This is a genomic window from Streptomyces sp. NPDC043685, assembly GCF_056436585.1.
Map to the genome: position 1 here is coordinate 112,122 of NZ_JBWKCH010000014.1, position 46,557 is coordinate 158,678.

The following is a 46,557-nucleotide window of genomic DNA, read 5'->3' on the forward strand; positions in this document are numbered from 1 at the left end:
CGACTGCGGCACCGGCTAGTCAGCCCGACGTCGACGGCTCCGGGGCGATGAGTCCCTCGCGGTGGGCGATCGCCACGGCCTCGCCGCGGCTCGACGCGCCCACCTTGGCGAGGATGTTGGAGACGTGCACGCTCGCCGTCTTGCCGCTGATGAACAACTCCTCGCCGATCTGGCGGTTGCTGCGGCCCAGGGCGAGCAGCCGCAGTACGTCCTGCTCGCGCGCGGTGAGCAGGGCGGCCCGGGCGTCGCCGCCCGGCCGGTCCGACAGCCGGCCGCGACGGATCAAGGCGTCCACCCGTTCCCGCAGCGGCGTCGCGCCGAGGAGGTCCGCGGTCTCCCGGACCGCCCGGGCCTCGGCCGCCGCGTCCTCACGGCGCCCGGCCGCCAACAGGGCCTCGGCGTAGCGCAGCCGGCACCGCGCCCGCTCGTAGACGTCGCCGTACCCGAACGCCGTCACCACCTTCTCCCAGGCGGCCGTCGCGTCCGGCCCCGCCGCGGCCCTGATCCACTCGGCCTCGGCGCGGGCCAGCCACGCCTGCCCCTCGGGGCCCTGCGGCGTGCCGTCGTCGCGGGTGGCCATGGTCCGCGCCAGTTCCACCAGTTCGGTCGCGGTGCCGGTCCAGTGGCGGGCCCCGGCCTCGTCCCCGGCCAGTCGCTGTCCGACGGCCGCGTCGGCCACCGCCGACAGCGCCAGCGCGGCGAGCCGCACCGTGACGTCCGGGCGGGTGCCCGTCTCGTCGGTGAGGGCCGTGACCGTGGCCCGCATCCACCGCACCGCGTCCTGCGGGTCCCGGCGCTGCGCCGCCGCGTCGGTGAGCACGATGCCCGCGACCAGGGTTGCCATCCAGTCGAACGGCCCCTCCAGCAGGGCTCGCGCCCGGTCGGCGGCCGTGAGGTCACCCCGTGCGAGCGCCACGTACAGCGCGGGACCGGCCGTGTACCCGCCGGCGGCCGGGAGCACCTCGGCATCGGTGGCCGCGGCGCGCACGCACTCGTCCCAGCGGCCCAGCACGTGCAGCACCAGCAGCCGCAGGTAGCGCATCTCCAGCGGATACGGCGACGAGAGCAGACCGGCGCGCCGGGCCCGGTCCAGGCCCTCCGTCAGCCAGGGCACGCACTCCGCGAGGTCGCCGTTCTCGTAACAGCCCATGGCGAGGTTGAACAGGGCCCGCAGCTCCACGGCCGCGTTGCCCGACCGCGCGGCCAGTTCCCGGGCCTTGAGCAGCCGTTCCCGCCCCCGCGGGCTGCGCCGCCCGCCGCTGTCGAAGCCGGCCAGGGAGATCAGCAGGTCGGCCTGGGCGTCGGTGACCCTCAGCCGCTCGGCCACGTCCAGGGCCCGGCGGGCGACCTTCAGCGCGGTGTCGTTCTCCCCGACGTAACGTGCGGCCATGACGTGGGTGGCAGCGGCCCACACCCAGGTGTGCGACGGCGGATCCTCCGGGATCATCGCCAGCGCCTCACTGCTGTAGGCGAACGCCGCCGTCAGGCTGTCCACGCTCAGCAGGTTCCCGGCGAGCGTGTAGCGCACCCGCGCGGCGAGTTCGGAGTCGGCGTCCTGGCCGAGCTCGGCCAGCGCGGACCGGGCCAGGGACACCGCCCGGTGCAGCTCCCCGGCGTGCGCGGCCGCCGCCGACGCCCGCAGCGTCAGCGTGGCCCGGTCGGTGCCCGCGCCGGAGGGCCGGGCCTCGGCGCCGACCGCCGGCCACAGGTCCAGGGCCGCTTCGAGATGCCGCTGCTCCTCGGCGGGCGCACCGACCCGCTGGGCGTGATCGGCGGCCTCCAGGGACGCGGCCAGCGCCTCGGCGAGGTCGTGACTCTCCCGGTAGTGGTGGGCACGCTCGGCGGCGCTCTCGGCGAGGTGCCCGCGCCCGGCGAGCAGCCGCGCGAACGCGCCGTGCAGCCGCGCCCGCTCCCCGGGCAGCAGATCCGCGTAGACGGCCTCACGGGCGAGGGCGTGCCGGAACGAGTACGTGTCGTCGTCCCCCGCGACGAGCAGTTGCCGCCCCACCGCCTCCCGCAGCGCCGACTCCAGCTCGGCCTCCGGCAGCCCGGCCGCTTGCCGCAGCAGGTCGTGCTCCACCCGGCGCCCGGCCACGGACGCGGTCCGCAGCACCTGCTGGGCGGTCTCGGAGAGCTGCTCGAAACGGATCAGCAGCACATTGGCGAGCCCGCTGGGCACACCGCCGGACTCCGTGTCGGTGGCGGCAAGCAACTCCTCGGCGTAGAAGGCGTTTCCCTCGGCCCGCTCCACGATGCGCCGCACGGTGGCGTCGGGCAGCGGCCGGCGCTCCAGGGCCCGCACCAGCCGGTCCACCTCGGAGTCGGCCAGCGGCCGCAGCTCCAGCCGCTCCACGACGGGCAGCCGGATCAGCTCCGCCAGCAGCGGCCGCAGCGGGTGCCGGCGGTGCAGGTCGTCCGCCCGGTACGAGGCGAACACCGCGAGCCGCTGCCGCAGCACACCCCGGCCGAGCAGGAACCGCAGCAGGTCCCGTGACGACTGATCGGCCCAGTGCAGGTCCTCCAGCACGAGCAGCAGCGGCGCGACCTCGGCGACCTGGGCCAGGAGTCCCGCCATCCCCTCGAACAGCCGCAGCCGCCCGTCCACGTCCCGCTCGGAGCCGGTCCCGGCCCCCAGCAGCCGTTCCACCACGGGGTGGGCGGCCAGGGCGTCCGAGAACCGCTCGTCGGCGGCGAGCACCCCCAGGATCTCGGTGAACGGCAGGTAGGGCAGTCCGACGTCGCCGAGGTCCACGCAGTGCCCGGTGACCACGGTCATGCCCGTCGCGGCAGCGTGCCGCCCGGCCTCGTCGAGCACCCGGGTCTTGCCGACACCGGCGTCCCCGGCGATCAACACGGCCCGGGCCTCGCCGTCGCGGGCACGCTCCAGTACGCCGGAGAGCCGCGTGAGTTCGGCGTCCCGCCCGACGACGGGCGTGGCCGATGAAGCCTGCTGCACAGGTCCAACCTTCTCTTTCAGCAGCGCGGGGACATGACAGCCTCGGGCTCCTAGGCGCGCAGCACCTTCGCCCAGTCGGCGGGCACCCGCCCCGCAGGCCCCGGCGTGGGCTGATCGGCCGGGTGACTCACCGGCCCGGCCAGCTCCGGCCCGCCCTCGTACAACTCGTTCGTCTCGTAGTTCCAGTACCAGTCCTCGCCCGGCTCGAAGCTCTGCACGAACGGATGCCCGGTGTCCCGGAAGTGCCCCGTCGCGTGCTTCGCCGGCGAACTGTCACAGCACCCCACGTGCCCGCACTGCGCACACCGGCGCAGATGGAACCACCAGCCCCCGGCCGCGTCGCACTCGGCGCACCCGCTGCCGCTCGGCGGCACCTGCGGGTCGATCCCGTTCTCGTCACTCATGCCGACTCCTCCTCGACCGCTGTCAGCGGAAGCAGTACCTGGAAACGCGTGTCACCGGGCCGCGACTCCACCCGGATGCCGCCGTGGTGCTTGTTGACCACGATCCGCCAGGAGATGTCGAGCCCGAGCCCGGTCCCCTCGCCCACCGGCTTGGTGGTGAAGAAGGGATCGAAGATCCGCTCCCGGTCCTGGGCCGGGATGCCGACGCCGGTGTCCCGGAACTCCACCAGCACCCGGTCGTGCTCCCGCGCCGTCCGAACGGTCAACGTCCCTTCCCCGCCCGCGCTGTTCATCGCCGAGACCGCGTTGTCGATCAGGTTGGTCCACACCTGGTTGAGCTCCGCCGGGTACGCCGGGATCCTCGGCAGCGTGCGGTCGTAGTCCTTGACGACCCTGATCCGCCTGCCGATCTTCCCGGACAGCATCAGCAGGGTGGAGTCGAGGAGTTCGTGCACGTCGGCGTTCTGGAAGGGCGCCCGGTCGAGCTGCGAGTACTGCTTCGCCGCGTCCACCAGGTGCGAGATGCGCGTGGTGGAGTCGTGGATCTCGTCCATCAGCAGCTCGGTCTCGACGGTGTAGTTGAGCCAGCCGATCGCGCTCGGCAGCATCTCCTCGTCGACGGCGGCCGCGACCTGGTCGAGCCAGTCCACGTCGAGACCGGCCTGGACGAACGTCGGCGCGATCCGCCACCCCTCGGGGATGCCCTGGTCGTCCAGCCAGTCGGCGACGGCGTCCTCCCGGTCCGACGCCTCCAGCGGACTGAGCACCGGCGCCTTGGCGACCCGCTCGGCGGTGCGCTCCTGGATGTCGATGAGGTTGGCCATGACCTCGGGGGAGTACGAACCCTGGGCGATGACCGCCAGTTTGTGGCGCATCTTGCCGACCCGCTCCCGCAGGGTCGACGTCGCCCGCACGGCCGCCGCGGCCGGGTTGTTCAGCTCGTGCGTCAGACCGGCGGACAACGAGCCGAGCGCCAGCAGCCGTTCGCGCTGGCCGATGGCCCGCTGGGTGCTCTTCGAACCGAAGAACAGCCCCTCCAGCAGGTGCACCGCCATCGGGAACCACTCCTGCATGATCTCCGCGAAGGTGTCGGCGGGCAGCACGAAGAACCGTGTCGGCTCCGTGACGCGCATGGAGTTGTTGTAGACCTGCCGCACCCGGTCGCCCAGGTACGCCTGCATCGAGCCGGCGTACACCCCGCGCTGCGAGGTCCGGGTCACCTCCACGTCGTCCCCGCCGACCCGGCGGTACAGCACCACCGTGCCCTCCAGCATCACGTAGAAGCAGGTGGCGGGCTCGCCCTCGGTGTACACCGGCCCGGGCTCGAAGCGTTCCACGCGCCCCTCGGCGCACAGCCGCCCCAGCTGCTCGGGCGTCAGCTTCTCGAACAGGAACAGGGAGCCGATCTCCCGCGGGCTGCACGGCGCCGACTGCCCGCTCATGACTGCTCCAGGTACCGGTGGACGAGCATCACGGCCATGGCTCCCTCTCCGACGGCCGACGCGACCCGCTTCGCCGACTCCGAGCGGGCGTCGCCCGCCACGAACACCCCGGGCACGTTGGTCTCCAGGTGGTAGGGCGGCCGGTCCAGTTCCCAGCCCTGCGGCGGGCGTCCGTCGGCGGTCAGATCGGGCCCGGCGAGGATGAACCCGCGCTCGTCCCGCAGCACCGTGCCGTCCAGCCAGTCGGTCAGCGGGGCCGCGCCGATGAAGACGAACACCCACTGCGCGTCGACCTGTTCGGTGTGCCCGCTGTCCACGTCCCGCAGCGTCAGCCGCTCCAGGTGGCCGTCGCCGTGTGCCTCCTCGACGACCGTGCGGGTGCGCACCTGGATGTTCGGGGACTCCTCGATCTGCTGGATCAGGTAGTGCGACATGGACGCCGCCAGCGACGCGCCGCGCACCAGCAGCGTCACCGACTTGGCGCCCCGGGACAGGTACATCGCCGCCTGCCCGGCGGAGTTGGCGCCGCCGACGATGTACACGTCCTGGTCCTGGCAGGAGGGGGCCTCCGTCAGGGCCGACCCGTAGTACACCCCGCACCCGGTGAGGTCCTCGCAGCCGGGCGCCGCCAGTTGCCGGTAGGAGACCCCGGTCGCGAGGATCACGCTGTGCGCGGCGAGCGCCGAGCCGTCGGAGAACCGGACGATCCGGGCGGCGCCGTTGACCTCCAGGGCCGTCACCTCGCGCGCCGTGAGGATCTCGGCGCCGAACTTCGCCGCCTGCCGCCGCGCCCGGTCGGTGAGCTGTGCGCCCGACACCCCGTCGGGAAAGCCCAGGTAGTTCTCGATGCGGGAGCTCTGGCCGGCCTGCCCGCCGGTCGCCGACCGCTCCACCAGCACGGTCCGCAGCCCCTCGGAGGCACCGTAGACCGCGGCGCCGAGCCCGGCCGGGCCGCCGCCGATGACGACCAGGTCGTAGAAGTCGGCCGTCGGCGTGGTCGCCAGCCCCACCCGGGCGGCGAGATCGACGGGCTCCGGCTCGACCAGGGGGGTGCCGTCCGGTGTGATCACTACCGGCAGGCGCATCCCGTCCTCGCCGGCCGCGGCCAGCAGCCGCCGCCCCTCCGGCTCGTCGGAGGAGTACCAGCGGTAGGGCACCTGGTTGCGGGCCAGGAACTCCCGCACGTCCGAGGAGCGCGAGGACCAGCGGTGCCCCACCACCTTGGTGCTGGGCACGGGCCGGAAGTCGCTGGAGCGCCATGCCAGCAGCAGATCGTCCAGGACCGGGTACAGCTTCTCCTCGGGCGGGTCCCAGGGCTTGAGCAGGTAGTGGTCGAGGTCCACGACGTTGATCGCGTCGATCGCGGCGTTGGTGTCCGCGTACGCGGTCAGCAGCACGCGCCGCGCCCCCGGGTAGACGTCCAGGGCCTGTTCGAGGAACTCGATGCCGTTCATCTGCGGCATCCGGTAGTCGGCCAGGATGACGGCCACGAGATCGCCGCGCAGCTTGAGCTCCCGCAGCGCCTCCAGAGCGGACGCGCCGGACTCCGCCCGCACGATCCGGTACGACGCGCCGTAGCGCCGCCTCAGGTCCCTGGCGACGGCCCGGGACACCCCGGGGTCGTCGTCCACGGTCATGATGACGGTCCGCGCCGTATCGGCGGCCTGTGCCATGCGTCCCCCACACCGGGCGGTCGACTCACGGCACGGCGTCCCGGAGCACCGCGCCGACCTCCGCCCATCGTATGTTCGATCGTCGTGCCGCGCTCCGATACGGAGATCGGTTCCGATCGGCCCGTCCGGCGTAGGGAAGACTGGGCGGCGCACGTAGTGATCGTGACAAGGGAGGCAGCGGGATGACACGCCCGATCACCGCAGGGGTCGACGGATCGCAGGAGAGCCTCGCGGCCCTGGCCTGGGCGGCGCGGGAGGCGGTGCGGCGCGACCGGCCGCTGCACGTGGTGCACGCCTGGCGGTTCGAACAGCGGGAGGCGCTCCAGGCGGGGATCGAGGGGGACGCGGACAGCCAGGCCGAGTGGGTGCACAGCGCGGTGTCCGAGGCCGTCGGGACCGTCACCGAGCGGCACCCGGACCTCACGGTGACCACCGACGTCATCGAGGGCGAGGCCGCCGACACCCTGGTCGCCGCCGCGGCCGATGCCGAGATGCTGGTGCTGGGCTCGCGCGGGCACGGCCGCATCATCGGGTTCCTGCTCGGCTCGGTCGGCCAGCAGGTGCTCGCCGCGGCCACCCGGCCCGTGGTGCTCGTCCGGGCCGGTGACGACGCCTCGTCCGAGGCCGGGGGTCGGGAGATCGTCGTGGGCCAGCAGGGCGACCCGGAGGACAGCGCCGACGCGCTGCGATTCGCCTTCGAGACGGCCGCGGCGCGCGGGGCGACCGTGCGGGTCGTGCGGGCCTGGAACCTGCCGCCCGTCTTCGCCTACAGCCCGGGCTCGCTGAAGCTGCTCGACGAGGCCGGGGGACTGGAGCCGTACGAGAAGAAGAGCCTGGCCGCCGCGGTCCGGCCCTGGCGGGAGCGCTTCCCGGGCGTGCCCGTCGAGGAGCACGTGGAGATGGGCAGCGCGAGCCAGGTTCTGCTGTCGGTCGCGGGGACGGCGCAGCTGATGGTCGTCGGCCGCCGGGCCCACCGCACGGCCGTCGGGGCCCGAATCGGGTCGGTGGCCCACGGGATGCTGCACCACGCGGACTGCCCGGTGGCGGTGGTGCCGCACGGGTGACGGCCGGGAGCCGTCTCACTCCGTCGTCGGCTGCAGCGTCTTGCGCGCCTTGGGCAGGATGTTGGTGATGTAGTCCTCGACCGCCGTCTCGATGCCGATGTCGTGCTGGGCCTGCTCGGACATGTACCAGCGGTGTTCGAGGAGCTGGTGGTAGATCTCCGCCGGTTCCATCGCGCCGCGCAGTTCGAGGGGCACGGCCCGCACGGTCGGCCGGAACACCTCCCGCACCCAGCGGTGCGCCAGCACCTCGGGGCGGGCTCCGAGAGGATCGCCGGGCGCGTAGTCGTCCTGGGTCGCCATCCAGCTCTCCAGATCGTTCAGCAGCCGCCGGGCCTGGTTCTCCTCCGTGTCCAGACCGGTCAGGCGCAGGAGCTGGCGCTGGTGGTGGCCCGCGTCGACGACCTTGGGCACGAAGCTGACGGTGTCGCCGTTCGAGGCGTGTTCGATCTGCATCTCGGCGACGTCGAAACCGAGGTCGTTCAGGCGTCGGATGCGGCGCTCTATGTAGTGGTACTTGCCGGCCGGGTAGACGGAGGCCCGGGTCAGCTCGTCCCACAGACCTCGGTAGCGGGCGCAGATCTCCATGCCGAACTCGATCGGATCCACGGAGGGGTGCAGCGCCCCGGACGCCTCCAGGTCGAGCAGCTCCCCGCTGATGTTCACGCGGGCGAGATCGAGGTCGTACTCCCGCTGCCCCTGGCTGAGTTGCGCGTGCAGGTCACCGGTCTCGGCGTCGACGAGGTAGGCGGCGTAGGCGCCCGCGTCGCGCCGGAAGAGGGTGTTGGACAGCGAGCAGTCGCCCCAGGCGAACCCGGCCAGGTGCAGCCGCACAAGGAGCACCGCCAGGGCGTCCATCAGCCGGTGCATGGTGGCCGGACGCATGGTCGTCTCGAACATCGAGCGGTACGGCATCGAGCCGCCCAGGTGCCGGGTGACCAGGACGCTCTCCAGCGGGGCGCCGCTCGCGTCGGTGCGGCCGGTGACCACCGCCAGCGGGTCCACCGCCGGGATGCCGATCCGGTCGAGGTCGCGCAGCAGTTCGTACTCGCGCAGCGCGGGCCGCTCGGCCAGTTCCTTGACGGCGATCACCTCGTCGCCGGCGCGGGAGTAGCGCACCACGTGGCGGGAGATGCCGCGCGGCAGCGGGACGAGGTACTCCTCGGGCCAGGTCTCCAGGGGCAGGTCCCAGGGCAGTTCCAGCAAGAGCGCGGGGTGCTCGGGGTTCGTCGCGCTGATCTGCAGTGCCATGCGCCCGGTGTCCTTGTCTCGCCGCCGATCGTCGCCTCACTCTAAAGGGCGCGTTCCCGGGCCCGGTGCGCGGCGTCGCGTACCGGACCGCGGTGGACCGGCCCGTGCCCGGGGAGCAGCAGATCGCCCTCCAGTTCCGCCAGGACGTCCAGGGAAGCCAGGGCCCGGGCCCGCTCGCGGTGGAACATGTCCGGCAGCAGTTGCGGCCCCTGGACGCGCGCGGTGGGATGCCCGCTGACCAGGGCGTCCCCTGAGATCAGCACCCCGGTGCCGGGCAGGTGGAAGGCGCAGTGCCCGTCGGTGTGGCCCGGGGTGTGCACCGGGACGGGACGCCCCGGCAGGTCCAGGGCGCCCGCCGCCGGGAAGGCCCGCGGGGCGGTGACCGGGACGTGGGCCGTGCCGCCCGAGCGCAGCGCGTGCACCGCCCAGGGCAGCACCCCGGGCCGCCAGCCGTTCCTGAGCACCGTCCCGACGGACACCTGGTGCAGGAAGTCGCGGCGGGCATGCGGCACTTCGGCCTCGTGCAGGAGGACGGGCGTGCCGTGGGCGGCGCTCAGGTACTCGGCGGAGCCCAGGTGGTCGTTGTGCGCGTGCGTGATCAGCACCGCCTCGACCGCCTCGGGGGAACTGCCCACCTGTGCCAGCGAGGCGAGCACCTGCTCCCGGTCCCCCGGGTAGCCGGTGTCGACCAGTGTGACGGCGTCCCCTTCCGTGAGGATCACCCAGTTGGTGTTCGAGCCGTGCACCAGATAGGTGCCGTCCGCGACGTGCCGTACGTCCGCCCGCATGTTCGCCCCGCCCCGTGATTCCTGCTACCGGCTCGACGGGAGAAGAAAAGCAGACCCGGGCGGCGGACCCGACAGCCGGGTCGTGCGGCGGGTTTGTCCGGTCCGCCGTCAGCGCACGCCGTGCGGGCGGAACTGGATGCTGATGCGCGGCTCCGTCGCCCGCGCGCTCTTGGGGATCGAGTGCTCCCAGGTGCGCTGGCAGGAGCCGCCCATCACGACGAGGTCGCCGTGGCCCAGCGGACGGCGCACGGTGTCCCGGCCGCCTCCCACCGGGCGCAGCAGCAGGTCCCGGGGCGCTCCCACGGACAGGATCGCGACCATGGTGTCCTCGCGCGCGCCGCGCCCGATCCGGTCACCGTGCCAGGCGACGCTGTCCCGGCCGTCGCGGTAGTAGCACAGCCCCGCCGTGGCGAACGGCTCGCCCAGCTCCTCGCCGTAGTGGGCGCTCAGCGCGTCCCGTGCCTCGGCCAGCACCGGGTGCGGCAGCCGGTCGTCCGCGCCGTAGAACGCCAGCAGGCGCGGGACGTCGACCACGTTGTCGTACATCGTGCGGCGCTCCGCCCGCCACGGGACGTCGGCGGCCAGCTGTTCGAACAGTGCGTCCGAGCCCCTGAGCCACCCCGGCAGCACGTCGATCCACGCGCCGAAACCCAGCTCGGTGCGGCCGATCCCGTCCAGAGACCCGAGGCACAGCTCATCGGCCTGGTCGAAGAGGGAGCCTTGCAGGTGCATACGCCCAGCGTACCTCCAAATCGAAAATGTGTTCCATAGAGAACCTCCCTCTTTCGATACACCGATGTATCCAATACAGTCCTGTATCGAAAGGGGGCCGGACATGGCTGCAGCAGGCACCGGGCGGGGGACCAGGCGCCGGGTTCACACCCGCGCCAACCTCCTGGACGCGGCGTTCACCGTCTTCGCGGCCAAGGGCTTCGGGCACGTCTCGATCGAGGAGATCTGTGAGGCCGCCGGCTACAGCAGAGGGGCCTTCTACTCCAACTTCTCCAGCCTCGACGAACTGTTCTTCGCCCTGTACCGGGACCGGGCCGACCTGATCGCGGAGCAGGTCTCCGGGGCCCTCGCCCTCGACGGGCCCGACCTGGACGTGCCGACCGCCGTGGACCGCGTCACCGGTGTGCTGCTCCTCGACCGCGACTGGCTGCTGGTCAAGACGGACTTCCTCGTGCACGCCGCCCGTGACCCGGAGGTGGCGCGCAGCCTGCTCGAACACCGCGCGCGGCTGCGGCGGGCGATCGCCGAGCGGCTCGCCCGGGCCCGCGGGCACACCCCCCTGCCCGCCGTGCTGGGCGACACCGACGGCGCCGCCCGCGCCGTGGTCGCCGCCTACGACGGCGTCACCGCGCAACTGCTGCTGGACCGGGACCTGGAGCACGCCCGCGCCTGGCTGAAGCAACTGCTCACGGCCCTGCTGACCGATGGCAGCGGCACCCTCGATCACTCGCGGAACTGAAGAAGGGAACGGTCGCCATGGATGCCGATGTCATCGTCGTCGGAGCGGGCCTCGCCGGCCTGGTCGCGGCGCACGAGCTGACCAGCCGGGGACGGCGGGTCGCCCTCGTCGACCAGGAGAACGCCCACAACCTCGGCGGCCAGGCGTTCTGGTCCTTCGGCGGGCTGTTCCTCGTCGGGTCGCCGGAGCAGCGGCGTCTGGGCATCAAGGACTCCTTCGACCTCGCCTGGAGCGACTGGCGCGGCAGCGCGGGCTTCGACCGGCTGGAGGACGAGGACTCCTGGGCCGTGCGCTGGGCCCGCGCCTACGTCGAGTTCGCCGCGGGGGAGAAGCGGTCCTGGCTCGACGGGCACGGCATCACGTTCCTGCCCACCGTCGGCTGGGCCGAGCGCGGCGACCTCACCGCGCACGGGCACGGCAACACGGTGCCCCGCTTCCACATCGCCTGGGGCACCGGCACCGGTGTCGTCGAACCGTTCGTGCGCTACGCCCGGCAGGCCGCCCGCGACGGCCTGCTCACCTTCCACCACCGCCACCGCGTCGACGCCCTCGTCGTCGAGGGCGGCACCGCCCGGGGCGTGCGCGGCACCCTCCTCGCCGAGGACACCTCACCCCGCGGGGTCGCCTCCAACCGCGACCCCGTCGGCGAGTTCGAGCTCACCGCCCAGGCCGTCATCGTCACCAGCGGCGGCATCGGCGCCAACCACGACATCGTCCGCCGCCACTGGCCCGAGCGCCTCGGCACGCCGCCGAAGGACATGGTCACCGGCGTCCCGGCCTACGTCGACGGACGGATGCTCGACATCAGCGCCGAGGCGGGTGTCCGGCTGGTCAACCGCGATCGCATGTGGCACTACACCGAGGGCCTGCGGAACTGGGACCCGATCTGGCCCGGGCACGGCATCCGCATCCTGCCCGGACCGTCCTCGATGTGGTTCGACGCCCTCGGCCGCCGCCTGCCCGGTCCGTACCTGCCCGGCTACGACACCCTCGGCACCCTGAAGCACCTGCGCACCACCGAGGACATCGCCGGTCACGACCACTCCTGGTTCATCCTCACGCAGAAGATCATCGAGAAGGAGTTCGCCCTGTCGGGCTCCGAGCAGAACCCCGACATCACCGCCAAGGACCGCGCCGGATTCCTCAAGGAACGCATCCTCGGCAAGGGCGCGCCCGGACCGGTCGACGCGTTCCTGCGCAAGGGGGCCGACTTCGTGACGGCGGCCGGCATAGAACAGCTCGTCGCCAAGATGAACGACCTCACCGACGAGCCGCTCCTGGACGCCGCCGCGATCAAGCGCCAGATCGAGGCCCGGGACCTGCAGATCGCCAACCCCTACGCCAAGGACGCCCAGGTGCAGGGCATCCGCAACGCCCGCCGCTACATCGGTGACCGCCTCGGCCGCGTCGCCACCCCGCACCGCATCCTCGACCCCGCGGCCGGCCCGCTGATCGCCGTCAAGCTGCACGTCCTCACCCGCAAGACCCTCGGCGGCATCCAGACCGACCTCGACTCCCGGGCCCTCGGGACCGACGGCAAGCCGGTCGAGGGGCTGTACGCGGCCGGCGAGGTCGCCGGATTCGGCGGCGGCGGGGTCCACGGCTACAACGCCCTGGAGGGCACCTTCCTCGGCGGCTGCCTCTTCTCCGGCCGGGCGGCCGGCCGGGCGGCGGCGAAGCAGACCGCCTGATCCTGCTGAACGGCCCGTCCCTCAGTCCTGAAGGAGGCGGGCCAGTACGGCGGCGTGGCTCCGCTCGGGCGTCTTCGACGCGGTCAGCAGCGTCACATCACCCTTGGCGGCCAGGTCACGCACACCGTCGAGGGCCTCGACGGCCTCGTCGGCGGCGAGCTCCGCCTCGTAGCGCTCGGTGAACTCCTCGAAGGAGCCCTCACCCGCGTGGTACCAGCGGCGCAGCTCCGTCGACGGGGTGAGCGCCTTCGGCCACTCGTCCACCCGCGCCGCGTCCTTCGCCAGCCCGCGCGGCCACAGCCGGTCGACCAGGACGCGCGCCCCGTCCTGCGGGTCGGCGGGGTCGTAGACACGGCGCACGCGCACGCTCATGTTCGGCTCCTTTCTGCGGTGGTACGGGTGTGCCGCGAGCGTAACCCCGGCCGCGGCCCGTCACCGCCCGGCCGAACGGCCGGTTCCGCTCGTGCCGGGTGGGTACTCCGATCGCCTGGCAGCGCCGAGGAAAGGAGGTCTTGACATGAGTGCATCGGACGACCTGCCGGTCGTGCGCACTCTCGACGAACTCGCCGGGCTCGTGGACCGGCACCGTGGGCTGTACGTCCGCTGGTCGCGCGGCCCGGAGATCGATCTCCGCAAGGCGTCCAGCAAGGACGACCTGACCGGCGTCGCCCTGCCGGGCCTGTCCGCCAATTCGCTCGACGTCGAGGACTGGTGGGAGGAGCGGCCGGTCCGGGTGTGGGTGGCCCGCCGCCTGCACGACTACGGCCATCTGCCGCACGACAAGGGCCCCGGCGTACACCCCTGGGTGCTCGCCGGCCGGGAGGCCGCCCGCGGCCCCGACAACGAACCGCTGGTCGTCGACGTCCGGCCGATGTGCTGGATCGACCAGCAGGTGATCGACGAGGCGAAGGCCGAGGTGGCCCGGCAGGGGAACCCCTGGGGTCCGCTGCGCCGAGGCTAAGGCGCACCGCCCCGATCAGGCCGTCCGGAGCTCGCCGCGGAACGCGGGACCAGGTGCGCGCGTCCGAGGGGCTTCCGGTCGCTGCCCCCGAGCTATGCAACCCCCGGACCTGGCACTCGGTCACCACCCCCGAAACGTGCCGAACCCCCGGGGACCCGGAACCTGATCGAAGCGTCAGGTCCCGGGTCCCCGGGGGCGGCGGACCGCGGTGTCAGCCGGTGCGGCGGCGGGCCGCCGTGCGGCGCTTCAGGGCGCGCCGTTCGTCCTCGCTCGTCCCGCCCCACACGCCGATGGCCTGCCCCGTGTCCAGCGCCCACTGCAGACACTGCTCCTGCACCGGGCAGCGCCGATGGCACACCGCCTTGGCCTGCTCGGTCTGCAACAAGGCCGGGCCGGAGGTGCCGATCGGGAAGAAGAGCTCGGGGTCCTCGTGCCGACAGGCAGCGTGGTCACGCCAGTTGTCCATCGAAGTCACCTGCATCGCAGTAGAAAGTGCTCGTTCAGGAGCTTGCTCCCTATCGGGTCACCTGTCGATGCGTGATGAAACAGGGCCTTCCCGGACAGTCGTTCACTGCTCGCGCATGCCCCAGGGGGATCCGTAGGCCGTCAGCAGGTCGAGGAAGGGCCGGGCCGGGAAGGCCTCCGGGCCGAGCACGCCCGCCCCGGACCAGGCGCCGGTGGCGAGGAGTTCGAGCGCGACGACGGGGTTGACCGCCGTCTGCCACACCACGGCCTGCGATCCGTACTCCGCCATGGACCACTGGTTGTCGACCACGTGGTACAGGTACACCTCGCGCGCTTCGCCGTTCTTCACGCCCCGCACCCAGGTGCCCGCACAGGTCTTGCCGTGCATCCGCTCGCCCAGCGTCGCGGGGTCGGGCAGGCAGGCGGCGACCACGTCCCGGGGCGAGACCGCCACCGGTCCGTCCGGGCCGGGCACGGTCACCGGGTCGGTGCGGTCCAGGCCCAGCAGGTGCAGCGTCTTCAGCGTCTCGACGAACTCCCGGCCCAGGCCGTACTTGAACGTCACCCGGCGGGCGTCGACCCAGCGGGGGACGAGCAGCACCTCCTCGTGCTCGACGTTGACACACTCGACCGGGCCGATCCCCTCGGGGAAGTCGAACACCTCGGGCTCGCTGAACGGTTCGGTGGTGAACCAGCCCCTGCCCGTCTCGTAGACGACCGGCGGGTTGAGACACTCCTCGATGGTCGTCCAGATGCTGAACGAGGGCGCGAAGTCGTAGCCGTCGACGGTCAGATTCGCGCCGTCGCGGATGCCGATCTCCTCGATCTCGTCGAAGAGTTCGTCGGCGGCGTGGCGCGCGAACACATCCGACAGGCCCGGCTCCACCCCCATGCCGACCAGGGCCAGCAGCCCCTCCTTCTCCCACTCGGGGGCCTGCGCGAACTGCTCGTCGCCGAGCTTGACCCCGCACTCCTCGTAGGGCCGTTCGGCATGCGGGCGGGACAGGGACATCGCCATGTCGAGATAGGTGGCGCCCGCGGCCCGGGCCGCACGGAACAGCGGCATCACGAAGCGGGGGTCGGTGGCGTTCAGGAGGACGTCGCAGCGGTGCTCGGCGAGCAGGCGCGCCACGGCCCTCTCGTCGCCCGCGTCGACCTGCTCGGCGCTGAACCGGGCGTCGCCGCCCAGCGCCGCGACCGCGGCCCCGGCCCGGCCGGGGTCGTAGTCGGCGACGACCATGGCCTCGAAGAAGGGCCGCCGAGCAGCGATCCGGGTGATCGCCCCACCCACGCCACCGGCGCCCACGAGCAGTACACGCATGACAGAAAACTCCCTGATTGCGAAGAACATGACGCGTCCTTGCGCAGATGAAACGCCGCCCCGTGTCATAAGGTCAATGGCGTTGGCATAAGGGAGATAGGTGGAGCACGTCGTGCCCAAGCCCGTGGTCCCCGAGGAGAAACGCCGTCGGCGCAGGCCCACCAAGAGCGGCACCGTGCTGTCCGAGGAGCTGATCGTCGAGACCGCGCTGCGCATGCTGCGCGAACACGGCAGCGCGGGACTGACCGCCCGCCGGCTGGGACTCGCCCTGGACGCCGACCCGAGCACGCTCTACCGGTACTTCCGGGGCATGGACGACCTGACCCTCGCCATCGGCGACGCCCTCATCGGACAGGCGCTGGAGGGTTGGCGGCGGACGGGGGAGTGGCGGGCGGACCTGCGTTCCTTCGGGCTGCGGGTCCACGCCGCGTATCTGGCCCATCCCCAGGCCGCCCTGCTCACCACGAACCGTGTCACGGGCCGGGCCCATGAGCTGGCCGCCGACGAGACCGTCCTGGACGTCCTGCGCACGGCCGGTTTCCCGCTGCCCGACACCGTGCGCATCTACCACGCCTTCATCGACCAGACCCTGGCCTTCGCCGCGCTGGACGCCGCCTCGCTGGCCCTGCCCAGCGACTCGCTCCACGCCGACGAGGACATGTGGCGCTCCACCTACGCCCAGCTGCCCGCCGCCACCCATCCGCGCATCGCCGAGGCGGCGCCCCTGCTCGCCACCCGCATGCTCACGAGCGCCTACCCGACGGCCCTGGAGATGCTGCTGGACAGCGCGGCGGCCCGGCTGGAGGCGGCAAGGGCCTGAGCGGGCCCGCGCGTCAGGCCAACAGCGCCTCCGCCGCGGTCGCCGTCACCGTCCGGGCCACCTGCGCCAGCGCCGGCGAGTCGAGCTTCCACTGCTGCCAGTACAGCGGCACGTCGACGGTCCGGCCCGGGGCGACGCCGACGAGCCGGCCGTCGCGCAGCAGGGGATCAGCCTGGGCCCTGGGCACCAGGCCCCAGCCCAGCCCGGCGGCGACGGCCTCGACGAAGCCCTCCGAGGTCGGGATGTGATGGCGCAGCGCGCTCGCCCCGCTCCGCCCCTCGGTGAGCCCGCGGACGAAGCCGTCCTGGAAGTCGTCCCGCCGGTCGAAGACCACCACGGGCGCCTCGGCCAGCACCCGCGCCAAGGGCCCGTTCAGGTGGCGCCGGGCGAAGTCCGGCGCGGCCACGGGAAGGTAGCGCATCCGCCCGAGCGAACGCACGGAGCAGCCGGGCACCGGGTCGGGCGACGAGGTCACCGCGGCCATCACCACGCCCTCCCGCAGCAGCGCCGCCGTGTGGTCCTCGTCCTCCCGGCGCAGCTCGAAGCAGACCCGCGGTTCCCGCGGCACGCGCGAGAGCACGGGCAGGAACCAGGTGGCCAGCGAGTCCGCGTTCACCGCGACCGACACCCGGACCGGTTCGCCGTCGTCGCTCAGCCCGAGCTCCGCCGCGGCGTCGTGCTCCAGCCGTGCCACCTGACGGGCCAGCCGGACCAGCACCGCGCCCGACTCGGTCGGCCGCACCGGCTTGGTCCGCAGCAGCAGGACCCGGCCCGTGCGCTGCTCCAGCGCCTTCACCCGCTGGCTGATCGCCGACGGCGTCACATGCAGCGCGGCCGCCGCCGCGTCGAACGACCCCTCGTCGACCACGGCCAGCAGGGTGCGCACCTGATCCAGGGGGAGATCGGTCATCATCACATCTGCTTACGATACGTAAGAATCATTAGCTGGACCCGGATCGGGGCGGTCCGTAGCGTCGACGCCATGACCAGCACCTTCACCGCCGGCGCCGCCGGTTTCGGCACCGGACTGTCCCTCATCGTCGCCATCGGCGCCCAGAACGCCTTCGTGCTGCGCCAGGGCATCCGCCGCCAGGCCGTCCTCGCCGTGGTCGCCATCTGCGCCCTCTCGGACGCGGCGCTCATCGCGCTCGGGGTCGGCGGCGTCGGCGCGGTGGTGGTGAAGTGGCCGGGGGCGCTGACGGCGGTCGGCTGGATCGGCGGCGCGTTCCTGCTGGGCTACGGCGTCCTGGCCGCCCGCCGGGTGTTCCGGCCCGGCGGCGACGCCCTGCGGACGGAGGGCGAGGCGGCCGGATCGGTGCGCCGGGCCGTGCTCACCTGCCTGGCGATGACCTGGCTCAACCCGCACGTCTACCTCGACACCGTGTTCCTGCTCGGATCCGTCGCCGCCGACCACGGTCCGCTGCGCTGGACGTTCGGCCTCGGGGCGGTGCTGGCCAGCCTGTGCTGGTTCACCGCCCTCGGCTTCGGTGCCCGGATGCTCGGCCGTTTCCTCGCCAGGCCCGCCGCCTGGCGCGTCCTGGACGGCCTGGTCGCGGCCACCATGATCGTGCTCGGTGTCGTGCTGATCACCGGAAGCTGAGACCGGATGACGCGCACACGGCGACCGGTGCGATAGTGATCCCCGCCCGGAAAGATGTAGCGAGCATCGAGGAAGCGGCGCGTGGACACGAGCGAGAGCACGTCGCAAGAGCGGGAGTCCGGACCGGAGGCGTCCCGGCGACGCGGCCGACGGCGCTGGGCGATGGACACCCGCCCCCTGCGCCGCCCCGCCTACCGGCGGCTGTGGAGCTCGACCGTCGTCACGGCCGTCGGCAGCCAGCTCACCGCCGTCGCCGTACCCAAGCAGATCTACGACATCATGGGCTCCTCGGCCTGGGTGGGCGCCGCGAGCCTGGCCGGACTCGTGCCCCTGATCGTGTTCGCGCTGTGGGGCGGGGCGATCGCCGACACCATGGACCGGCGCAAGCTGCTGCTGATCACCAACATCGGCATCGCCGTCACCTCGCTGCTGTTCTGGCTCCAGGCGTTCGCCGGGCTGGAGTCGGTGACCGCGCTCATGCTGCTGCTCGCGGTGCAGCAGGCCTTCTGGGGTCTGAACGCGCCGGCCCGCAACGCCTCCATCGCCCGGCTGGTCCCCGAGGACGAACTGCCCGCGGCGGGCGCCCTCGGCTCGACCGTGATGCAGACCGGCCAGGTGGCCGGCCCGCTGCTCGCGGGCGCCCTCATCCCCGTCATCGGCCTGCCCGAGCTCTACCTCATCGACGCGCTGGCCCTGTGCGTGACGGTCTGGGCGGTGTACCGGCTGCCCCCGCTGCCGCCCCTGGCCGGTACGGCGGTGCGGCGGGCCGGCGTGAAGGAGATCGCCGCCGGGTTGCGCTACATCTCCGGCCACACCGTGCTGCTGCTGTCCTTCCTCGCGGACATCGTCGCCATGGTCCTCGGCATGCCCCGCGCCCTGTTCCCCCAGCTCGCCTCGCAGACCTACGCCCCCTACGGCGAAGGGCTCGCGCTGGGCCTGCTCTTCGCGGCCATCCCCATCGGTGCCGTCCTCGGCGGCCTGTTCTCCGGCACCTTCTCCCGGGCCCGGCGGCACGGCTGGATGGTCATCGCGGCGGTGGTCGTCTGGGGTATGGCCGTCACCGGTTTCGGACTGAGCCGCAACCTCTGGGTCGCGGTGGCCTTCCTGGCCCTCGCCGGGGTGGCCGACATGGTCTCCATGGTCTTCCGCGGGGCGATCCTGCTGTCCGCCGCCACCGACGAGATGCGCGGGCGCATGCAGGGCGTCTTCACCGTCGTCGTGGCGGGCGGCCCGCGCCTGGCCGACGTGCTGCACGGCACGGCGGGCTCCGCCTTCGGCCCGCGCACCGCCGTCGCGGGCGGCGGACTGGCCGTCGTCGCGGTGATGCTCGTGCTGGCCGCCGCCGTGCCGGCGCTGCGGCGCTACCGCGTCTGAGGTCTCACAGGGCTCCGCGCCGGTGCAGTGTGTACTGCTCCATCAGCTTGCCCCGGGTCATCTCCAGCCGGTGCGCGAGGACCTCGGCGACGTTGCGCACCAGCATCACTCCCAGCTCCGGGTCCTCCTCGCACAGCTTCAGCACGGCCGCCGCGTCGAACTCGTACGCCCGCACCGGGCTGAAGGCCACCGCGCCGAAGTCCCAGGTGTACGGCGGGAACAGCCAGGACCAGCCGAGCAGGTCGCCCGCGCCGAGGCTGGCCACGGTCACCCGTTGCAGGCTGTTCACCTGCTGGTCCAGGGAGACGGCGCCGGAGCGGATGACCCAGAAGCGGTCGGCCGGGCCGTCCGCCTCGAAGATGCGGGTGTCCTCGGGGAAGGACACCTCCCGGGCGAGCGTCATCAGACGCTGCCGCTGGGGCGGAGGCAGGGCGGTCAGGAGTTTGATCGCTTTGGTCATGCGGAGCTCCTCGCCGGGCGGTCGACTGCGGTGCTGTCCCTAAGCCCATTTCAGCCGCTGCCGAGGCCTGGGGCACCTCGGCGTACGAGACTTCTTCGAACAGCGCGCCCGGGCATGAAAAAGCCCTGGCTGGACGGGGGAAACCAGCCAGGGCAGTACGGTGGCGGACGGAGGACGGGGGGTCCACTCCGTCACCACGTATGAATGAACGGTAAACCATCCAGGGGGTGGGTGCGCCACCCGAAACCGGGTTGCGTGACCCGTTTCACTTTCGGGTCACCCGGCGTCCTCCGCCAGCACCCGGACCTTCTCCAGCCCGGGGTCCTCGGGGTCGGGCAGGTGCATGCCCGCCTCAAGCCCCGTCCGCAGATACGCCAGCACCGGCTCGGTCAGGCGCTCCCCGGGCAGGACCGCGGGGATGCCCGGGGGATAGGGCGTGATCATCTCGGCCGCGACGCGCCCCGCCGCCTCGCTCACCGAAACCGCCTCGGCCGGGCCGAAGAACGCGTCACGGGGCAGCACCGCCTGCTCCATCCGCAACTGCGCGGGGGAGGGCACCTCCACCCGCGGCGCCCGGGGCAGGTCCGGCGCGGCCCGTACCAGGTCCCGCAGCGCCTCCAGCAGCTGTCCGGTGGTCTCCCGGTCGTCGCCATGGGTGATCTGCGCGCCGATCCGGCGGTGGTCCACCAGATGCGCGTCGATGTGCCGGTGCTCGCGCAGCCAGTCCGCCGCCTGGAAGCCCGTGATCCCGAGCTCGGTGAGGTCGATGACACCGGGCAGCGGGTCGAGGTCGTCGGCCAGGCCCGGACCGCAGAAGTCGTCCCGGCCGTTCACGTGCAGCCCGTCGATCTCCTCGATGGCGGCCCGGACACCGGCCGCGAGGTCCAGCGCACCGCCCATCAGTTCCTCGCCGCGCAGCGCCATCTGCCGTCGCCAGCCGTCCAGGCCCGCGAAGATCAGCACCGAGGGGCTGGTGGTGCCCAGCAGATCCGCGCGCATCCCCAGCAGCTCCGGCGGCACCACCTCGCCCTGGAGGTGGAAGACCGAGCCCTGCTCCAGACCGCTGCCCATCTTGTGGATGCTGGTCACGCAGATGTCCGCCCCCGCGTCCATCGCCCAGGACGGCAGATCGGGGTGGAACGGCAGATGCGCGCCCCACGCCTCGTCGACGATCAGCGGCCGTGCGCGGCGGTGGCAGACCTCGGCGATCGCCCGCAGGTCCGCGCAGCCCCCGTACGGCGTCGGGCTGGTGACCAGCGCGCCGCGCGCGTCCGGGTGGGCGTCGAAGGCCCGGTCGAACTCCTCGGCGGACGGGGGGTGGGCCAGCTTGCGCTCGGCGTCCCAGCGGGGCTCGACCCACACCGGCTCGATACCGGAGATGATCAGCCCTGCCACCACCGACTTGTGGGCGTCCCGGCCGACCAGCAGTTTCTCGTGCGGCCCCGCGACCGACAGCATCGCGGCCTTCACCGACAGGGAACTCCCGCAGGTGCTGAAGAAGGTGTGCTCGGCGTGCACCGCGTCGGCCATCAGCTCCTGGGCCCGTTGCAGCACCCGGCCCCGGGTGAGCCGGTCGTCCAGACCACCCGAGGCCAGTACGTCCCCGTGGAACACCGCGTCGCCGAGGATCTCCCGGACCGCCGGATCAGCCCCCCGGGCCTGCTTGTGCCCGGGCGGCGTGAAGGACAGACGCCCCTTGCGTCGGTACTCGTCCAGGGCTTCCAGAACCGGTGCCTGCGTGTGGTCGGCTGTCATGTGCACCGGGTTCCCGACGTGTGCCCGAGCAATCCGGACCCGCCGCCACCGGCACCGGCCGCCACCCGGTCAGCCCTGTGGAGCGTGCCTGCCCGGGCTCACGATCTCGTCCAGCACCCGCAGCACCGCCTCGTACGACATCCGCCGCACGGTCGCGTCCCGGGCCCCTTGCGGGTCGGTCGCCTCCAGCTCCTCGCTCCTGGTCCGCCACGTCTGTTCCTCCTGCGCCGCGCACTCCCTCGCCCGCTGGATGCGCCGCAGCAACTCATCGGAATCCACCACATCGGTCATGCACCCCGCGTACCCGTTCAGCGGACGGAGATGGCACCGACTCGCAGCCGTCCGAGGTGTTTTCGGGCCTTCCGGGCGCAACGGAGGTTTGCAGGTGTGGGGAAAGGTGAGCCGAAGAGTACGACCGCGGCGCCCGAGCGGTGCGCGCTCCGGACGCCGCGGCAGATCGAGGGAAGCAGTGGGTCCGCGGACCTCCGGGGCAGTCCCCGTGGAGGGCGGCCGAGGAACGCGGTCCGGGCCCGGCATTCGTCTGTGCTGACAGGGAGCTGCAGGATGTGCGAGGAGCACATGATCGATTCACTGTTCGAGCCGCCCGGCGCCCAGCGCGCCCGGCCGAGCAAACCCGCCGAGGCGCGCCGGGCGGTGGAGCAGGCCGTGGCCGAGCGCTGCCGCGCCACTCGCACCCCGTGCGACACCGACGCCTTGTCGGACGCGCTGCTCGTCGCCTCGGAGCTGACGACCAACGCGATCCTGCACGGCGGCGGCGTCACCGACTTCCAGGTCGACGTCGACGGACCCGGTGTACGCGTCTCGGTGAGCGACCGCAGTGACGCGCTGCCCGTGATCGCGCCCCGCACCGACCCGCAGGGCCGGATACGGCACGGCGGCCACGGCTGGCCCATCGTCTGCCGGCTCGCCCGCGACGTCCGGGTGTCGGATCTGCCCACCGGGGGCAAGTGCATCACCGCTGTCGTCCCCCTGTCCTGACGCTCGTGAGCCGGCGCCCGAGAGATTGCTCGGCAAAGCGGAGTTTGTTCCACCGGGGCCAGGGCAGACGCAATTTCGTGCTTCGGACCGGAGGCGCGCCAGCGGGAGCGGTATGACTGCCCCGGAGGCCGTCGAGGCGTATCCGGGCAGCGACCTTCCCGCGGTCAGTCCCTGAAACCACCGTTCAGGAGCGAATCCGCATGCTCATCGAAACGCCCACCCATCGTCCCGGCACGCCCGAAACGACGACCACCACCACATCCCGGCGGCGTCACGACGACGCCCCCGACACCGCCGCCCTCTTCACCCGGATGGCGGAGCTGGAGGAGGGTCCCGAGCGGGACGCCGTCCGCGACGAACTGGTCACCCTGTGGCTGCCCATGGCCCACCGCATCGCCGGCCGCTTCCGCGACCGCGGAGAGTCGATCGAGGACCTCCGCCAGGTCGCCGCACTGGGCCTGGTCAAGGCCATCGACCGGTTCGACCCGAGCCGGGGTGCCTTCGAAAGCTACGCCGTCCCCACCATCACCGGTGAGGTCAAGCGGCACTTCCGGGACCGGATGTGGGCCCTGCGCGTCCCCCGCCGTGTGCAGGAACTGCGCAACAAGGTGCGGGTGGCACGCCGTGAACTCACCCAGAACCCGGGCAGCCCCGAGCCCTCCGTGGCGGACATCGCCGGCCACACCGGCCTCACCGAGGAAGAGGTCAACGCCGGGATCGAGGCCCTGGACAGCTTCAGCACCCTGTCGCTGGACGCCGAACTCTCCACCGACGACGACGGCTACAGCCTCGCGGACACCCTCGGCGCGGCGGACTCGTCCTACGACATCGTCGTGGACCGCGAGTCCGCCAAGGAAGGCCTGCGCCGCCTGCCCGAGCGCGAGCGGGCCATCCTCTACATGCGCTTCTTCGAAGACATGACCCAGAGCCGCATCGCCGATCACCTCGGCATCTCGCAGATGCACGTCTCCCGCCTCATCAGCCGCAGCTGCGCCCGGGTGCGCGACGAGGTCCTGGGGCAGCGGGCGGGCACCCGGGGCAGCGGCGGCCCCTCCACCCCGGCCTGACCATCCGATCCCACGAGGAGCTGAACGACCATGCTGAGGCCCCACCCCGCCGTGCTGCGCCGACTCGTCGACGAGTACGAGGCGCTGGCTGCCGCAGATGCCGTCGGCGGACCGGCGGAGCTGAACCCCAGGGCGCGCGACCTGGCCTACACCCTGTGCGTCTCCACGGGCACCAGGGACGTCAAGCGCGCCCTGGAAGCCGCCCACCAGTGGCTCGCGGCCGTACCCGCACCGGCCCGCGAATCCGCTGTGATGGCGAGCGCGCAGCGCATGCCGGTCACGGAGCCCGCCTGACAGGCGTGTGCCGCTGACACGACGGGGAAGACGAGGCGGAACGAGGGCCCGGCCGACGGCGGAAGCCGCGGCCGGGCCCGTTCGCGTCACGCCACCGACACCCTGGGAGCCTCATGTCCACAGCCAGGCGGGAAGCGGCCGCCGGCGACGGCGGCGAGCTGGAGCGGCTGCGCGCCCAAGTGCGCGACCTGCGCGCCCGGGCGCGCGTCTATCCGCTGATCTCGCAGGCGCAGGGCATGCTGCAGGAGCGCTACGCGCTGCCCGACGCCGAGAGCGCCTTCGCGCTGATGCAGCGGGCGTCCCAGCGCTACAACGTCAAGCTGCACACCCTCGCCGGCGTCCTGGTGACGGCACCGCGCCCCGACGGGCGCGACGCGCTGTGGTTCCCGCGGCGCGTCCGTGGTCCGGAACCCGCCCTGACCTTCACACAGGCGCACCTGTCCGGCTCCGGCAGCCGTGGTGCCGTCCTGAAGGCCGTGCTCGGCGCCACCCTGTCGGTGACCGGCACCGACATGGGCAACGTGCAGCTCACCGACCCTGCCCGGGGTGGCCTGCGCATCGAGCAGCACACCGGCCTCACGGCCGACTTCGTCGACTTCTTCGCCCACGTCGGTGAGGACGGCACGTCCTGCGCGCGGGCCGCCCGAGATGTCGCGCAGGTGACCGTGCACGAGGTGGAGAGCGACCCGGTGTTCACCGAACCGGCCCGGCAGGCCATCCTCGCGGCGGGCAGCAGGGCCTGCCACAGCGTCCCGCTGACGACCGCGTCCGGGTTGTGCGTCGGCATGGTCTCGGCCCATATGGACCGGCCCCTGAAGGGACTGACGACCGCCCAGACGAAGGCCCTCGACACCATCGGCGGCGAGGCGGGCCGCTGGCTCGCCTGGCACGACCGCACGGTGGTCCTGGACGCCCTGGAGCACCTGCACGCCCTCGGGCGCGCCGGGCGCGGATCGAGATTCCGCCGTCCTGAGGGCGACGGGAGCGGCGCCGCCGCCGTCGCTGTGCCATTCGCGCCGGCAAGAGAACCGGAATGCCCTGGTCCGGAGGCTGTGGAGGGTGTGTGAACGCCGACCCGGGGCATCCGCACTGCCGGGAGGTCGACATGAACACGAGTGCGATGGCACGTGACGGTGGAATCCGGGCCCGGCGGGCGGCGCGGGGTTCGGTGACCGAGGGAGCGGCCCGGGCGGGTTTCGCCGCCCGGGGCGTGATCTATCTGCTCGTCGGAGCGCTGGCCCTGCAGATCGCCTTCGGCGACACCGGCCGGCAGGCCGACCGCGGGGGAGCCCTCCAGGAACTGGCACAGAAGCCGTTCGGCGCGGTGCTGCTGTGGGCCCTGGGCATCGGTCTCGTCGGCATGGCGCTGTGGCGGCTGTCCGAGGCGATCTTCGGCTCGGTCGGCAAGGACGGCCGCAGCGCGCGCAAGCGGCTGATGGCGACCGTCCGTTTCGCCTTCTACGTCTTCGTCGCGTACTCGGTGCTGTCGTTCGCGATCAGCCGCCACCAGAGCGGATCAAGCGACCAGCAGTCCCGGGACGCCACGGCCCGGGTGCTGGAGATACCCGCGGGCCAGTGGCTGGTCGGTGCCGCCGGGATCGCGATCGTGGGGGCCGGCGGCTGGATCGCCGTACGCGCCGTGCTGCGCAAGTTCCACGACAAGCTCCGGCTGGGGCAGATGAGCCACCGGACGCGGCAGCTGGTGGACGTCACCGGCGTGGCCGGCGGAGCCGCCCGGGGGCTGGTCTTCGCGGTGGCCGGGATCTTCGCCGTCCGCGCCGCCGTCGCCTACGAGCCCGACAAGGCCAAGGGCCTCGACGACACCCTGCGCTCCCTCGCCGACACCCCGCTCGGCCCCTGGCTGCTGGTGTGCGTGGCCGCCGGGCTGGTGCTCTTCGGAGTGTTCTCCTTCGCCATGGCACGGTGGCGACGCGTCTGAGCCGCCGCTCGCGGGGAACACGAAGCCAATGAGCGATTCCGAGATTCCGCATGGCGACGGCCGGCCCGTGGACGTGTACCTGGACCTCCTGCGCATCCGGATGGACACGGAGGACTACCGCCTCCTGATGCGCGCGGTGGAACCGGTCCTCGAAGCGATCGAAGAGGAACGCCTGTCCAGCCTCGACTTCGCGCTCGACTCCGGGCCCGACGACGAGCTCCCCCAGGAGGTCCGTGACGAGGTGGCTCTGGTCATCGCCACCGCCGTCACCGGCCGCCTGGACAACGAAGTGGTCGAACTCGACGTCGACGACACCGGCCCGGTCAGGATCGTCACGGACGCCACCACCGCGTCCGACCCGATCCGCCTCGGCGAGATAGCCGACTACATCCGCGACCGGCACAAGCAGACCGAGGAGCTGCGGGGCATCGCCGAGGTGAGCGGCCTGCCCACGGACTTCTGACGGACCGCGGCCCCCACCGGGCCATGTGCTCCCCGGGGCTCACCCCTTGGGCGCCGCCACCGGCACGTCGAGCGGGCGGGCGAGACCGACCACGGCCTCGTCCAGCCGCTCCAGATGCCGCAGCACGCGGTCGGTGATCCGGCCGTAGCGCGGCGTGCCGGCGTCCGTCCCCAGCAGGGAGGCGATGCTCGGCCCCGTCTCCACCCGCACGCCCGCGTGGTCGTCGGCCACCCGGGCCGCGATGGACTCGATGTTGCGCACCGTGCGTCCGGCGGCCCCGCGCAGTCTCGGGTCGGCCGCGATCGAGGGATGGGTGGGCAGCAGCTCGGCGGTCGCCGCCAGCGTCCGCGCGTGATACGCGCACGTCTCCAGCAGTGCCACCACGTACCGGGCCGTGTTGCGCCGGGTCCGCAACGGCGTGACCGGGTGGATCAGCGGCTGGGTGGCCGCCCGCAGATCGGCCAGGGCCTGGTCCAGGTCGCGCGCCTTGTCCAGCAGCTCGTCCGCCGGGCCGCCGCTGAGCTGGCCGACCGCCGCCTCGGTGACCTCGGCCAGCCGCTCCAGCGCGGTGCCGAGCAGCTCGTTGGTCCGGCGATCCGTCTGCACCGGCAGCACCAGCGCCGCGGCCACCACTCCGCAGACCGCGCCGAGCGCCGTCTCCTCGATCCGCAGCACCAGCACGTCGAGGCTGTAGGTGTGCAGCAGCGTGTACAGCAGCCCCAGCATCGCCGTGACGAAGAACGACATGAGGGTGTACGACAGCGGCGCCGAGTAGAACATGGCGAAGATCAGCACCAGGACCAGGGCGAACGCCGTCCAGGTGTGCCGGCCGACCAGTCCCGCCAGGACGATGCCGGCCACCACGCCGAACACCGTGCCCAGCAGCCGCCGGTAGCCCTTGACCAGGATCTCGCCCGTGGAGGCGGTGTTGAGGAAGACGATCCAGCACGTCAGCACCGCCCAGTACCAGCGCTGGGTGGACAGCAGCTCGCCGCCGACGATCGCCAGCGAGGAACCGACCGCGACCTGCACCGCCGCCCGCGTGGTCGGGCGCCGCAGCCCCGTCTGCTCCTCCTGCGCCGGTTCCTCCCCGCCGCCGTCGATCGCGGCGTCCTCAGCGTCCAGCTCCTCACGTGAGCGGGCCGTCGCCGGAGTGTCGTCCGACTCGTCCTGGGGGCCGTCCAGCGCGATCCGCAGTCCGAGCACCGCACGGGCCGACTCGCCGATCCCGCGGAAGACGTCCTGGACGGCGGCCGACGCTGGCGGCAGGTTCTCCTCGTCCCGGTAGCCGAGGAGCCGGTTGCGCACATGGGCCACCGCCGTGCCTGTGTCGCCGCTGCCCGCCCGCAGCACCAGCTGGTGCAGTGCCAGCAGATCGCGGCGGAGCGTGGCGCCCGCCTCGTCGGGCACGGCCGGGCCGGACACCGACGGAGCCGGCGCGCCCGGCAGGTGCAGGGTGAGCGTGTCGGCCCGTTCGGCGCTGCGGGCGGACAGCAGGAGCAGACCGAGCCGCTCGGCGGCGATCTCGGCGTCCGCGATCCTGCGCTGCACCAGCCGCGCCGCCGACTCGTCCGGGGTGCCCTCCTCCAGCCGCCCCTGGATCATCATGGCCGTCTCGTGGAGCCGCGCGGTGCCCTCCCGCACGGCCTCCAGCGCCTTGTCCATCTCCTCCGCGGGCGCGTCGAGGAGTTCGAGCTGCGCGGCGACCAGCTGCGCCAGCCGGGCCCGGAAGGCCAGCCGCAGCCGCAGCAGCACCCCCGAGGGCGTCGCCGGCACGACGGCGAAGCGCATCAGGGCACTGGAGCAGAACGCCAGGGTCAGGGCACCGCACAGCGTGGGCAGCGAGGAGACGGTGGCGCCGACGAAGAGGGAGAGGAAGTAGACCTGGAAGCCGATCAGCCCGAGCGCGGTGCCACGGTCTCCGAACCTGCGGCCGTACACCGCGCAGAAGATCAGGACGACGAAGAAGGCGTCACCGACGACGAGACGCGCGTTGAGGACCGCGCCCAGGGACACCGACACCAGCGCCACCGGCAGGCCCAGCGCCAGCGTCACCGCCTGCGCACCGAGCTGCTTCTCCCGGATGGCGAAGGTGGCGACCATCGCCGCCATGGCCCCCGCCACCAGCAGGTGCACATCGGCCCCCAGCAGGGAGAGCACGGCCAGGGTGAGGGCGATCGCGCCGACCGTCCGCAACCCGGCCGTCAGACGCAGCAGTCCGGGGTCGGACGCCGCGATCCGGTCCCGTACCCGTGCCCGCACCGCGCGTCCCGCTGCCCTCACTCCGCCGCACTCTCTCCCTGTTCACACCAAGATCCGTATCTCAGCATGACATGCCGGGATCACGAGACCCCGCCCGGCCTAACCCGGCCGACCGGACGCCTCGACCTGCTCCCGCACCTGTTCCGGCGTCAGATAGGCGTCGGTGTACTCGAAGTCCTTCAGCCGAGCGGGCTTGCGGGCCTGGAAGCCGGTCCGTACGAAGTCGTCACCGGCGACCGCGTTCAGCAGCCAGTTCGTCATCACCCGCGTCTTGGCCACGTTGGTGCGCAGCGCCGACCAGTGGTAGCCGCGGGCCACGGCCTGGGCGGGCAGCCCGCGCAGCTCGATGCCCAGCGGCTTGGAGACCGCGTCGGTTCCGCCGAGGTCGACGACGAGCCCGAGGTCCTTGTGGACGTACGGCTTCATCACCTCGCCGCGCAGCGAGGCGATGACGTTGTCGGCGACGTGCTTGCCCTGGCGCAGGGCGTGCTGCGCGGTGGGCGGGCACATGGCCCCGTCGCCCTTGGCGAGGTCGGGCACGGCGGCCGAGTCGCCGAGCGCGAACACCCCGTCGTGGCCCGGCAGGTTCATCTGCGGGGCGACCGCGAGCCGGCCCTTGACGGTCTCCGCGCCGAGCGTGGCGATGAGGGGACTGGCGACGACCCCGGCGGTCCAGATGAGGGTGCGGGTCGGGATCACCCGGCCGTCGGTGAAGGTGACCTCCTCGGGGCCCGCCTTGGCGATGGAGGTGCCCAGGGAGATCTCGATGCCCCGCCGGCGCAGGATCTCCTGCGCGCTGCTGCCGAGCTTGTCGCCCAGCTCCGGCATCAGCTTCGGCGCGATGTCGATCAGATGCCACTTGATCAGGCTCGGGTCCAGCCGCGGGTAGCGCTTGACCGCCGCGTGCGTCAGGCGCTGGAGGCAGGCCGCGGTCTCGGTGCCCGCGTATCCGCCGCCGACCACCACGAACTGCAGCCGCGAGGCCCGCTCCACCGGGTCCTGGCTCGCGTCGGCCAGGTCCAGCTGGGAGATGACGTGGTCCCGGATGTACGCCGCCTCGGCGAGCGTCTTCATCCCGAACGCGTGATCGGTCAGACCGGGGATGTCGAAGGTGCGGGTGATGCTGCCGGGCGCCAGCACGATGTAGTCGTACGGCTCGTTGACGATCTCGTCGGTGATGGTGCGGATCACGCAGACCTTGGACTTCAGGTCCACGCCGATGGCACCGCCCGGAATGATCCGCGTGCGGTACTTCTTGCTGCGGCGCAGCGAGACGGCGATCGACTGCGGCGTCAGCACGCCGGAGGCGACCTGGGGGAGCAACGGCAGGTAGAGCTGGTAGGCGAACGGCGTCACCAGGGTGACGTCGGCCTCGTCCGGGGAGAGTTTCCGTTCCAGACGGCGGACGCACTCCACACCGGCGAAGCCTGCGCCAACCACCAGGATCCTGGGTCGTGTCACGGTGTTCATCCCTTTCTGCGGCTCCAGGCGGTCTGCCTCGAACGCCTTCCGACTGCCCCTGGATCGCTGGTTCGCACCCTTTCGATCCCACCGTGTGTCCGGCCGGCGCGCCAGTCGGACGCGGCAGGCAGACGAACGCGTCGATCACCACCATGCCCGCACCGTGGCCGAAAAGCACCGGGCGGGAGTGAAGAACGCGTGCACACCCGGCGGCCGGACCCGCCGTCAGGACCCCGCGGCGCCCTGGAAATGACAGAGCAGCAGACACACGTCGTCGTCGCGTTCGGAATCGCTGAGCAGCGGATGCAGCAGCCGGTCCGCCGAGCCCTCGAGATCCGCGTCCAGCTCCGCCGAACGGAACCCGCCCAGCGCCGACGCCAGCCGGTCGATGCCCGGGTCTATGCCCTGCGCGCGCCGCTCCACGAGCCCGTCCGTGTACAGGGCGAGGGTCGAGCCGGGCTCCAGCTCCTCGGTGTGGTCGGCGATCTCCTGGGTGAGCGGGATGCCGAGCATCGCGCCGGGCTTGGCGTCGAGGGTGCGCACGCTGCCGTCGGGCAGCCGCAGCACCGGCGGCGGGTGCCCCGCGGCGGCCCAGGTCAGCGTGGGCTCGTCCGGGTGGAACCGGGCGATGACGGCGGTGGCGTACAGGTCCGGCTGGAGGTGGTGCAGGAAGCGGTGCAGCCGGGTCAGCAGCCGGCCCGGGCTGTCGCCGTCGACGGCGTAGGCCCGCAGCGCCGTGCGCAGCTGGCTCATCATGACGGCCGCGTGCAGACCGTGCCCGGTGACGTCGCCGATGACGGTGATCAGACCGCCGTCCCGCTGGGGGAACGCGTCGTACCAGTCGCCGCCGATGTTCAGCCCGTGCGTGGCCGGAAGGTAGCGCGCGGCCAGGCTGAGGCCCGGTGTGGCCGGAAGTTCGGTCAGCAGGGCCCGCTGGAGCGTCTCGGCGATGTCGCGGTTGTGCTCGAAGCGCCGGGCGTTGTCGATCGCGATACTGGCCCGCCGGGTGAGCTCGATCAGCATCACCGCGTCGTCCGGGTCCCAGCGTCCGCCGGGAGGCGACAGCGTCAGCACCCCCAGCGGCGCCCGCCGCGTCGGCAGCGGCACGCACAGCAGCGGCCGCCCGGCGTCCAGCGCCGACGGCGGCTGGTCGTCGACGCCGGGCAGGTTGCCGGGATGGTCGGCGGCGTACTGGGGCCGCCCGGTGCGGGCCGCGACCACGGCCGCCGCCGGATGCGGCACCGACCGGTGCTTGTCCTCCTCCTGGTCGAACAGCCAGACGTCGACGCTGCTCGCGTACTCCGGCACCAGCAGGTCCGGCAGCCGGCGCACGATCTCCTCGTGGTTCAGCGAGGCGGTGAGCACGGCGCTGGCGTCCGCGAGGAAGGTCAGCCGGCGCCGGGCGCTCTCCGCCTCGTTGCGGGCGCTGCGCTCGGCGGCGAAGGCCTCACGCTGGGCCCGCCCGGCCGCGTCCAGCTCGGCGTGCAGCGCCAGGACGCCCTGGTTGGTCTGGTGCAGCTCCTCGCGGTGGAAGGCGACCAGATCCTCCTGCTCGGCGAGCTTGTCCAGCACCACGGCCGTGTCCTCGTCGGCGCCGAGCAGCGCCTCCGAGAGGGCGGCCGGGTCGTCGGCGACGACGCCGTCCTCGGGGGCCTCGGCCCTCTCGGGGCAGGGGGCCGTGACCTCCCAGAGGGGCTCACCGGCGGCGCACGCCTCGGGCGACGGGGTCACCACGACATGCAGCAGACCTTCCTCGGCGGGGGAGTCCGCCCGGTCCATGGTGAGCCGCCAGGTGCCGCCCTTGGTCAGGCACTGCCGCAGGTGGGCGCTGAGCGCGGCGGCCAGCCGGGTCCGTTCGACGGTGGGCACACCGTACGCGGCGGCCAGGCGCGCGAGCGAGATGCGCGCGCGGGCCGCGTCGGTGACGGTGGTGATCTGCCAAGTGCGCATCATGGGCGTTCCGGCGGGGTCGAGGTCAGCACGGCCACGGCGGTGTCGTCCCGCACCGGCCGGGCGGGACTGCTGGTGTCCCGTATCGTCACGGCGGCCGTCACGGCCGGGTCCGCCGCGGGCAGACCGGGGCCGGACGGCGGCGTCCAGCGGCTGGGCAGACCGTCGGTGTGCAGGATCAGCAGCGGGTCGCCCGTCCAGTCGGCCTCCTGCTCGCGCAGGGTGCCGGGCCGGTGGACCCCGACGATGCCGGGGCGTGACAGCAGGGCCCGCCAGGTGCCGTCGGTGCGCAGCCGCGCCCCCACGTTCCCTATGCCGGCGAACCGCAGCAGGCCGGCCGACAGGTCGAGCTGCGCCACGGCCACGGCCGCGCCACGGGTGCCGGTCAGCGTGGCGTGCAGCCGTCCCAGCGCGTCGGCGGGGGAGAGGTGCGCCCAGCGGTGCAGCGCCGCGACGGCGGCGGACGAGGCCCGCGCCGCCTCCGGCCCGTGCCCCAGCCCGTCCGCGAGCATCAGCGTCATCCGGTCCCCGGCCCGGGCCCACGCCCAGGCGTCGCCCGAGTAGTCGGCTCCGCCGTACGGGATGTTCACCCCGCCGGCCCGCACGCCCGCGAGGGGCAGGGAACGGTCCTGTGAGGCTGCCGCATGAGCCGGAGCGGGGCGGGCCGACCCGGTGGGGCCGGCCGGCGTGACGCTCTCGGCCCGGCCGCCCGCGACCAGGGCGTCCGGGCCGCCCGGCTCCGGGGCGGCCCCGGGGCGGCTTCCCGTGGCGGCGCCGCCCGGCAGGTCCCGGCTCGCAGTGGTGTCCGGCGTACGGCCGACGTAAGACGCGCCACCGCCCGTGGGGGTCTGTCCCGCGGAGCCCTGCGCACGGTCCGGCACCGCGGCATGGCCCGTCGGGCCACCGCGGGCCACCGCGCCGGACGGCGGCTCACCACCCGGCCACCCTCCGGCGGCGGAGACCTCGCCGTCGGGCCGCGGGCCCGCCTCGGTGCCCCGGGGCGCCGAGCTCACCCGGGCCACCGCGACCGTGCCGCGGCCCGGGGCGCTGTGCAGGGCGAAGTCGTCGGAGAGGCGCAGGCACGTGCCGAGGCCCGCGCCGAGCGAGTGGGTCGTGGAGAAGCCGTCGCGCAGGGCCGCGGGCACGTCGGGAATGCCCGGGCCGTGGTCGATCGCGGCGATCTGCACCACCCGGGACCCCTCACGCCCCTCCCGCGGCACGGGCGGAGCCACCACGTCGATCAGCACCTGACCGCCCTGCGCGTGCTTCAGCAGATTCGTGGCGAGCTCGGTGGCGACCAGCGCCGCGGCCGCCGTACGCCGCTCGTCCAGCCCGGCCAGCGCGGCGGCGCCCTCCGCCGCGACCCGGGCGTCGCGCACCCGGGTCGAGTCGAGGACCGGCACGTCCCACACGCGCGGCATCAGACCTCCTCGCGCGGGCGTGGCGGCCGGCCGACCCAGCAGGTCACCCGCACCGTGGTGCCCGAACCCGGCGTGGTGTCGATGTCGAAGTCGTGCACCAGACGCCGCGCCCCGCTCAGCCCCATGCCCAGACCGCCACCGGAGGTGTAGCCGTCGCTCAGCGCCAGGTCCAGGTCCGCGATGCCCGGCCCCTCGTCGCTGAAGGACAGCCGCAGCCCCTGCGCGCCCGCGCTGCTGACCTGCGTCGCCTGCATCTGGCCGCCACCGCCGTGCACGAGGGTGTTGCGGGCCAGCTCGCTGGCCGCGGTGATCAGCTTCGTCTGGTCCACCAGACCGAAACCGAGCTGGGCGGCGGCCTGCCGGACATGCTGTCGCACCCACACCAGGTCCATGTCCGACCGGATGGGCAAGCAGGCCTCCACGCCCGCGGCGGTGTGCATCACGGACTCTCCTGACGCGGGCTGCCGGGGCGGGACACCGTGGCCTGCCGCGCGAGGAGCTCCATGCCCGCCTCGGTGCTGAGGGCGGTGCTCAGCCCCGGCAGCGTCAGACCCAGTTCGACCAAGGTGATGGCGACGGCCGGGCGCATGCCGGCCACCACGGTGCGCGCGGCCAGCAGCTTGGACTGCGCGGCGATCTCGGCCAGTACCCGGCCGAGGAAGGAGTCGACGATCTCCACACCGGAGATGTCGATGAGGACCCCGCGCACCCCGGTCCGGGAGATCGTCTCCGACAGGTCCTGCTGGAGCTGCTGCGCCGTGCTGTCGTGCAGATCGCCCTGGAGCGTCACCAGCAGGACGTCGCCGAGCCGGAGGACCGGCACATGGCCGGGCACGGGGCGGGAGTGGGCGTCGTTCACCGCTGACCCGCACCCGGGCCCACGATGTCCGCGCCGAGCTGGTGCAACGCGTACCCGAGCGCGTCGGCGAGGCTGGCGCGGGTGATGACGTCCAGGTCCAGGCCGAGGTGCACGATGGTCTGCGCGATGGCGGGGCGGATGCCCGAGACGATGCACTCGGCGCCCATGAGGCGTGCCGCGGCGACCGTCTTCATCAGGTGCTGCGCGACCAGCGAGTCGACCGTCGGCACCCCGGTGATGTCCAGGATCGCGAACCGCGCGTGCTGCTCGACGACGGCGTTCAGCAGCGTCTCCATCACGATCTGGCTGCGGGCGCTGTCGAGCGTCCCGATGAGCGGCACGGCCACGATGCCGTCCCACAGCCGGATGACGGGCGTGGCCACCTCCATCAGCTGCAGCCGCTGCCGGTCGCTGAGCGCCTGCCACTCGCTGAGCGCCGTCTGCATGGCCACCAGCCGAAGGGTGCCCATCAGCACGGTCAGCGCGGTCGAACACGCCCGCAGGTGCTCGGGGGGCGCCTGCTCCAGATCGGCGGCCAGCAGGTTCTCCGTGGGCGGCCGCAGGGCGGCCAGCTCGCTGGAGACCTGGGTGTTGGACAGCCCGGCCCGGGAGCGGGCCACGCCCATCCGGGCCAGCTGCTCGCGCACGCCGCTGAATCCCGCGGCGTCCGGGTCCTCCACCTGCTCCGAGTCGGCCACCTGGGCCAGCGCGTCCACGACTGCCTTGCCCGCTTCGACCGCCTCGTCGCGCGAGACGGTGAACACGGTGCGGAACAAAGGCTCGTCGGCCCACCGCTGGGCGATCTGCTCCCGCCGTCGGTACAGGAAGTCCCTGACCTCGTGGCTGGGCGTGGCGAGCTGTCCGTCCGCTTCGTGCTCCGGCACCTGGTTCTCTCCTCATCCGCGTTGCGTCGACCGAGCCCGCTTCTGGCAACGAGACGGCGATGTGACACTTGCCGGGCGACAACTCTAACCATGCGCCGACCTCGTACGACACCTGCTCCGGTGCAAGCGATCCGGTTCGGGACAACGGCGGTTGAAACACCGGCCTGTCGTCGGCGCGCGAGGGTGAGCCGTCGTCCGGGCAGGGCGGAGCGAGGGCACCGGGCGGCCGGATTTTCCCGGCGCCGTGCCCGAGGGGCCAGGTCGGTCAGAGGCTCTGTTCTCCCGGCTCCTCGGGGATGCTGGACCCGGCGTCGACGCGGGACAGAGCCTCGTCGAGCGACTCCGATATCGGCACCGTGATGCTGACGCCGGTCAGATCGAGGATGCGCCGCACGGTCGGCGTGGGGCTGATGACGTGCACACTGCCCTCGGTCTTACGGGTCTCCTGGTACACCCGCAGGATGATGTTCATCCCGGACGAGTCCATGAAGGGGACGGACGAGAGGTCGAGCAGGAAGTGCCGTCGGCCGTGGTGGAGTTGGTTGGCCAGATGGGCCTGGAACTCGGTCGCGGTGTCGACGTCCAGGTAGCCGTCGACCGTGATCAGGGCCACGTCCTCCCGGGGCAGTTCGACTTCCACGGACAGCGGGTTCTGGGCGAGGGGCACGGATACCTCCAACAAGTGCTACGGCCTGGGCTGGTCACCTCTGGGGATGACCGCGGTGCGAGGGGAACCCGGTCGTCGTCCGGACTCGGATGCCGTTCCTCATGCGCCTCCCTTCCTCGACGGGCTTCGGATGTCACCGCGCACCCGCGATTACCCCGGAAACCACTCCTCATGCATGCGCGGCGGAAACATCCTCGGGACCGGGCCGCCGGAAGCCGCGCGGCTGGCATGCGTGTGCGCCGAATGCGCGTGCGGCAGGAGGGTAATTGCTGCTGTGGAACGGGGTGGGCGGCACACGCCCGCCCGAGCACTGCGATGCGAACATCGCCAGGGAGGATGGAGCAGCGTGGCCATCGACAGAATCTGGTCGTACGCGCCGGACAGCGGTCACACCGAGGAGCAGGATCTGACCGGTTTCGCCGTCGCCGCGACCGACGGCACGATCGGGCACGTGGACCGGGAGGCCGCTCCGCACGACATGCGGCACCTGGTCGTCGACACCGGTGTCTGGGTGTTCGGCCGCAGCGTCCTGGTGCCGGCCGGAGTCGTCACGGGCATCGACACACAGGCGAGAAAGATCACATTGGCGTGCAGCAGGGGAGACGCGAAGGCGGCGCCCCGCTTCCAGACCGACAGCGAGACGCGGGACCGGGAGTACCTGCGGGCGGTCGGTGACTACTACGACCGGCTGCCGCCACGCGAGACGGCCTCGGTCTGAGCCGGTCACGGGCGCGACGCGCCCGTGACGCTCCGGCTCACCAGGGCATGAACACGTGCACGTCCTTGCCGTGGTCGTCGGCCACCACGCTGACCTGGTCGCACAAGGTGTGGATCAGGTGCCAGCCGATGCCCCCGCCGCCGCTGCGCGGATCGAAGGGGCGGGGGGCGGGTTCGGTCGTGCTGGTGTCGTGCAGGACCACATGCACGCCGTCGAACGTCCGGCGCATCCGCAGCGCGAACGGACCCGGGGCGTACTGGACCGCGTTGGCGGCCAGTTCCGTCACCACCAGCAGGATGTCGTCCCAGTACTCGGGGGCAGAGGGCGGGGCGGAGCGTGCCAGATCACGCAAGAACTCCTCCGCGGCCAGCCGTGCGCCTGTCACGTCATGCGGCTCGCCCACGAAGCTGTTCGTGCGGCTCGGGATCTCCTCGGAGGTCAGGGCGTCGTCCCCACGCGGCTCGGTTGACATATCGCCTTTCCGGCCCGGGCGTCAGCGAGGGCTGCCGTCAGGGCTGTCGTCCTTTCTCATGCGTCGCCACTGTTGCGTGTTCCCGACCGGGCGAGGCCTACGCGTCCGGGTGCACGGTCAGCGGAACACGTTGTCTGAATCGTCCCAGTTTGACGGTTCGGCCGGGGTTCTCGGACCGCCAGGTCGTCTCCGTGACTGGTACATCGCGTCGATCTCCGACGCGTAGTGCCGCACGATCTCGTCCCGCCGCAGCTTCATCGACGGCGTCAAGAGCCCGTTGGTCACGTCGAACGCCTCCGGCAGGACCCGGAACACGCGGATGGACTCCGATGGTGACACGGCGCTGTTGGCCGCGGCCACGGCCCGTGCGACCTCCTCCCGCAGCGCGTTCTCCTCCCTGGCCTCCCGCATCTCGCCCTGCAGGGCCAGACCGGCCCGCCAGTGCGCCAGGAACTCCGGATCCAGCGTGATCAGGGCACCGACGCAGGGCCGGTTGTCCCCCACGACGACCGCCTGGTGGATGAGCGGGTGCATCCGCAGCCGCTGCTCCAGGGCCAGCGGGGCGACGCTCTTGCCACTGCTGGTGATGATGATGTCCTTCTTGCGGCCGGTGATCGTCAGATATCCCTCCGAGTCGAGCTGCCCGAGATCCCCGGTGGCAAGCCAGCCGCCGCGCAGTGCGGCCCGGGTGGCCGCCTGGTCGCCCACGTACCCCTGGAACACCGACGGGCCGCGCACCAGGATCTCCCCGTCCTCCGCCACACGGATCTCCATGCCCGGCAGGGCCTGCCCCACCGTCCCGGACTTCTCCCGGCCCAGCGGCTGCATCGTCACCCCGCCGGCGGTCTCCGTGAGGCCGTACCCGTCGTGCACGTAGATGCCGATGCCCTCGTAGAAGAGGGACAGCTCGCGGCTGAGGGGGGAGCCGCCGGACGTCGCCCGCCGCACCCGGCCGCCCAGCGCGGCCCGCAGGCGGCGGTACACCGTGCGCTCGTACACCGCGTGCTGGAGCCGCAGGTCGAACCCGGGCCCGCGCCCACGGCCCAGCCGCTGGCGTTCCAGGGCCGCGGCGAAGTCCCGGGCGGTGTCGGCGGCCCGCTCGAACAGCCCGCCGTGACCCCCTTGCTGCGCCGTGCGCAGGAAGTTCTTGTAGATCTTCTCCAGGACCGAGGGAACCGCGTAGAGGTACGTGGGCCGGAACGAGCGCAGCGCAGACGACAGTGCCTCACCGCTCACCTCGGCCTGATGTCCCATGAGCAGCCCGCCGCGTACGCACAGTCCCTGGATCATCAGCCCGTACACATGAGAGAAGGGCAGGAAGGCGAGCACCGAGCCCTGCTCGCCGCGCGGTGCCGCCGTGTGCCCCCACCCCGCCAGCAGCGTGTCGCAGGGACCGGCGAGGTTGCGGTGGCTGAGCGCGCAGCCCATGGCGTGGCCGGAGGTGCCGGACGTGTAGGCGATGACGGCCGTGGAGTCCGGCAGCACGATGCGCCGCATCGAGTCGACCGTGGCGATCGGGACGGACTCCCCGCGGACCCTCAACTCCTCCAGGCCGCCCGCGTCCAGCTGCCAGACGTGGCGCAGCAGCGGAAGCGACGCGCACACCGAGCCGACGGTCATGACGCCCTGCTCGTCCTCGACCACCACCGCCACACAACCGGCGTCCCGCAGGATCCACTCCACCTGATCGCGCGAGGACGTCGGATAGACCGGGACGACCTCGGCGCCCACCGACCACAGCGCGTAGCACAGCACCGTCCACTCGAACCGGGTGCGCGCCATGATCGCCACCCGGTGGCCCGGCGCGATCCCCGACGCGATCAGCCCCTTGGCCAGGTCCACGACCTGGTCGCGCAGCTCGATGGCCGTCACCTCGTCCCAGGTCGTGGAGGCGGGGTCGGCCCGGCGGGCGAGCACCGGCCGGGTCGGTTCGCGGTCCGCCGTCTCGAAGACGCTGTCGGCGAGCCCACCGGTCAGGGGCGCCGCGGCCGGGGGAGCGAGGGCGAGGTCGCGCATGCACTGCTCCTGACATGTACGGGGTGTGACGTTGCCGACGGGTACCGTCATCGGCGGTGCTCGAATGTAGTCGAGCCGAGACCCTTCGGGGTCGGAAAATACGGAAGTCGACCCACTGGTGATCTCGGCGTGATCGGGGGACCCGGTCGGCATGACACACATCAGTCCCGACCCAGAGCCCGAACGCACCACCGGTCTCGAGCCCGGCGGCGGTGTACCGCCGGGCGAGACCCCACCCGCGGAGAGCAGCATGCCGGAAACGCTGCCCCGGGAGACCCACAACCCGACCAAGGGCTGGGCCAAGGCCCCGATGGCCGTGATCATCATCGTCGCCGTGCTGATCGCGGCGTTCTTCCTGGCCTACGCCCTCGTCCTGATCCTCTGACCCCGCCCGTGAGCGCCGGGACGCCTTACGACTGCGTGTGGCGGACGCACTCGGTGACGACGTCCCGCAGACTTCCCGTGCGCTCCATCAGCGCGCGCTGCACCTGAGCGCCGTTGCCCTCCCGCAGCAGCTCCTCGAAGCCCGTCTTCGCCCGCTCCAGGTCACCCGTGCCCTCGAGCGCCTCCCCGACGTGCTCCAGCAGGGCGCGCACGACGGTCTCGGCAGGCATGCGGCGCATGGTCTCGGGGTGCAGCAGCTCGCCGGAGAGGCCCGACCGGGCGGCCTGCCAGTCCGCCAGCCGCAGCAGGCTGACACTGTGGCCGAGCGGCTCCCGGCCCTCCCGCCACTCGCGCGCGGCGGTCTCCACCAGCCCGCGGACGAGGGTGGCGATCAGCGCGGCCGTGCCGGAGTGCAGACAGACGTCCGAGACACGCAGCTCCACCGTCGGGTACCGCGGGGACAGCCGCGCGTCGAAGTAGATCATCCCGTCGTCGAGGAGGGCGCCGGTGGCCACCATGTCCGCGATCAGACGGTGGTACCGCTCGGGTGAGCCGAAAAGCTCCGTCGGGCCGGCCGACGGCCAGCGCAGCCACACCCGGCTGCGATAGCTGCTGTACCCGGTGTCCTTGCCCTGCCAGAACGGCGAGTTCGCGCTCAGCGCCCTCAGCACGGGCAGCCACGGCCGCAGCCGGTCGACGACCGCGACGCCCTCCTCGTCGGACTCGACCGACACATGCACATGGCAGCCCATCACGAGCTGCTCCCGGGTGGCGATGCCGTACTGGTCCGCCATCCACTGGTAGCGCCGGCTGACGCCCACGGCGGGGCTGACCGGCAGCGGCGAGGTGGCCAGCGCCGCCACGGTGCAGCCGATCTCCCCCGCGTGCCGTGCGGCCTCCTTGCGGCAGCGGACGATCTCCGCGCGCAGGCTCTCCATGGACGACTGCGGATGGGTGGCGAACTCCAGCATCTGCTCGTGGAGTTCCTTCTCGAAGACGTCCTGCTCCGCGTCGTCCTTCTCCGCCCGGGCGAGCACCGCTGCGGACAGCGCCCGCGGCTCTCCGGTCTCCGGATCCACCAGGAGGAGTTCCTCCTCCACTCCCACGGTGCGCACCTGATGCCCGCCCTTCTGACCCTGCCGTCTCGTACCACCGGGTGCTCCCGGTGGTACGACCTAGTGCCCCTCACAGGCGGGTGGGACACCTGGTGGGACGGCGGCACTTCACACGGCGTACGGCGTCAGCCACACCGTGGCCAGGGGAGGCAGCGTGATCCGGACCTGCCCGTCCTGCGCTTTGACCGGGTTCGGATGCGTGACTCCGCTTCCGCCGTAGCGTGTGTCGTCGGTGTTGAGGCGCTCCTCCCACGCGTCGACGTCACCCGGCACCCACAGGCCGTAGTCCTCCCGGACCACGGGGGAGAAGTTCGACACCGCCAGCAGCGGGTTGCCCTCGGCGTCGTAGCGCAGGAACGCGAGGACGTTGTCGTCGGCCGAGTCCACCGCCACCCACCGGAAGCCTTCCGGGCGGGTGTCGCACTGCCACAGCGCGGGCGTCCGCAGATAGGCGGCGTTGAGGTCACGGACCAGATCGCGGACCCCCCGGTGGTCGCCCGCCGAGTGGTAGCCGTCGTCGAGCAGCCACCACTCGGGGCCGTGCTCCACCGACCACTCGGCCCCCTGCGCGAACTCCTGCCCCATGAACAGCAGCTGCTTGCCGGGGTGGCCCCACATGAAGGCGAGATAGGCCCGGTGCGTGGCGCGCCGCTGCCACCAGTCGCCTGGGATCTTGGACACCAGCGCCTGCTTGCCGTGCACGACCTCGTCGTGCGAGATGGGCAGCACGTAGTTCTCGCTGTACGCGTACACCATCGAGAACGTCATCTCGTGGTGGTGGTACTTGCGGTGCACCGGCTCGTGGGAGATGTACTCCAGCGAATCGTGCATCCAGCCCATGTTCCACTTCAGCCCGAAGCCGAGCCCGCCGGTGTCGGTGGGCCGGGTCACCCCGCCCCAGGCGGTGGACTCCTCCGCGATCGTGACCACGCCCGGGGCCCGCCGGTACACCGTCGCGTTCATCTCCTGCAGGAACGCCATGGCCGCCAGGTCCTCGCGGCCGCCGTGGGCGTTGGGCTCCCACTGGCCGTCCTCACGGGAGTAGTCCAGGTAGAGCATCGAGGCCACCGCGTCCACGCGCAGCCCGTCGATGTGGAACTCCTCGCACCAGTACACGGCGTTCGCGACCAGGAAGTTGCGCACCTCGGTGCGGCCGAAGTCGAACTCGTACGTGCCCCAGTCCGGGTGCTCCGCGCGCCGGTCGTCCCCGGGCTCGTACAGCGGCTCCCCGTCGAAGCGGGCCAGCGCCCAGTCGTCCTTCGGGAAGTGCGCCGGCACCCAGTCCATGATCACGCCGATGCCGGCACGGTGACAGGCGTCCACGAAGAACCGGAAGTCGTCCGGGGAGCCGAGCCGGGACGTCGGCGCGTAGAAGCCGGTGACCTGGTAGCCCCAGGAGCCGTGGAAGGGATGCTCGGCGACCGGCATCAGTTCGATGTGCGTGAAGCCCATGTCCTTGGCGTACGCCGGCAGTTCCTCGGCGAGTTCGCGGTAGGTCAGCCCCGGCCGCCACGACGCCAGGTGCACCTCGTACACCGAGAACGGCGCCTCGTGCACGGGGGTGTCGGCGCGGTGCGCCATCCACTGCGCGTCGCCCCACTCGTAGTGCGAGGCCGTCACGATCGAGGCCGTGTTGGGCGGCTCCTCGCACCGGCGGGCCATCGGGTCGGCCTTGAGGAAGCGGTGCCCGTGCCGCGAGTGGATCTCGAACTTGTACGCGGTGCCCTCGCCGACGCCCGGCAGGAACAGCTCCCACACGCCGGAGGCGCCCAGGGAGCGCATCGGGAACTGCGTCCCGTCCCAGTGGGTGAAGTCCGTGGCGACCCGCACACCCTGCGCGTTCGGTGCCCACACGGTGAACCGGGTGCCGCTGACGCCCTCGTGGGTCATGGGCTGCGCGCCGAGCGCCTGCCACAGCTGCTCGTGCCGGCCCTCGCGGATCAGATGCAGGTCGAGTTCGCCGAGCGCGGGCAGGAACCGGTAGGGGTCGGCCGTCTCCTGCTCACCGTCCTCGTAGGCCACGTGCAGCGTGTAGTCGGGGACGGCGTCCAGCGGCAGGACGCCCGAGAAGAGGCCCTCGCCCTCCGAGACGAGCGCGGTGCGCCTGCCGCCGATCACCACGCTCACGGCGCGGGCGAAGGGGCGCAGTGCCCGGAACACGACCCCGCCGGGCACCGGGTGGGCACCCAGCAGCGCGTGCGGATCATGGTGGGCGCCCGCCAGCAGCCGCCCGCGGTCCTGCGGGCTCAGGGCGGGCGCGGTCGTGCTCGGGACCGGGCCTGACGGCTCCGGGATTGAGGTGTCTCGCAGGGCCACGGCTCAGTCTCCTCTCACGGCGAGGCGCTCGATCGCCGCCATCGGTACAGGCAGCCAGTCGGGGCGGTGCCGTGCCTCGTACAGCACCTCGTACACGGCCCGGTCCGTCTCATAGGCGCGGAGCAGTCCGTGCTTCTTGCGCGGGTCCCAGCCGGCGCGGGCGGCGTAGCCCGCGCAGTAGGCCTCGCGGCAGCGGCGGGCCCACTCCGGGCGCCAGGGGCGGCGCTGCCGGGCGGCGTAGTCGAAGGAGCGCAGCATCCCGGCGATGTCCCGTACGGGGGAGTGGGCACTGCGCCGTTCGGAGAGCGGCCGGGACGGCTCGCCCTCGAAGTCGATGACGAACCACTCGCGCCCGGCCCGCAGCACCTGCCCCAGGTGCAGATCGCCGTGGATGCGCTGGGCGGGCGGTCCGGGGTCGCAGCTGGTGAGGGCGGCGAACGCGGTGCGCAGACCCGGCACGAACGGCTGGAGCGCGGGCACGCAGTGCGCGGCGGCGTCCAGCCGCTCGATCATCGCGGCGGCCGTCTGCCCGTTCTCCCCGGGGCCGCCGACGGGGAACGCGGACGCCAGCGCGAGGTGCACCTCCGCCGTGGCCGCGCCCAGGGCCCTGGCCTGGACCGTGAAGTCGTCCCCGGCGGCCAGGGCGTTCAGGCCCAGGGTCCAGCCGTCGGAGGCGTCCCGCAGATACGGCTGGAGCACACCGAGGGTGGCCTTGAAGGGGTGCTTGGTCTGGAACCAGGCCACGGGCGCGGGCACGCGGTGACAGCCCTGCCGGGCCAGCGCGCCCGGCACCTCCAGATCCGGGTTGACGCCCGGCTGGATGCGCCGGAAGACCTTCAGGATGTACTCGTCGCCGTAGACGAGCGAGGAGTTGGACTGCTCCGCGTCCAGCAGCCGCGGCACCAGTCCGGCGGGCACCCGCTGGTCCGGGTCGCAGTCGAAGCGCAGGGGGCCCGCCGTGCCGGGGTGCCGCAGCCGGTCCAGCAGCAGCTGGGCGGAGCGGGGGTCGTGCAGCGCGTCGTACACGGTCAGGCCGGCCAGCGGCCCGTCCTGCACCCGCCCGATGAGGGCCCGCCCGAGGCGCGGCGAGGGCTGCTCCCGTACGCCGAGCAGCAGCTGGTAGCAGTCGCCGGCCGGGGGAGCCCCGCCGGGCGAGGGCACACCCGTGTGGCCGGCGTGCCCGGCGTGGACCAGCAGATGCAGACAGCCCGGGAAGAGCTCGGTCATCGACAGCAGGCCGAGCTCGGTGACGGGCCGGTCCTTGCCGGCGAACCAGCGCTGCCGGGGCAGCCAGTCGCGCAGCAGCCCGCCGAGCGACTCCATGGGCTCGGCAAGGCGTGTCAGGCTCGGGCGGAGGGATGCGGTCTTCGGCATGGTCACGCCTCCTTGTCTGGGCGCAGGCTCACAGTCGCCGGCCGATGCGGGATGCGACTCGGGTGAGCCGGAACCAGTAGAAGCCGTGGCCGCCGAGGGTCAGCAGGTACGGCAGTTCGCCGATCGCGGGGAAGCGGACCCCGCCGAACAGCTCCACCGGGTGCCGTCCGGCGAACTCACGCAGGTCGAGCTCGGTGGGCTGCGCGAACCGCGCGAAGTTGTTGACACACAGGACCAGGTCGTCCTCGTACTCGCGCAGGAACGCCAGGACCGCGGGGTTGGAGGAGGGCAGTTCGGTGTAGGAGCCGAGGCCGAAGGCCGGGTTCTGCTTGCGGATCTCGATCATGCGGCGGGTCCAGTGCAGCAGTGACGACGGGGACGACATCGACGCCTCGACGTTGGTCACCTGGTGGCCGTAGACCGGGTCCATGATCGCCGGCAGGAAGAGGCGGCCCGGGTCGCAGGTGGAGAACCCGGCGTTGCGGTCCGGGGTCCACTGCATCGGGGTCCGCACGGCGTCGCGGTCACCGAGCCAGATGTTGTCGCCCATGCCGATCTCGTCGCCGTAGTACAGGATCGGCGAGCCGGGGAGGGCCAGCAGCAGCGCGGTGAACAGCTCGATCGTGTGCCGGTCGTTGTCCAGCAGGGGGGCGAGCCGCCTGCGGATGCCGATGTTGGCGCGCATGCGGGGGTCCTTGGCGTACTCGGCCCACATGTAGTCGCGCTCTTCGTCGGTGACCATCTCCAGGGTCAGCTCGTCGTGGTTGCGCAGGAACATGCCCCACTGGCAGCCCGAGGGGATGGCCGGGGTCTTGGCCAGGATCTCGGAGACCGGGTAGCGCGATTCCCGGCGTACGGCCATGAAGATGCGCGGCATGACCGGGAAGTGGAACGCCATGTGGCACTCGTCGCCGCCGCTCGGGTAGTCGCCGAAGTAGTCGACGACGTCCTCGGGCCACTGGTTGGCCTCCGCCAGCAGCACCGTGTCCGGGTACTGGGCGTCGATCTCGCGCCGGACGCGCTTGAGGAAGGCGTGTGTGGCGGGCAGGTTCTCGCAGTTGGTGTCCTCGGCCGCGTACAGATAGGGCACCGCGTCCAGCCGGAACCCGTCGATGCCGAGGTCCAGCCAGAACTTCAGCGCGGCCAGGATCTCCTCCTGGACGCGCGGGTTCTCGTAGTTGAGGTCCGGCTGGTGCGAGAAGAACCGGTGGAAGAAGTACTGGCCCCGCACCGGGTCGAAGGTCCAGTTCGACGTCTCGGTGTCGACGAAGATGATCCGCGCGTCCGGGTAGCCCTTGTCGTCGTCGGCCCACATGTAGTAGTCGCCGTAGGGTCCGTCGGGGTCCTTTCTGGACTCCTGGAACCACGGGTGCTGGTCACTGGTGTGGTTCATGACGAAGTCGATGATCACGCGCATGCCGCGCTGGTGGGCGGCGTCGACGAACTCCACGAAGTCGGCCAGGTCGCCGAACTCCGGCAGCACGGCCGTGTAGTCGGAGACGTCGTAGCCGCCGTCGCGCAGCGGGGACTTGAAGAAGGGCGGCAGCCACAGGCAGTCGACGCCGAGCCACTGGAGGTAGTCGAGTTTGGCGGTCAGGCCCTTGAGGTCGCCGACGCCGTCGCCGTTGCTGTCCTGGAACGAGCGGACGAGCACCTCGTAGAACACGGCGCGTTTGAACCAGTCCGGGTCACGGTCCCTCGCGGGGGTGTCCTCGAACGTGTCCGGTACGGGCTCGTTCACTGTCATGGCGTTCCTGCCCCTCCGTACGCATGCGCGGCGGGCGGGGACTGGACGTGAAAGACGTGCGCGGGAGCCCGCCCCGGCTCCAACCGCACGTAGTTGTGGGGTCCCCAGCGATAGGTGTCGCCGGAGAGTTCGTCGCGTACGTCCGCCGACTCGTGCCAGTCCAGGCCGAGGTGCGGCAGGTCCAGCGAGACCGTGCCCTCCTGGGTGTGGTGCGGGTCGAGGTTGGCGACCACCAGGACGACATCGGATCCGCTGCGCTTGCTGTACGCGATGAGCGCGTCGTTGTCGGTGTGGTGGAAGCGGAGGTTCCTGAGCCGGTGCAGCGCGGGGTGGTCCCGCCGGACGGTGTTGAGCCGGGTGAGCAGCGGGGCGATGCTGCGGCCCTCGCGTTCGGCGCTCTCCCAGTCGCGGGGCCTGAGCTGGTACTTCTCCGAGTCCAGGTACTCCTCGCTGCCCTGTTTCACCGGGGTGTTCTCGCACAGTTCGTAGCCGGAGTAGATGCCCCAGGCCGGGGAGAGGGTCGCCGCGAGCACGGCCCGGACCTCGAAGGCGGGCCGGCCGCCGTGCTGGAGGTAGGCGTGCAGGATGTCGGGGGTGTTGGGGAAGAAGTTCGGCCGCATGTAGGAGGCCGCCTCACCCGACAGCTCCGTCAGGTA

44 protein-coding genes and 1 pseudogene (1 of these 45 cut by a window edge) are annotated in these 46,557 nt (G+C 72.4%); 16 read left to right on the plus strand and 29 right to left on the minus strand.

The genetic code is table 11. The annotated features are described in order from the left end of the window. Positions 1-19: the final stretch of an SGNH/GDSL hydrolase family protein gene (locus tag AC0665_RS35645; protein ID WP_478706615.1), read on the plus strand. 1,223 nt of this gene lie to the left of the window's left edge; 19 of the gene's 1,242 nt are visible here — the last part of the coding sequence; the start codon falls outside the window, past its left edge; the stop codon is at positions 17-19. Here the strand turns inward: AC0665_RS35645 and AC0665_RS35650 are convergent, their stop codons facing one another. Genes AC0665_RS35650 through AC0665_RS35665 form a run of 4 tightly spaced genes read right to left on the minus strand, consistent with a single transcriptional unit; the run spans position 20 to position 6,475 of the window. Beyond that, positions 20-2,956: a helix-turn-helix transcriptional regulator gene (locus AC0665_RS35650; protein WP_478706616.1), complete on the minus strand. Its 2,937-nt coding sequence runs from the start codon at positions 2,954-2,956 to the stop codon at positions 20-22. Positions 2,957-3,006: 50 nt separating this feature from the next. Then, entirely contained in the window at positions 3,007-3,360 is a 354-nt protein-coding gene (locus AC0665_RS35655) for a UBP-type zinc finger domain-containing protein (RefSeq protein ID WP_478610607.1), read from the minus strand. Beyond that, on the minus strand, positions 3,357-4,802 hold the full coding sequence (locus tag AC0665_RS35660) for an ATP-binding protein (RefSeq protein ID WP_478706617.1): 1,446 nt from the start codon (positions 4,800-4,802) through the stop codon (positions 3,357-3,359). The genes AC0665_RS35655 and AC0665_RS35660 overlap by 4 nt, the downstream gene beginning before the upstream one ends. Beyond that, positions 4,799-6,475 carry an NAD(P)/FAD-dependent oxidoreductase gene (locus AC0665_RS35665; RefSeq protein WP_468639156.1) on the minus strand — a complete coding sequence of 559 codons (1,677 nt, stop codon included), beginning with the start codon at positions 6,473-6,475 and terminating at the stop codon, positions 4,799-4,801. The genes AC0665_RS35660 and AC0665_RS35665 overlap by 4 nt, the downstream gene beginning before the upstream one ends. 182 nt (positions 6,476-6,657) lie before the next feature. On the opposite strand from AC0665_RS35665, the gene AC0665_RS35670 reads away from it, so the two are divergent. Then, a complete protein-coding gene (locus tag AC0665_RS35670) occupies positions 6,658-7,539 on the plus strand; it encodes a universal stress protein (protein ID WP_468406254.1) in 882 nt (293 codons plus the stop codon). Positions 7,540-7,554: 15 nt separating this feature from the next. Here the strand turns inward: AC0665_RS35670 and AC0665_RS35675 are convergent, their stop codons facing one another. The 3 genes from AC0665_RS35675 to AC0665_RS35685 form a co-directional block, all read right to left on the minus strand. Further along, positions 7,555-8,787 carry a DUF4032 domain-containing protein gene (locus AC0665_RS35675; protein ID WP_478610602.1) on the minus strand — a complete coding sequence of 411 codons (1,233 nt, stop codon included), beginning with the start codon at positions 8,785-8,787 and terminating at the stop codon, positions 7,555-7,557. A gap of 41 nt (positions 8,788-8,828) precedes the next feature. Beyond that, a complete protein-coding gene (locus tag AC0665_RS35680; protein ID WP_478706618.1) occupies positions 8,829-9,575 on the minus strand; it encodes an MBL fold metallo-hydrolase in 747 nt (248 codons plus the stop codon). 108 nt (positions 9,576-9,683) lie between these two features. Further along, a complete protein-coding gene (locus AC0665_RS35685; RefSeq protein ID WP_478610599.1) occupies positions 9,684-10,307 on the minus strand; it encodes an alpha-ketoglutarate-dependent dioxygenase AlkB in 624 nt (207 codons plus the stop codon). 103 nt (positions 10,308-10,410) lie between these two features. Between AC0665_RS35685 and AC0665_RS35690 the strand changes: the two genes are divergently transcribed. Together AC0665_RS35690 and AC0665_RS35695 are read left to right on the plus strand one after the other, a co-directional pair. After that, entirely contained in the window at positions 10,411-11,046 is a 636-nt protein-coding gene (locus AC0665_RS35690; protein ID WP_478706619.1) for a TetR/AcrR family transcriptional regulator, read from the plus strand. 17 nt (positions 11,047-11,063) lie between these two features. Next, complete coding sequence (locus AC0665_RS35695; protein ID WP_478706620.1) at positions 11,064-12,737, plus strand: FAD-binding dehydrogenase; 1,674 nt, start codon at positions 11,064-11,066, stop codon at positions 12,735-12,737. Positions 12,738-12,758: 21 nt separating this feature from the next. On the opposite strand, the gene AC0665_RS35700 is transcribed toward AC0665_RS35695, so the two are convergent. Then, complete coding sequence (locus AC0665_RS35700) at positions 12,759-13,109, minus strand: DUF488 domain-containing protein (RefSeq protein WP_468639165.1); 351 nt, start codon at positions 13,107-13,109, stop codon at positions 12,759-12,761. A gap of 145 nt (positions 13,110-13,254) precedes the next feature. Between AC0665_RS35700 and AC0665_RS35705 the strand changes: the two genes are divergently transcribed. Continuing rightward, positions 13,255-13,698: a DUF6098 family protein gene (locus AC0665_RS35705; RefSeq protein WP_478610592.1), complete on the plus strand. Its 444-nt coding sequence runs from the start codon at positions 13,255-13,257 to the stop codon at positions 13,696-13,698. 211 nt (positions 13,699-13,909) lie between these two features. Here AC0665_RS35705 and AC0665_RS35710 read toward each other — a convergent pair whose 3' ends face one another. Together AC0665_RS35710 and AC0665_RS35715 are read right to left on the minus strand one after the other, a co-directional pair. Then, positions 13,910-14,164, minus strand: coding sequence for a WhiB family transcriptional regulator (locus AC0665_RS35710; protein ID WP_468406270.1), 255 nt, complete (start codon positions 14,162-14,164; stop codon positions 13,910-13,912). Positions 14,165-14,266: 102 nt separating this feature from the next. Then, positions 14,267-15,484: a saccharopine dehydrogenase family protein gene (locus AC0665_RS35715; RefSeq protein ID WP_478610591.1), complete on the minus strand. Its 1,218-nt coding sequence runs from the start codon at positions 15,482-15,484 to the stop codon at positions 14,267-14,269. Between the two features lie 112 nt (positions 15,485-15,596). Here AC0665_RS35715 and AC0665_RS35720 point away from each other — a divergent pair, with 112 nt between their 5' ends. Then, the gene (locus tag AC0665_RS35720; protein ID WP_478706621.1) at positions 15,597-16,304 is read left to right on the plus strand and encodes a TetR/AcrR family transcriptional regulator; all 708 of its coding nucleotides are present in this window, start codon (positions 15,597-15,599) and stop codon (positions 16,302-16,304) included. Positions 16,305-16,317: 13 nt separating this feature from the next. Here AC0665_RS35720 and AC0665_RS35725 read toward each other — a convergent pair whose 3' ends face one another. After that, positions 16,318-17,217, minus strand: a complete 900-nt coding sequence (locus AC0665_RS35725; protein WP_478706622.1) for a LysR family transcriptional regulator ArgP — start codon at positions 17,215-17,217, stop codon at positions 16,318-16,320. Positions 17,218-17,286: 69 nt separating this feature from the next. Here AC0665_RS35725 and AC0665_RS35730 point away from each other — a divergent pair, with 69 nt between their 5' ends. Both AC0665_RS35730 and AC0665_RS35735 read left to right on the plus strand, forming a co-directional pair. Next, entirely contained in the window at positions 17,287-17,904 is a 618-nt protein-coding gene (locus AC0665_RS35730) for a LysE/ArgO family amino acid transporter (RefSeq protein WP_478511228.1), read from the plus strand. Between the two features lie 81 nt (positions 17,905-17,985). Further along, the gene (locus tag AC0665_RS35735; RefSeq protein WP_478706623.1) at positions 17,986-19,278 is read left to right on the plus strand and encodes an MFS transporter; all 1,293 of its coding nucleotides are present in this window, start codon (positions 17,986-17,988) and stop codon (positions 19,276-19,278) included. A gap of 4 nt (positions 19,279-19,282) precedes the next feature. Here the strand turns inward: AC0665_RS35735 and AC0665_RS35740 are convergent, their stop codons facing one another. The 3 genes from AC0665_RS35740 to AC0665_RS35750 form a co-directional block, all read right to left on the minus strand. Further along, a complete protein-coding gene (locus AC0665_RS35740; RefSeq protein ID WP_366053552.1) occupies positions 19,283-19,738 on the minus strand; it encodes a cyclic nucleotide-binding domain-containing protein in 456 nt (151 codons plus the stop codon). A gap of 276 nt (positions 19,739-20,014) precedes the next feature. Then, the gene (locus tag AC0665_RS35745) at positions 20,015-21,493 is read right to left on the minus strand and encodes an aminotransferase class I/II-fold pyridoxal phosphate-dependent enzyme (RefSeq protein WP_478706624.1); all 1,479 of its coding nucleotides are present in this window, start codon (positions 21,491-21,493) and stop codon (positions 20,015-20,017) included. Between the two features lie 69 nt (positions 21,494-21,562). Next, positions 21,563-21,784, minus strand: a complete 222-nt coding sequence (locus AC0665_RS35750; protein ID WP_468406282.1) for a hypothetical protein — start codon at positions 21,782-21,784, stop codon at positions 21,563-21,565. 273 nt (positions 21,785-22,057) lie between these two features. Between AC0665_RS35750 and AC0665_RS35755 the strand changes: the two genes are divergently transcribed. The 6 genes from AC0665_RS35755 to AC0665_RS35780 all read left to right on the plus strand — a co-directional run bounded on the left by AC0665_RS35755 (position 22,058) and on the right by AC0665_RS35780 (position 26,255). Beyond that, the gene (locus tag AC0665_RS35755; RefSeq protein ID WP_468406284.1) at positions 22,058-22,492 is read left to right on the plus strand and encodes an ATP-binding protein; all 435 of its coding nucleotides are present in this window, start codon (positions 22,058-22,060) and stop codon (positions 22,490-22,492) included. 200 nt (positions 22,493-22,692) lie between these two features. After that, complete coding sequence (locus AC0665_RS35760) at positions 22,693-23,559, plus strand: SigB/SigF/SigG family RNA polymerase sigma factor (RefSeq protein WP_366053547.1); 867 nt, start codon at positions 22,693-22,695, stop codon at positions 23,557-23,559. Between the two features lie 30 nt (positions 23,560-23,589). Continuing rightward, complete coding sequence (locus AC0665_RS35765) at positions 23,590-23,853, plus strand: DUF5133 domain-containing protein (protein WP_478706625.1); 264 nt, start codon at positions 23,590-23,592, stop codon at positions 23,851-23,853. Positions 23,854-23,966: 113 nt separating this feature from the next. Further along, positions 23,967-24,920, plus strand: coding sequence for an ANTAR domain-containing protein (locus tag AC0665_RS35770; RefSeq protein WP_478706626.1), 954 nt, complete (start codon positions 23,967-23,969; stop codon positions 24,918-24,920). A gap of 38 nt (positions 24,921-24,958) precedes the next feature. Continuing rightward, positions 24,959-25,792, plus strand: coding sequence for a DUF1206 domain-containing protein (locus AC0665_RS35775; protein WP_468406294.1), 834 nt, complete (start codon positions 24,959-24,961; stop codon positions 25,790-25,792). A 28-nt stretch (positions 25,793-25,820) separates the two neighbouring features. After that, positions 25,821-26,255, plus strand: a complete 435-nt coding sequence (locus tag AC0665_RS35780) for a hypothetical protein (RefSeq protein ID WP_381110682.1) — start codon at positions 25,821-25,823, stop codon at positions 26,253-26,255. A 39-nt stretch (positions 26,256-26,294) separates the two neighbouring features. Here AC0665_RS35780 and AC0665_RS35785 read toward each other — a convergent pair whose 3' ends face one another. The 8 genes from AC0665_RS35785 to AC0665_RS35820 form a co-directional block, all read right to left on the minus strand. Beyond that, a complete protein-coding gene (locus tag AC0665_RS35785; RefSeq protein WP_468406299.1) occupies positions 26,295-28,538 on the minus strand; it encodes an FUSC family protein in 2,244 nt (747 codons plus the stop codon). Between the two features lie 78 nt (positions 28,539-28,616). Beyond that, positions 28,617-29,987: an NAD(P)/FAD-dependent oxidoreductase gene (locus tag AC0665_RS35790; protein ID WP_468406301.1), complete on the minus strand. Its 1,371-nt coding sequence runs from the start codon at positions 29,985-29,987 to the stop codon at positions 28,617-28,619. A 216-nt stretch (positions 29,988-30,203) separates the two neighbouring features. Beyond that, positions 30,204-31,931, minus strand: a complete 1,728-nt coding sequence (locus tag AC0665_RS35795; RefSeq protein WP_468639181.1) for a PP2C family protein-serine/threonine phosphatase — start codon at positions 31,929-31,931, stop codon at positions 30,204-30,206. Beyond that, on the minus strand, positions 31,928-33,349 hold the full coding sequence (locus AC0665_RS35800; protein ID WP_478706627.1) for a SpoIIE family protein phosphatase: 1,422 nt from the start codon (positions 33,347-33,349) through the stop codon (positions 31,928-31,930). Before AC0665_RS35800 ends, AC0665_RS35795 begins: the two co-directional genes overlap by 4 nt. After that, the gene (locus tag AC0665_RS35805; protein ID WP_468406406.1) at positions 33,349-33,789 is read right to left on the minus strand and encodes an anti-sigma regulatory factor; all 441 of its coding nucleotides are present in this window, start codon (positions 33,787-33,789) and stop codon (positions 33,349-33,351) included. Before AC0665_RS35805 ends, AC0665_RS35800 begins: the two co-directional genes overlap by 1 nt. Further along, complete coding sequence (locus tag AC0665_RS35810) at positions 33,789-34,208, minus strand: STAS domain-containing protein (protein ID WP_468406305.1); 420 nt, start codon at positions 34,206-34,208, stop codon at positions 33,789-33,791. Before AC0665_RS35810 ends, AC0665_RS35805 begins: the two co-directional genes overlap by 1 nt. Continuing rightward, the gene (locus tag AC0665_RS35815; RefSeq protein ID WP_478706628.1) at positions 34,205-35,092 is read right to left on the minus strand and encodes an STAS domain-containing protein; all 888 of its coding nucleotides are present in this window, start codon (positions 35,090-35,092) and stop codon (positions 34,205-34,207) included. The genes AC0665_RS35810 and AC0665_RS35815 overlap by 4 nt, the downstream gene beginning before the upstream one ends. Positions 35,093-35,357: 265 nt before the next feature. Beyond that, positions 35,358-35,759 carry an STAS domain-containing protein gene (locus tag AC0665_RS35820; protein WP_478706629.1) on the minus strand — a complete coding sequence of 134 codons (402 nt, stop codon included), beginning with the start codon at positions 35,757-35,759 and terminating at the stop codon, positions 35,358-35,360. Positions 35,760-36,105: 346 nt separating this feature from the next. Between AC0665_RS35820 and AC0665_RS35825 the strand changes: the two genes are divergently transcribed. Beyond that, positions 36,106-36,477, plus strand: coding sequence for a PRC-barrel domain containing protein (locus AC0665_RS35825; protein WP_468639182.1), 372 nt, complete (start codon positions 36,106-36,108; stop codon positions 36,475-36,477). A 37-nt stretch (positions 36,478-36,514) separates the two neighbouring features. On the opposite strand, the gene AC0665_RS35830 is transcribed toward AC0665_RS35825, so the two are convergent. Further along, positions 36,515-36,949 (minus strand): ATP-binding protein, encoded by a 435-nt coding sequence (locus tag AC0665_RS35830; protein WP_468406313.1) that lies wholly within the window; start codon positions 36,947-36,949, stop codon positions 36,515-36,517. A 117-nt stretch (positions 36,950-37,066) separates the two neighbouring features. Beyond that, positions 37,067-38,965 (minus strand): AMP-dependent synthetase/ligase, encoded by a 1,899-nt coding sequence (locus AC0665_RS35835; RefSeq protein WP_478706630.1) that lies wholly within the window; start codon positions 38,963-38,965, stop codon positions 37,067-37,069. Positions 38,966-39,116: 151 nt separating this feature from the next. On the opposite strand from AC0665_RS35835, the gene AC0665_RS35840 reads away from it, so the two are divergent. Beyond that, positions 39,117-39,350, plus strand: a complete 234-nt coding sequence (locus tag AC0665_RS35840; protein WP_366053532.1) for a DUF6480 family protein — start codon at positions 39,117-39,119, stop codon at positions 39,348-39,350. Between the two features lie 25 nt (positions 39,351-39,375). On the opposite strand, the gene AC0665_RS35845 is transcribed toward AC0665_RS35840, so the two are convergent. The 5 genes and pseudogenes from AC0665_RS35845 to AC0665_RS35865 form a co-directional block, all read right to left on the minus strand. Then, entirely contained in the window at positions 39,376-40,464 is a 1,089-nt protein-coding gene (locus AC0665_RS35845; protein WP_468406318.1) for a glutamate--cysteine ligase 2, read from the minus strand. Positions 40,465-40,572: 108 nt separating this feature from the next. Then, positions 40,573-42,780, minus strand: coding sequence for a 1,4-alpha-glucan branching protein GlgB (gene glgB / locus AC0665_RS35850; RefSeq protein WP_478610572.1), 2,208 nt, complete (start codon positions 42,778-42,780; stop codon positions 40,573-40,575). 3 nt (positions 42,781-42,783) lie between these two features. Then, positions 42,784-44,154: a maltokinase N-terminal cap-like domain-containing protein gene (locus AC0665_RS35855; protein WP_468406322.1), complete on the minus strand. Its 1,371-nt coding sequence runs from the start codon at positions 44,152-44,154 to the stop codon at positions 42,784-42,786. A gap of 28 nt (positions 44,155-44,182) precedes the next feature. Beyond that, the gene (treS, locus tag AC0665_RS35860; protein ID WP_468406324.1) at positions 44,183-45,901 is read right to left on the minus strand and encodes a maltose alpha-D-glucosyltransferase; all 1,719 of its coding nucleotides are present in this window, start codon (positions 45,899-45,901) and stop codon (positions 44,183-44,185) included. Then, positions 45,898-46,557 (minus strand): annotated as a pseudogene (locus AC0665_RS35865) (alpha-1,4-glucan--maltose-1-phosphate maltosyltransferase); the annotation flags it as partial. The gene treS and the pseudogene AC0665_RS35865, both read right to left, overlap by 4 nt.

Bases quoted from the DNA above. Each gene is read 5' to 3' on its own strand.
- AC0665_RS35780 (WP_381110682.1), top strand. From the start codon at position 25,821: ATGAGCGATTCCGAGATTCCGCATGGCGACGGCCGGCCCGTGGACGTG.
- treS (WP_468406324.1), bottom strand. From the start codon at position 45,901: ATGACAGTGAACGAGCCCGTACCGGACACGTTCGAGGACACCCCCGCG.
- AC0665_RS35695 (WP_478706620.1), top strand. From the start codon at position 11,064: ATGGATGCCGATGTCATCGTCGTCGGAGCGGGCCTCGCCGGCCTGGTC.
- AC0665_RS35655 (WP_478610607.1), bottom strand. From the start codon at position 3,360: ATGAGTGACGAGAACGGGATCGACCCGCAGGTGCCGCCGAGCGGCAGC.
- AC0665_RS35805 (WP_468406406.1), bottom strand. From the start codon at position 33,789: ATGCACACCGCCGCGGGCGTGGAGGCCTGCTTGCCCATCCGGTCGGAC.
- AC0665_RS35795 (WP_468639181.1), bottom strand. From the start codon at position 31,931: ATGATGCGCACTTGGCAGATCACCACCGTCACCGACGCGGCCCGCGCG.
- AC0665_RS35790 (WP_468406301.1), bottom strand. From the start codon at position 29,987: ATGAACACCGTGACACGACCCAGGATCCTGGTGGTTGGCGCAGGCTTC.
- AC0665_RS35730 (WP_478511228.1), top strand. From the start codon at position 17,287: ATGACCAGCACCTTCACCGCCGGCGCCGCCGGTTTCGGCACCGGACTG.
- AC0665_RS35680 (WP_478706618.1), bottom strand. From the start codon at position 9,575: ATGCGGGCGGACGTACGGCACGTCGCGGACGGCACCTATCTGGTGCAC.
- AC0665_RS35725 (WP_478706622.1), bottom strand. From the start codon at position 17,217: ATGATGACCGATCTCCCCCTGGATCAGGTGCGCACCCTGCTGGCCGTG.
- AC0665_RS35740 (WP_366053552.1), bottom strand. From the start codon at position 19,738: ATGACCAAAGCGATCAAACTCCTGACCGCCCTGCCTCCGCCCCAGCGG.
- AC0665_RS35835 (WP_478706630.1), bottom strand. From the start codon at position 38,965: ATGCGCGACCTCGCCCTCGCTCCCCCGGCCGCGGCGCCCCTGACCGGT.
- AC0665_RS35685 (WP_478610599.1), bottom strand. From the start codon at position 10,307: ATGCACCTGCAAGGCTCCCTCTTCGACCAGGCCGATGAGCTGTGCCTC.
- AC0665_RS35765 (WP_478706625.1), top strand. From the start codon at position 23,590: ATGCTGAGGCCCCACCCCGCCGTGCTGCGCCGACTCGTCGACGAGTAC.
- AC0665_RS35755 (WP_468406284.1), top strand. From the start codon at position 22,058: ATGTGCGAGGAGCACATGATCGATTCACTGTTCGAGCCGCCCGGCGCC.
- AC0665_RS35715 (WP_478610591.1), bottom strand. From the start codon at position 15,484: ATGCGTGTACTGCTCGTGGGCGCCGGTGGCGTGGGTGGGGCGATCACC.
- AC0665_RS35665 (WP_468639156.1), bottom strand. From the start codon at position 6,475: ATGGCACAGGCCGCCGATACGGCGCGGACCGTCATCATGACCGTGGAC.
- AC0665_RS35675 (WP_478610602.1), bottom strand. From the start codon at position 8,787: ATGGCACTGCAGATCAGCGCGACGAACCCCGAGCACCCCGCGCTCTTG.
- AC0665_RS35800 (WP_478706627.1), bottom strand. From the start codon at position 33,349: ATGCCGCGCGTGTGGGACGTGCCGGTCCTCGACTCGACCCGGGTGCGC.
- AC0665_RS35670 (WP_468406254.1), top strand. From the start codon at position 6,658: ATGACACGCCCGATCACCGCAGGGGTCGACGGATCGCAGGAGAGCCTC.
- AC0665_RS35710 (WP_468406270.1), bottom strand. From the start codon at position 14,164: ATGGACAACTGGCGTGACCACGCTGCCTGTCGGCACGAGGACCCCGAG.
- AC0665_RS35830 (WP_468406313.1), bottom strand. From the start codon at position 36,949: ATGTCAACCGAGCCGCGTGGGGACGACGCCCTGACCTCCGAGGAGATC.
- AC0665_RS35760 (WP_366053547.1), top strand. From the start codon at position 22,693: ATGCTCATCGAAACGCCCACCCATCGTCCCGGCACGCCCGAAACGACG.
- AC0665_RS35840 (WP_366053532.1), top strand. From the start codon at position 39,117: ATGACACACATCAGTCCCGACCCAGAGCCCGAACGCACCACCGGTCTC.
- AC0665_RS35700 (WP_468639165.1), bottom strand. From the start codon at position 13,109: ATGAGCGTGCGCGTGCGCCGTGTCTACGACCCCGCCGACCCGCAGGAC.
- AC0665_RS35745 (WP_478706624.1), bottom strand. From the start codon at position 21,493: ATGACAGCCGACCACACGCAGGCACCGGTTCTGGAAGCCCTGGACGAG.
- AC0665_RS35770 (WP_478706626.1), top strand. From the start codon at position 23,967: ATGTCCACAGCCAGGCGGGAAGCGGCCGCCGGCGACGGCGGCGAGCTG.
- AC0665_RS35855 (WP_468406322.1), bottom strand. From the start codon at position 44,154: ATGCCGAAGACCGCATCCCTCCGCCCGAGCCTGACACGCCTTGCCGAG.
- AC0665_RS35705 (WP_478610592.1), top strand. From the start codon at position 13,255: ATGAGTGCATCGGACGACCTGCCGGTCGTGCGCACTCTCGACGAACTC.
- AC0665_RS35690 (WP_478706619.1), top strand. From the start codon at position 10,411: ATGGCTGCAGCAGGCACCGGGCGGGGGACCAGGCGCCGGGTTCACACC.
- AC0665_RS35750 (WP_468406282.1), bottom strand. From the start codon at position 21,784: ATGACCGATGTGGTGGATTCCGATGAGTTGCTGCGGCGCATCCAGCGG.
- AC0665_RS35775 (WP_468406294.1), top strand. From the start codon at position 24,959: ATGAACACGAGTGCGATGGCACGTGACGGTGGAATCCGGGCCCGGCGG.
- AC0665_RS35660 (WP_478706617.1), bottom strand. From the start codon at position 4,802: ATGAGCGGGCAGTCGGCGCCGTGCAGCCCGCGGGAGATCGGCTCCCTG.